The 55,362-nt window shown below is 70.9% G+C and carries 55 protein-coding genes, 3 tRNA genes and 1 riboswitch (1 of these 59 only partly in view); of the genes, 32 read left to right on the top strand and 26 right to left on the bottom strand.

Features of this window, described 5'->3' with window-relative positions; translation table 11 throughout:
- From AB0J04_RS15270 to AB0J04_RS15245, 6 genes are all read right to left on the bottom strand, one after another.
- A protein-coding gene (locus AB0J04_RS15270) for a glycosyl hydrolase (RefSeq protein WP_363168885.1) crosses the window boundary here: on the bottom strand, positions 1–686 show its 5' portion. It extends 418 nt beyond the left edge of the window; only the first 686 of its 1,104 coding nucleotides appear in the window; it begins with the start codon at positions 684–686; the stop codon falls past the left edge of the window.
- A gap of 77 nt (positions 687–763) precedes the next feature.
- Complete coding sequence (locus tag AB0J04_RS15265; RefSeq protein ID WP_363168884.1) at positions 764–1,297, bottom strand: hypothetical protein; 534 nt, start codon at positions 1,295–1,297, stop codon at positions 764–766.
- A 33-nt stretch (positions 1,298–1,330) separates the two neighbouring features.
- Positions 1,331–3,241 carry a hypothetical protein gene (locus AB0J04_RS15260; RefSeq protein WP_363168883.1) on the bottom strand — a complete coding sequence of 637 codons (1,911 nt, stop codon included), beginning with the start codon at positions 3,239–3,241 and terminating at the stop codon, positions 1,331–1,333.
- 101 nt (positions 3,242–3,342) lie between these two features.
- Complete coding sequence (locus tag AB0J04_RS15255; RefSeq protein ID WP_363168882.1) at positions 3,343–4,173, bottom strand: polysaccharide deacetylase family protein; 831 nt, start codon at positions 4,171–4,173, stop codon at positions 3,343–3,345.
- The gene (locus AB0J04_RS15250; protein WP_363168881.1) at positions 4,170–5,666 is read right to left on the bottom strand and encodes a glycosyltransferase; all 1,497 of its coding nucleotides are present in this window, start codon (positions 5,664–5,666) and stop codon (positions 4,170–4,172) included. The genes AB0J04_RS15255 and AB0J04_RS15250 overlap by 4 nt, the downstream gene beginning before the upstream one ends.
- Positions 5,667–5,696: 30 nt before the next feature.
- Positions 5,697–6,761, bottom strand: a complete 1,065-nt coding sequence (locus AB0J04_RS15245; RefSeq protein ID WP_363168880.1) for a GNAT family N-acetyltransferase — start codon at positions 6,759–6,761, stop codon at positions 5,697–5,699.
- A gap of 258 nt (positions 6,762–7,019) precedes the next feature.
- On the opposite strand from AB0J04_RS15245, the gene AB0J04_RS15240 reads away from it, so the two are divergent.
- Positions 7,020–7,844 carry an HAD family hydrolase gene (locus AB0J04_RS15240; protein ID WP_363168879.1) on the top strand — a complete coding sequence of 275 codons (825 nt, stop codon included), beginning with the start codon at positions 7,020–7,022 and terminating at the stop codon, positions 7,842–7,844.
- A gap of 39 nt (positions 7,845–7,883) precedes the next feature.
- Here the strand turns inward: AB0J04_RS15240 and AB0J04_RS15235 are convergent, their stop codons facing one another.
- Positions 7,884–8,366: a transglycosylase SLT domain-containing protein gene (locus AB0J04_RS15235; RefSeq protein WP_363168878.1), complete on the bottom strand. Its 483-nt coding sequence runs from the start codon at positions 8,364–8,366 to the stop codon at positions 7,884–7,886.
- A gap of 5 nt (positions 8,367–8,371) precedes the next feature.
- Positions 8,372–8,599: riboswitch (cyclic di-AMP (ydaO/yuaA leader) on the bottom strand.
- Between the two features lie 668 nt (positions 8,600–9,267).
- On the opposite strand from AB0J04_RS15235, the gene AB0J04_RS15230 reads away from it, so the two are divergent.
- The 4 genes from AB0J04_RS15230 (at position 9,268) to AB0J04_RS15215 (ending at position 13,802) form a co-directional block, all read left to right on the top strand.
- A complete protein-coding gene (locus AB0J04_RS15230; protein WP_363168877.1) occupies positions 9,268–10,278 on the top strand; it encodes a polyprenyl synthetase family protein in 1,011 nt (336 codons plus the stop codon).
- Positions 10,279–10,532: 254 nt separating this feature from the next.
- Entirely contained in the window at positions 10,533–11,810 is a 1,278-nt protein-coding gene (locus AB0J04_RS15225) for a DUF2092 domain-containing protein (RefSeq protein ID WP_363168876.1), read from the top strand.
- A gap of 53 nt (positions 11,811–11,863) precedes the next feature.
- Positions 11,864–12,835 (top strand): ABC transporter ATP-binding protein, encoded by a 972-nt coding sequence (locus AB0J04_RS15220; RefSeq protein ID WP_363168875.1) that lies wholly within the window; start codon positions 11,864–11,866, stop codon positions 12,833–12,835.
- Positions 12,822–13,802 (top strand): ABC transporter permease, encoded by a 981-nt coding sequence (locus tag AB0J04_RS15215; RefSeq protein ID WP_363168874.1) that lies wholly within the window; start codon positions 12,822–12,824, stop codon positions 13,800–13,802. The genes AB0J04_RS15220 and AB0J04_RS15215 overlap by 14 nt, the downstream gene beginning before the upstream one ends.
- 68 nt (positions 13,803–13,870) lie before the next feature.
- Here AB0J04_RS15215 and AB0J04_RS15210 read toward each other — a convergent pair whose 3' ends face one another.
- The 3 genes from AB0J04_RS15210 to AB0J04_RS15200 all read right to left on the bottom strand — a co-directional run bounded on the left by AB0J04_RS15210 (position 13,871) and on the right by AB0J04_RS15200 (position 16,378).
- The gene (locus tag AB0J04_RS15210) at positions 13,871–14,461 is read right to left on the bottom strand and encodes an NAD(P)H-dependent oxidoreductase (protein WP_363168873.1); all 591 of its coding nucleotides are present in this window, start codon (positions 14,459–14,461) and stop codon (positions 13,871–13,873) included.
- A gap of 130 nt (positions 14,462–14,591) precedes the next feature.
- Positions 14,592–15,800, bottom strand: coding sequence for an amidase (locus tag AB0J04_RS15205; protein ID WP_363168872.1), 1,209 nt, complete (start codon positions 15,798–15,800; stop codon positions 14,592–14,594).
- A 59-nt stretch (positions 15,801–15,859) separates the two neighbouring features.
- Positions 15,860–16,378, bottom strand: coding sequence for a DUF6668 family protein (locus tag AB0J04_RS15200; RefSeq protein ID WP_363168871.1), 519 nt, complete (start codon positions 16,376–16,378; stop codon positions 15,860–15,862).
- Positions 16,379–16,593: 215 nt separating this feature from the next.
- Here AB0J04_RS15200 and AB0J04_RS15195 point away from each other — a divergent pair, with 215 nt between their 5' ends.
- The gene (locus AB0J04_RS15195; RefSeq protein ID WP_363168870.1) at positions 16,594–17,985 is read left to right on the top strand and encodes a tetratricopeptide repeat protein; all 1,392 of its coding nucleotides are present in this window, start codon (positions 16,594–16,596) and stop codon (positions 17,983–17,985) included.
- Between the two features lie 13 nt (positions 17,986–17,998).
- On the opposite strand, the gene AB0J04_RS15190 is transcribed toward AB0J04_RS15195, so the two are convergent.
- The 3 genes from AB0J04_RS15190 to AB0J04_RS15180 all read right to left on the bottom strand — a co-directional run bounded on the left by AB0J04_RS15190 (position 17,999) and on the right by AB0J04_RS15180 (position 21,182).
- On the bottom strand, positions 17,999–18,886 hold the full coding sequence (locus tag AB0J04_RS15190; RefSeq protein ID WP_363168905.1) for a M28 family metallopeptidase: 888 nt from the start codon (positions 18,884–18,886) through the stop codon (positions 17,999–18,001).
- Positions 18,887–19,136: 250 nt separating this feature from the next.
- The gene (gene rarD, locus AB0J04_RS15185; RefSeq protein ID WP_363168869.1) at positions 19,137–20,159 is read right to left on the bottom strand and encodes an EamA family transporter RarD; all 1,023 of its coding nucleotides are present in this window, start codon (positions 20,157–20,159) and stop codon (positions 19,137–19,139) included.
- Positions 20,160–20,327: 168 nt separating this feature from the next.
- Complete coding sequence (locus AB0J04_RS15180) at positions 20,328–21,182, bottom strand: NAD(P)H-binding protein (RefSeq protein WP_363168868.1); 855 nt, start codon at positions 21,180–21,182, stop codon at positions 20,328–20,330.
- A gap of 156 nt (positions 21,183–21,338) precedes the next feature.
- On the opposite strand from AB0J04_RS15180, the gene AB0J04_RS15175 reads away from it, so the two are divergent.
- Positions 21,339–21,716, top strand: coding sequence for a helix-turn-helix domain-containing protein (locus tag AB0J04_RS15175; protein WP_363168867.1), 378 nt, complete (start codon positions 21,339–21,341; stop codon positions 21,714–21,716).
- Positions 21,717–21,747: 31 nt separating this feature from the next.
- Here AB0J04_RS15175 and AB0J04_RS15170 read toward each other — a convergent pair whose 3' ends face one another.
- The 5 genes from AB0J04_RS15170 to AB0J04_RS15150 all read right to left on the bottom strand — a co-directional run bounded on the left by AB0J04_RS15170 (position 21,748) and on the right by AB0J04_RS15150 (position 28,584).
- Positions 21,748–22,809: a 2-oxoacid:ferredoxin oxidoreductase subunit beta gene (locus tag AB0J04_RS15170; RefSeq protein WP_363168865.1), complete on the bottom strand. Its 1,062-nt coding sequence runs from the start codon at positions 22,807–22,809 to the stop codon at positions 21,748–21,750.
- Positions 22,802–24,751 (bottom strand): 2-oxoacid:acceptor oxidoreductase subunit alpha, encoded by a 1,950-nt coding sequence (locus AB0J04_RS15165; protein ID WP_363168864.1) that lies wholly within the window; start codon positions 24,749–24,751, stop codon positions 22,802–22,804. Before AB0J04_RS15165 ends, AB0J04_RS15170 begins: the two co-directional genes overlap by 8 nt.
- 250 nt (positions 24,752–25,001) lie before the next feature.
- Complete coding sequence (locus AB0J04_RS15160) at positions 25,002–25,673, bottom strand: response regulator transcription factor (protein WP_363168863.1); 672 nt, start codon at positions 25,671–25,673, stop codon at positions 25,002–25,004.
- A 199-nt stretch (positions 25,674–25,872) separates the two neighbouring features.
- Entirely contained in the window at positions 25,873–27,249 is a 1,377-nt protein-coding gene (locus AB0J04_RS15155; protein ID WP_363168862.1) for a sensor domain-containing protein, read from the bottom strand.
- Positions 27,250–27,378: 129 nt separating this feature from the next.
- Complete coding sequence (locus tag AB0J04_RS15150) at positions 27,379–28,584, bottom strand: sensor domain-containing protein (protein ID WP_363168861.1); 1,206 nt, start codon at positions 28,582–28,584, stop codon at positions 27,379–27,381.
- A gap of 183 nt (positions 28,585–28,767) precedes the next feature.
- Here AB0J04_RS15150 and AB0J04_RS15145 point away from each other — a divergent pair, with 183 nt between their 5' ends.
- From AB0J04_RS15145 to AB0J04_RS15085, 13 genes are all read left to right on the top strand, one after another.
- Entirely contained in the window at positions 28,768–29,193 is a 426-nt protein-coding gene (locus AB0J04_RS15145) for an NADH-quinone oxidoreductase subunit A (protein ID WP_363168860.1), read from the top strand.
- Positions 29,184–29,792 carry an NADH-quinone oxidoreductase subunit B family protein gene (locus AB0J04_RS15140; RefSeq protein WP_363168859.1) on the top strand — a complete coding sequence of 203 codons (609 nt, stop codon included), beginning with the start codon at positions 29,184–29,186 and terminating at the stop codon, positions 29,790–29,792. The genes AB0J04_RS15145 and AB0J04_RS15140 overlap by 10 nt, the downstream gene beginning before the upstream one ends.
- On the top strand, positions 29,789–31,435 hold the full coding sequence (locus AB0J04_RS15135; protein WP_363168857.1) for an NADH-quinone oxidoreductase subunit C: 1,647 nt from the start codon (positions 29,789–29,791) through the stop codon (positions 31,433–31,435). Before AB0J04_RS15140 ends, AB0J04_RS15135 begins: the two co-directional genes overlap by 4 nt.
- Positions 31,432–32,400: a complex I subunit 1 family protein gene (locus AB0J04_RS15130; protein ID WP_363168856.1), complete on the top strand. Its 969-nt coding sequence runs from the start codon at positions 31,432–31,434 to the stop codon at positions 32,398–32,400. The genes AB0J04_RS15135 and AB0J04_RS15130 overlap by 4 nt, the downstream gene beginning before the upstream one ends.
- Before the next feature lie 2 nt (positions 32,401–32,402).
- Positions 32,403–32,975, top strand: coding sequence for an NADH-quinone oxidoreductase subunit I (locus AB0J04_RS15125; protein ID WP_363168855.1), 573 nt, complete (start codon positions 32,403–32,405; stop codon positions 32,973–32,975).
- A complete protein-coding gene (locus tag AB0J04_RS15120) occupies positions 32,972–33,658 on the top strand; it encodes an NADH-quinone oxidoreductase subunit J (protein ID WP_363168854.1) in 687 nt (228 codons plus the stop codon). The genes AB0J04_RS15125 and AB0J04_RS15120 overlap by 4 nt, the downstream gene beginning before the upstream one ends.
- Positions 33,658–34,059: an NADH-quinone oxidoreductase subunit NuoK gene (gene nuoK / locus AB0J04_RS15115; RefSeq protein WP_363168853.1), complete on the top strand. Its 402-nt coding sequence runs from the start codon at positions 33,658–33,660 to the stop codon at positions 34,057–34,059. The genes AB0J04_RS15120 and nuoK overlap by 1 nt, the downstream gene beginning before the upstream one ends.
- Positions 34,056–36,050 carry an NADH-quinone oxidoreductase subunit L gene (locus AB0J04_RS15110; RefSeq protein ID WP_363168852.1) on the top strand — a complete coding sequence of 665 codons (1,995 nt, stop codon included), beginning with the start codon at positions 34,056–34,058 and terminating at the stop codon, positions 36,048–36,050. Before nuoK ends, AB0J04_RS15110 begins: the two co-directional genes overlap by 4 nt.
- A 6-nt stretch (positions 36,051–36,056) precedes the next feature.
- The gene (locus AB0J04_RS15105; protein WP_363168851.1) at positions 36,057–37,631 is read left to right on the top strand and encodes an NADH-quinone oxidoreductase subunit M; all 1,575 of its coding nucleotides are present in this window, start codon (positions 36,057–36,059) and stop codon (positions 37,629–37,631) included.
- Positions 37,628–39,163: an NADH-quinone oxidoreductase subunit N gene (locus tag AB0J04_RS15100; RefSeq protein ID WP_363168850.1), complete on the top strand. Its 1,536-nt coding sequence runs from the start codon at positions 37,628–37,630 to the stop codon at positions 39,161–39,163. Before AB0J04_RS15105 ends, AB0J04_RS15100 begins: the two co-directional genes overlap by 4 nt.
- A gap of 202 nt (positions 39,164–39,365) precedes the next feature.
- Entirely contained in the window at positions 39,366–40,229 is an 864-nt protein-coding gene (gene htpX, locus AB0J04_RS15095; protein ID WP_363168849.1) for a zinc metalloprotease HtpX, read from the top strand.
- Positions 40,226–40,618 carry a YccF domain-containing protein gene (locus tag AB0J04_RS15090; RefSeq protein WP_363168848.1) on the top strand — a complete coding sequence of 131 codons (393 nt, stop codon included), beginning with the start codon at positions 40,226–40,228 and terminating at the stop codon, positions 40,616–40,618. Before htpX ends, AB0J04_RS15090 begins: the two co-directional genes overlap by 4 nt.
- A 100-nt stretch (positions 40,619–40,718) precedes the next feature.
- Positions 40,719–41,291, top strand: a complete 573-nt coding sequence (locus tag AB0J04_RS15085) for an SMI1/KNR4 family protein (RefSeq protein WP_363168847.1) — start codon at positions 40,719–40,721, stop codon at positions 41,289–41,291.
- Between the two features lie 96 nt (positions 41,292–41,387).
- On the opposite strand, the gene AB0J04_RS15080 is transcribed toward AB0J04_RS15085, so the two are convergent.
- On the bottom strand, positions 41,388–42,638 hold the full coding sequence (locus AB0J04_RS15080) for an APC family permease (RefSeq protein ID WP_363168846.1): 1,251 nt from the start codon (positions 42,636–42,638) through the stop codon (positions 41,388–41,390).
- A gap of 214 nt (positions 42,639–42,852) precedes the next feature.
- Here AB0J04_RS15080 and AB0J04_RS15075 point away from each other — a divergent pair, with 214 nt between their 5' ends.
- Complete coding sequence (locus AB0J04_RS15075; RefSeq protein ID WP_363168845.1) at positions 42,853–43,119, top strand: GlsB/YeaQ/YmgE family stress response membrane protein; 267 nt, start codon at positions 42,853–42,855, stop codon at positions 43,117–43,119.
- Positions 43,120–43,193: 74 nt separating this feature from the next.
- On the opposite strand, the gene AB0J04_RS15070 is transcribed toward AB0J04_RS15075, so the two are convergent.
- Entirely contained in the window at positions 43,194–43,682 is a 489-nt protein-coding gene (locus AB0J04_RS15070; RefSeq protein ID WP_363168844.1) for a YajQ family cyclic di-GMP-binding protein, read from the bottom strand.
- A gap of 225 nt (positions 43,683–43,907) precedes the next feature.
- Between AB0J04_RS15070 and AB0J04_RS15065 the strand changes: the two genes are divergently transcribed.
- Positions 43,908–43,989 (top strand) — tRNA-Tyr (locus tag AB0J04_RS15065).
- 175 nt (positions 43,990–44,164) lie between these two features.
- Here AB0J04_RS15065 and AB0J04_RS15060 read toward each other — a convergent pair.
- Entirely contained in the window at positions 44,165–44,740 is a 576-nt protein-coding gene (locus tag AB0J04_RS15060; RefSeq protein ID WP_363168843.1) for a hypothetical protein, read from the bottom strand.
- 265 nt (positions 44,741–45,005) lie between these two features.
- Between AB0J04_RS15060 and AB0J04_RS15055 the strand changes: the two genes are divergently transcribed.
- Positions 45,006–45,674, top strand: a complete 669-nt coding sequence (locus tag AB0J04_RS15055) for a transposase (RefSeq protein ID WP_363168842.1) — start codon at positions 45,006–45,008, stop codon at positions 45,672–45,674.
- 160 nt (positions 45,675–45,834) lie between these two features.
- Here AB0J04_RS15055 and AB0J04_RS15050 read toward each other — a convergent pair whose 3' ends face one another.
- The 3 genes from AB0J04_RS15050 to AB0J04_RS15040 form a co-directional block, all read right to left on the bottom strand.
- A complete protein-coding gene (locus AB0J04_RS15050; protein WP_363168841.1) occupies positions 45,835–46,239 on the bottom strand; it encodes a hypothetical protein in 405 nt (134 codons plus the stop codon).
- Between the two features lie 157 nt (positions 46,240–46,396).
- On the bottom strand, positions 46,397–46,933 hold the full coding sequence (locus tag AB0J04_RS15045) for a hypothetical protein (protein WP_363168840.1): 537 nt from the start codon (positions 46,931–46,933) through the stop codon (positions 46,397–46,399).
- Between the two features lie 429 nt (positions 46,934–47,362).
- Entirely contained in the window at positions 47,363–47,641 is a 279-nt protein-coding gene (locus tag AB0J04_RS15040; protein WP_363168839.1) for a hypothetical protein, read from the bottom strand.
- Between the two features lie 98 nt (positions 47,642–47,739).
- Between AB0J04_RS15040 and AB0J04_RS15035 the strand changes: the two genes are divergently transcribed.
- Entirely contained in the window at positions 47,740–47,967 is a 228-nt protein-coding gene (locus tag AB0J04_RS15035) for a hypothetical protein (protein ID WP_363168838.1), read from the top strand.
- A gap of 34 nt (positions 47,968–48,001) precedes the next feature.
- Here AB0J04_RS15035 and AB0J04_RS15030 read toward each other — a convergent pair whose 3' ends face one another.
- Together AB0J04_RS15030 and AB0J04_RS15025 are read right to left on the bottom strand one after the other, a co-directional pair.
- Positions 48,002–48,658 (bottom strand): SDR family oxidoreductase, encoded by a 657-nt coding sequence (locus AB0J04_RS15030; protein WP_363168837.1) that lies wholly within the window; start codon positions 48,656–48,658, stop codon positions 48,002–48,004.
- A 76-nt stretch (positions 48,659–48,734) separates the two neighbouring features.
- A complete protein-coding gene (locus tag AB0J04_RS15025; protein WP_363168835.1) occupies positions 48,735–50,048 on the bottom strand; it encodes a hydrolase in 1,314 nt (437 codons plus the stop codon).
- 268 nt (positions 50,049–50,316) lie between these two features.
- On the opposite strand from AB0J04_RS15025, the gene AB0J04_RS15020 reads away from it, so the two are divergent.
- The 8 genes from AB0J04_RS15020 (at position 50,317) to AB0J04_RS14985 (ending at position 55,271) form a co-directional block, all read left to right on the top strand.
- Positions 50,317–50,389: transfer RNA gene (locus AB0J04_RS15020), tRNA-Thr, on the top strand.
- 46 nt (positions 50,390–50,435) lie between these two features.
- Positions 50,436–50,508: transfer RNA gene (locus AB0J04_RS15015), tRNA-Met, on the top strand.
- Between the two features lie 88 nt (positions 50,509–50,596).
- Positions 50,597–50,761, top strand: coding sequence for a 50S ribosomal protein L33 (gene rpmG, locus AB0J04_RS15010; protein WP_018834916.1), 165 nt, complete (start codon positions 50,597–50,599; stop codon positions 50,759–50,761).
- A gap of 128 nt (positions 50,762–50,889) precedes the next feature.
- A complete protein-coding gene (locus AB0J04_RS15005; RefSeq protein WP_363168834.1) occupies positions 50,890–51,360 on the top strand; it encodes a MaoC family dehydratase N-terminal domain-containing protein in 471 nt (156 codons plus the stop codon).
- Between the two features lie 7 nt (positions 51,361–51,367).
- Positions 51,368–51,796 (top strand): MaoC family dehydratase, encoded by a 429-nt coding sequence (locus tag AB0J04_RS15000; protein ID WP_363168833.1) that lies wholly within the window; start codon positions 51,368–51,370, stop codon positions 51,794–51,796.
- Between the two features lie 172 nt (positions 51,797–51,968).
- Positions 51,969–52,538: a TetR/AcrR family transcriptional regulator gene (locus tag AB0J04_RS14995; protein ID WP_363168831.1), complete on the top strand. Its 570-nt coding sequence runs from the start codon at positions 51,969–51,971 to the stop codon at positions 52,536–52,538.
- A 93-nt stretch (positions 52,539–52,631) separates the two neighbouring features.
- Positions 52,632–54,086: a DHA2 family efflux MFS transporter permease subunit gene (locus tag AB0J04_RS14990; RefSeq protein ID WP_363168829.1), complete on the top strand. Its 1,455-nt coding sequence runs from the start codon at positions 52,632–52,634 to the stop codon at positions 54,084–54,086.
- 129 nt (positions 54,087–54,215) lie between these two features.
- The gene (locus AB0J04_RS14985; protein ID WP_363168828.1) at positions 54,216–55,271 is read left to right on the top strand and encodes a UDP-N-acetylmuramate dehydrogenase; all 1,056 of its coding nucleotides are present in this window, start codon (positions 54,216–54,218) and stop codon (positions 55,269–55,271) included.
- Positions 55,272–55,362: the final 91 nt, after the last annotated feature.

The raw sequence follows: 55,362 nt of genomic DNA, 5'->3' as shown, positions 1-55,362 counted from the left end.
AGGTAGCCGGAGACGGTCCAGACCCACACGACGTTGTCGGCGCCCAGTTCACGGAACCGGTCGCGAACATGCCGGTAGGCCGCGACGAACTCCGCCGGGGTGCCGGCGCCCTCCTTGATGCGGGCGTCGGTCTCCTGGTCGAAGGAGAGGAAGACCCGTTTGCCGTAGGCCTTGATGCGCCGGATCTGCGGATCCAGGATCTTCTTGTCGAACTTTCCGGAGGCGATGTTCTTCCAGCCGAGCTGGGTCTCCGTCCAGTTCTCGTGGTGCGGCTCGGTCCAGACGGTGGACTCCCAGGCCAGCATCAGCAGCCTGTCCTTGCCGAGTTCCTGTTCCTCGGGGGTGAGCAGTTCCCCGTCGAGCTTGGTGCCCGACATGTCGTGGTAGTTGTAGACGAGGTCCAGCTTGCGGCCGATCCGCTTCTCGAAGCCGAGCACGGCGTCCTTGAGCGAGCCGTTCTCGGCGTACGGCACAGCGGCGCCCCACCAGGCGCCGCAGGGCGGGATCAGGGCGTCGGTGGGGGCGCAGGGACCGGTGGGCAGCTCGCCGGAGGCCGCGTTGTCGGGCAAGGCGTCCGCGCTCGACTCAGGGTCCTCGCTCCGGCTCGCCCAGATGCCGAGACCGGCGATCAGCGCGGCCACCGCCACCAGCACCACGGCCGTGTAGCTGCGCCTTGCACCTCCCATCTCCCTCACCTCACTGTCTCCCACCCCGTATAAGTCGGACGGCGACTTGCGTGGTCCGCGCAGCCGGTGTCGGCCCGTCATATGTCACTACCGCCTGAGGGCCTGCGCTTGACTCTGGTGCGTTCGACCGCGCCGCGCCGGGCGGCGGGCAGCGGCAGTCCCGGGAGGGCCGCGGTGATCGTGGTGAAGGCGGCGAGCGAGACGAGGAAGGCGGTCATCGAGAAACCCCGCACCAGGAACAGCGAGGTGGCGGTGAGCACGCCGAGCGAGAGGCTGACGGGCGCGGTGAGCGCGATGGCCTCCAGCCGGGCGCCGGAGGCCAGCTTGCCCGGCTGCGGATACAGCGCCGCGCAGCCCGGGCCGAACAGGACGAAGAGAAGTACCGGGATCCAGCGCAGCGGCGAGGGGCCGGGAACGGCGGTGGCGGCCAGCGCGAGCCAGCCGGACGCCGCGACGAGGACTCTGAGGTGAGTCGAGGTGACCCACGGGCCCCTTGCATCCCTTATGTCCTTGGCGTCCATTGAACCTCTTGTGCCCCTTGCGCCCTCGGTCTCTTCGGCGCTGTCCGGGCTGTCGATGCTGTCGATGTCCTCGGAGTTCGTGGTCGTCACTTCGATCACCTTGGGGTCAGTCATCGGGGTCGGTCACGGAGCGGGCGGGCGGTACTCCAGGACGACGCCGTACGGATGGCTCTCGATGGTCCGGAAGAGCGGCGAGACGGACAGCTTCCAGCGCAGCGTCTCGAAACCGCCGGGCGGCAGCAGACCCTCTCCGGCGGTGTAGATGTCCTGGGTGCGGGTGAGGACGACGTACGCCTTCTCGCCCGGCGGGATGCCCTTGGCGAGGTAGGCGGCCGGGTCCTCCAGCATCTTCTCGTTCTCCGGCAGCGCCTGTTCGGCGAAGAACCAGTGGTCGAGTCGGTCGTAGCGGTGGAGCGCCTGCGGGAAGGAACCGCTGGTGGCGAGGATCAGCGAGCCGTCGGGTGCGTCGTCGAGGGTCTTGGTGACGAGCGCGGTCTCCTCGGGCGGCGTGTAGAACATCTTCTCCTTGCCGTAGTAGGACGGCAGGAAGCCGGCCAACAGCAGCAGCAGGACGGCCGGCAGGGCGACGGCCGCGATCCTGCGCCGCAGCGCCTTCGCCCTGCTGCGGTGGGTCCCGGCGACGGCCGGCACGAGCGCGGCGGCGGCGAAGAAGGCGCCACCGGGCAGGGCGAACAGGTAGACGCGGAAGAGCATCTCGCCGCCGTAGTCGTTGACGGCGAACAGCGGCACCGGGGCGACGGACACCAGCAGCAGCGGCAGCGCGCTGCGGGTCAGCCGGCGCCGCAGCACCACGGCGGCCCCGGCGAGGACGGCGATGGCGAGCACCATCGCCACGTTGGCGGTGCCCGCGAGTTCGGGGCCGGGGCCGGTGAGCTGCCCCGCGTAGCCCGCGCGGGAGTTCTCCGTCAGCTCGCCGATCGACTTCCCTATGGTGGCGAGCGTCTCGACGAACAGCGGTCGCCCCATGGTCAGGTCCCAGGTGAGCATCAGCAGCGCGGCGACGATCAGCAGCCCGTAGTTGCGGTAGCGGCGGGTGAAGCTGAGCGCGAGCAGCGAGATGGTGAGCATCACCGGGGTGAGCTGGTGCGTGGCGTTGATGGCGGCGATCAGCGGGGCCAGGATCACCACGCACACCGCGCGTTGCCTGGGCCCGGTGGGCGGCGGGACGGGGGCGGCCACCGGGTCGAGATAGGTGCGGTCCCGCAGCCGTCCGGCGGAGCCCGGCCGTACGAAGTGCCGCAGCACCACCGCGAGGACCGTCAGATGGAGCAGGTAGGCGAGCGCCTGCGGGGCGAAGTAGTCCTGGCCCACCCAGTTGGCGAGCTGGAAGGTCCAGACTGCGGTCCAGATCAGCCGCCAGTCCTCGCAGAAGGTGCGGTAGATCAGGACCAGCACCGGCATCATCAGCAGGCCGACGACGATCGGCGCCCAGTTGGCGTAGGCGGCGGCGCTCTGCACGCCGAAGGCGCGCACGAGGCCCGCGTTGAGCGTGAAGAAGCCCGGCCACTGGTCGTAGGCGGACATGTTGCCCGAGAGCGCCGCGCCCGGTCGCAGCTCACCGTTGGCGAGCAGCGTGTTGACGATCGCGTCGTGCTTGGAGGCCCACGGGTAGCGGATCGCGTCGTACAGGATCGCCGGGGGCGCCTTGAGGGCGAACAGCAGTGCGGCGCAGTGCGCGGCCGGCCACCAGGGTGCGGTGCCCGCGCGCCGCAGACTGAGCACGAAGCCCGCCGTGAGGACCAGCAAGGAGAGGTAGTAGGCGGCCGGGAGACGGTCCAGCAGGCCGTAGTCGCCCATCTCCCGGAAGCCGATGCGGGGCAGCGCGTACACCCAGAGCCCGGTGGCGAGCAGCAGCGTCAGCAGGGCCGCGTCCGGCGGACGGAGCGGGATCCGCCGGCGCCGCGAACTGCGGTCGTCGTGTCCGGCCGGGGCCGGACCGCCCGGTCCGGTGGAGAGCTCGGGGGTGGGCAGCTCGCTGCTCTCGGTGCTCGGTACGGGCACGTGTTGTGGCACGTCGAGGCTCCCCTCCCTCAAGCCAACTATAGGAATTTTCTCTTCTTTTCACACCAAAATCGTTGAACCCGGCTCAACCCGCGAACATCAACCCGCGAACATCAACCCGCGAACATCGGCCCCCGCACCACGGCGCGGGCCCGGCGGTACCACCGCCAGCCGACCGTCTTCGGTCCGTCGCGATAGGGGGCGACCCGGGCGCCGGAGCCCGCCAGCCAGCCCTCGACGTCGGCGAGGGTGTGGCCGCGACGCACGATGAGCCGGGCGATGCGGTGGAGCTCGTCGCGGTCCGAACTGAGCGCGTGCCGCACGGCGGTGGCCGTCTCGTAGCCCGCGGCGGACGCCATGCGTCGCACCCGGCCGCTGTTGTAGCCGTGCGGGTAGGCGAGATGGCGGACGCGGTGACCGAGGGCGTCCTCCAGTACCGAGCGCGACGCCCTCAGTTCGTGCGCGAGCGCCCGGGGCGCGAGGGTGTCCAGCTGCGCGTGCGTGACGGTGTGGCTGCCGACCTCCATGCCGTACTGCTCCAGCCGCGCCGCCTGCGCCAGCCCCATCATCGGGGCGGGCGGCAGCAGGCTGCGGCCGCCCGGGGCGATGGCGCCGGTGGTGAGGTAGGCGGTGGCGGACAGCCCGCGGCCGGCCAGCGCCTCGGCGGTCGCACCGGGCAGGTCGGCGAAGCCGTCGTCGAAGGTGAGCAGCACCGGCCGGGACGGTAGCGGCGCCCGCCCCGCGAGGTGGTCGGCGAGCGCGCTGATCGTGACGGGCGTGCGGCCGCTGTCGACGACGGCGTCCAGGTGCTCGCCGAACTGCTTCGGGCTGACGGTGAACTCGGCGATCCAGTCGGGCGGATCCTCCATCACGGCGTGGTAGAGGAACACGGGGATGCTGCTGACGCTGCCGTCTGTGCCGGCTCTGTGCGCTGCCCCCGTCATCGCGCCGCACCGCTCGATCGCGCCGCACTGTTCGATCGTGCAGCACTGCTCGGCAGTGCAGCACCGCTCGATGGCGTTGCGCCGCCCGATCGTGCAGCGCCTCGCAGCCGCAGCCGCAGCGCGCGCCGGGCCCGTAGATAGCCCAGCGGCCCGTAGAGCATCCCGCGCCGCTGGAGTCGGGACAGCCGTCCGGGCCAGGCGTGCGTCCGGTCGTCGTGGCCGCCGGGCGCGCCCCCCGACGCACCCTCCACGCGCTCCGACGCGCCCCCCGCCTCCCGGCTCGCCGTCAGTGTTCGGGCGTAGGCCAGCCCGCGGGGCAGCCGGGCCAGGAAGGCGGGCAGCAGGCCGGGGCGGTTGACGAGGATCGCCGTGAGGTAGGCGGTGAGGCCGGCGCCGTAGCCGTAGGCCTGGGTCTCCAGGTCGCGCCAGGTCTCCCGGTGGTGGTGCCAGACCAGGGCCTGCGGGGTGTAGTGCAGCCGGTGGCCCGCGGCCAGGACGCGGACGAACCCGTAGAGGTCGTCGCCGCCACGCGCGCGCGTGCCCGCACCCGTCGCCGGGTCGAAGCCGCCGACCGACCGCAGCACCTCCGTACGGAAGGCCATGCTCGCGCCGGAGCCGAAGCGGCCCGCGGTGAAGGGGAACAGCGGCTCGTCGGCGGGCGGGTCGTGCGGGTCGTAGGTGCGTGCCGTGAAGCCCTTGGCGAAGCCGCCGTGGCTCTCCAGGAGGACCTGGGCAGGGGTGCGCAGCCGGGCCGGGAGGATCAGGCCGGTGGTGCAGCCGAGGCCGGGATCGGCGACGAAGGGCGCGGTGAGCTCGGTGAGCCAGCGCGGGTCCGCGACGACGTCGTCGTCGGTGAAGGCGATCACCTCGCCGTGCGCGGCCGCCACGCCCATGTTGTGCGCGACGGCGAGACCGGGCACCGGCTCGGTCACGTACCGCACGCGCTCGGCGTACTTGTGTTCGATCAGGTCCCGGGTCGAGTCCGTGACGGGCGCGTTGTCGACGACGATGATCTCGAAGTCGGGGTGGTCCTGGGCGAGGAGCGAGTCGAGCGCGTGGGCGAGTTTCTCGGTGCGTTCGCGCGTGGCGACGACGACCGTGGTGGACGGGACGGGCGGCAGGGCGGGCGAGCGTTCGGGATCCGGCTCCCGCTCAGCCGGCGCCTCAGCCGTTTCACGAGCGGCGAGAGCCATGAGGACGGTCTTCGGGTCGGCGCCCTCCGGTACATGCCCGAGTAGCGTCCCGACCGGCCGTTGCCCCCTCCTGACCAGCACGAACACCTCACCGTGGGTGAGGGGAGGGCTGCCCGGACCGGGTCTGAGCACACCCCCCTCGTCCAGCTCGAGCTCGGCGATCTGCACCGGCCGGATGTCGAGGAACCGCCGTATCTCCTGCCGTGTCTCGTGCCGTATCCCCTGCCGTGTCTCGTGCGGTGTCTCTTGCTGTGTCTCGTGCTGCACGCTCGCGTGCCGCACGCCTCTTGCGCGGAACATGAACCCCCCTAGTTCCATGACCGTCAACCGTCACGACCGGCGCAGCCGGCCCGCGCCCTTCAAGGTCCGTGCGGCCGTCGCGGCGAGCCTCGGCCGGTTGCGCACGAAGTGGTGCGCGCGGCGGGACGGTTCACGGCTGAGCCAGTAGAGCGCGGCGCCCACCCCCGGACGCGTCCACGCTCCCTCGAACACGGGTATCTCCCCGGTCTTCAGCGAGTCCTTGTACTCGGCCGCGCCGCGCCCCAGGTCGAGCAGGCCGATGCCCTCCGCGGCGGCCGACTCGGCCATCCGCAGATGCAGCACCAGACCGGGCGAGAACTTCGCGAACTCCGGGTCGTACGACGGGAACCAGCAGGCCAGGACGGTCGACGAACGCAGTCCGAAGTGCGCGGCGACGGGCCGTTCACCCGCGTAGAGGACGGACAGCGTGCCGGAGCAGTCCGGTGCGCGCGTCTCGGCGAGCGCATCCACGAGCCGGGTGATCCACTCCTGTGCGAACCGGTCCCGGCGGCCGGTCCTGCGGTACTGCGCGGACTTCCAGGCCATGAGCGTGCGCAGCGCGGCCGGGTCGCGTTCGTCGAACACGAACCGCAGCTCCCCGACCTGCCGGCCGAGCTTGCGCTCCTTGGCGAGGGTCGTCTTCAGGAACTTCGGTGACTGGGCGCGCAGCACGGACTCGTAGGTCTCGTAGCCCTTCTCGACGTCGATGACATAGGCGGCGTACTCCGCGGCCGCGTGCGGGGCGAACAGCCCCTGCTCCGCCTCCAGGTTGTCGAAGGCGAAGCTCGTCAGGGAGCACGCCCGCATCAGTTCGTCGGCGTTCAGCCCGAGGCCCGGGGCCAGCACCGCGCCTTGTGCGTCCGAGACGCCGTACGCGAGGGCCTGGCCGCGGCCGAGCCTGTTTTGCTCATGGGGCAGGAAGCCGACCGGCTCGCGCCCCTCATACACCACCCCCACACGTGCGCGTGGCCGTACGAGGCCCACGGCGTCGGTGAACTCCGGTTCCATGAAGGGGTTTCGCGGAAGCGTCGACGCGGCGCGCAGCGCGCGCCACCGCTCCCTCTCCCCCTCGCCGAGGTCCTGCGGCCTCAGCACACGAATGCGCCCACTGCTCAACCTGACCCCCCGATCAAGTCCCCCCTGGACACCTGGACGGTACCGCTCCACCAGGGCGTCGCGGTAGGTAGCGTCCCATGTTGTTGCCAACTGGTGCAGAGGCCTTTAACCGTCCGCTACCCGGCAACGCGCCAGAAAGCCGTTTCTTTTAAAGGGGAGTTGACAGAACAGGGCAGGACCTGGGCGTCGTTCGGTTTGCGTCGAACCCGAGGGGTGCGGGATCCGTATTCTCTGATCATGGCCGCACCCCTCGCATATGCCGCGCGCACCGCGTACGCCCTGATCGCCACCGACCTGGACGGAACGCTGCTCCGCGGCGACGACACCTTCTCCGACCGGTCGCTCGACGCGCTCGCGCGGGTGGCGGCCGCCGGCGCACGCCACCTGGTGGTGACGGGACGGCCCGCGCCCCGCGTGCGGCCGCTGCTCGACCGTCTGCACAGCAGAGGGCTCGCGGTGTGCGGACAGGGCGCGCAGTTGTACGACGCCGGCGCGGACCGACTGCTGTGGTCGGTCACCCTGGACCGGGAGCTGGCGGAGACCGCGCTGGGCAAGATCGAGGCGGAGGTCGGGCAGCTGTACGCGGCCGTGGACCAGGACGGCGTCGACGGGCTGACGCTCATCGAGCCGGGCTATCTGATGCCGCACCCGACGCTGCCCGCGCTGCGCGTCGGCCGGCGGGACGACCTGTGGTGCGAGCCGATCAGCAAGGTGCTGCTGCGCCATCCCACCCTGTCCGACGACGAGTTGGCTTCGACGGCCCGCTCGGTGGTCGGCTCGCTCGCCACCGTCACCATGTCGGGGCCGGGCACGGTCGAGCTCCAGCCCTGCGGGATCACCAAGGCGACGGGCCTGGCCCTGGCCGCCGAACACCTCGGTCTGCGGCCCGAGGACACCGTCGCGTTCGGGGACATGCCCAACGACATCCCGATGTTCGACTGGGCCGCGCACGGTGTCGCCATGGCCAACGCCCACCCCGAGCTCAAGGCCGTGGCCGACGAAGTGACGACGTCGAACGAGGACGACGGCGTGGCCGTCGTCCTCGAACGAATGTTCCCGTAAGTCGGGGTGTCGCTATGCGTCCGCAGGTGAACGGTGCTGTCAGTACGCGCCGAACACGTTGTCGATCGAGCCGTAGCGCGCGGCCGCGTAGTTGCAGGCGGCGGTGATGTTGGCGACCGGGTCGTAGGAGTTCCACGAGGTGCCGGAGACGTGGTAGGCGCGGAAGGTCGGGTCGATGACCTGGAGCAGCCCCTTGGACGGGATGCCCGCAGCCGCGTTGGAGTCCCAGAGGTTGATGGCGTAGGGGTTGCCGGAGGACTCACGGATGACGTTGCGGTAGATGCCGTTGTACGTCCCCGGGATGCCGTGCTGCGCCATGACGTGGAGCGAGGCGCGGATCCAGCCGTCGAGGTTGTTGGCGTAGCCGAGGCTGGTGGCGGTGACGACGGTCGGCGTCGCCGCGGAGGCGGTGGCGGAGCCGAGGATCGGGAGGGCGAGCACGGCCGCGCCGGTGGCGGCGACGGCGATCGTGCGGGCGAGACGGGTGCGGCGGGTGCGGCGCGGCTGAGCGGCAGCGGACATGACGAAGTTCCTCTCCGGCGCCTGCGAGGTGAGCTGTCGGGTTCGGGCGGGAGCTGCCCGGCCACGTCCTGACGGACGCGACTTCACCCCAAGCCGTACCGATGTGTCCAAAACATCCTGAAAATCCAAGACGTCCGGAAATTCGGTTCGGCGGCCTACCTGGTTCCCCCGCTCCTGCCGTGCGGTTCTCGATGGGTGTTCCGGGCGGCGGCAGGATTCGGCGTCCGCCCGACAGGCCGGGAACGTATGCGAGAGCACATGTCCGGAACAAGTGGCAGATTCACAGATCACCCCTATTGACCTTGGTCTGTGACCTATGGGGTGCTTGATCCTTTGTGGGTGCAAAGCCCCAACTTGCTTGAGGTGTGCGGGGAAACGGCGCACGGCGTGCGGGTGTCGGCCGGGCGTCGGGAGTGAGCCAAGTCACCAGCAATCACAAGAGTGGCGAATCGGGCATTCACCTCAACTCGTATTTAAAGGAAGGGCAAAAGGATGGGATTGGAATTAGTCCGATTTGCCCTGCCGTGCTGGGGTTGGCCGGATTGCTCGGACGGCCCGGCGGCAGGGGTGCGGCGCGCCGGCGTGATGCGCGGGCCCGTGTGTGGTGGGAAGTGGCGGGAAATGGTCCCGGGATGTGCCGACGCCACCCGGCGGGCATGAATCACTACTACCTGGTAACTCGATAGGAGTTCGTTCATATGGGCTGATCAGAAACATAACGGGCCGGATCCGGCGTGGCTCGGCCGGGCGGGACGCCCCTCCGGCGGGCCCATTCGAGCCTGCGTGACGTGGGGGCTATCGGTGATCGAAACGTGACCGGATACGCTGACTTGAGTGATGGCAGCGACCTATCGACAAACCGCGTAACCGCCAGTGGACACCAGCAGACAGGAGACCCCTCGTGACCGTCGTCGGGCCGTTCGGGCTGAGCGTGCGGGACCAGGCTCTGGAAGCCGATGTCCAGGCCGGATTGGCGGCTGTCGAGGAAGGCTTGCTCGAGGCCACCAAGAGTGAGGTCCCGTTCATCACGGAGGCCGCCCAGCACCTCGTACGGGCGGGCGGGAAGCGGTTCCGGCCGCTGCTCGTGGTGCTCGCCTCGCAGTTCGGGGACCCGTACGCGCCGGGGATCGTGCCGTCGGCCGTGGTCGTGGAGCTCACCCATCTGGCCACGCTGTACCACGACGACGTGATGGACGAGGCCGCCGTGCGGCGCGGGGTGCCCAGCGCGAACGCCCGCTGGGGCAACTCCGTCGCCGTCCTCACGGGTGACTTCCTCTTCGCGCGCGCCTCGCACATCCTGGCCGACCTCGGGCCGGAGGCGGTCCGGGTGCAGGCGGAGGCGTTCGAGCGGCTGGTCACCGGACAGATCCTGGAGACGGCCGGGCCGACGGACGGGCGCGACCCGGTCGAGCACTACCTCGACGTGCTCGGCGGCAAGACGGGCTCGCTCGTCGCGGTCGCCTGCCGGTTCGGCGCGATGATGTCGGGCGCCGACGAGACGGTCGTCGACGTGCTGACGCAGTACGGCGAGCGGCTGGGCGTCGCCTTCCAGCTGGCGGACGACGTCCTGGACATCGCCTCCGACTCGCACGAGTCGGGAAAGACGCCCGGGACGGATCTTCGCGAGGGCGTTCCCACGCTGCCGGTGCTGCGGCTGCGGGAGCAAGCGGCGCGGTTGTCGTTGCCCGAGGACATCGCACTGTGCGAGCTGCTGGACTCCGACCTGAGTGACGACGCACGGCTCGCCGAGGCCCTGGAGGCGCTCCGGGCCCACCCGGCGCTGGAGCAGGCCCGCCGGGACACGGTGCGGTACGCGAAGGACGCGCGGGCTGCGTTGGCGCCGTTGCGGGAGTGCGACTCGAAGGCGGCGCTGATGGAACTCTGCGACGCGGTCGTCCACCGAGCCGGCTGACCCCCGCCCACCGGTCTCCGCCCCGTCTCGGCCCGCCAACCCCTACGGGACAGGCGTGGTCCTGGCGCGTTGTGTCATACCGGAGGTGTACGTGGAGTTGAGTCCCCGGGTTGACGCTTCCGAAGAGTGGATTTGGTCAGATGGGAACCACGGAAAACACCACTCCTCACCGATTCGGGTGAGAATGGCGGCTTGGGGTGGGGAAGTTCGGCGCGAGATGACCAGCCGCCGCCGACGACGGAGGTAAGGCACACATGGCACCGAAGGCATCCGACGACACCACGACCGGCGTGGACGCGACCGGTGGGGACGCCGACGACCTGCGCCTCGGACGGCGCAAGGCAGTGCGGTACGTCGTCCCGGTCACCGTGATCGGTGTCGCGGCGGCGACGATCGGGCTGGTCCCGGCGCTCGCCGACTCCGGCGACCCCGACCTGCCGAAGATCACCGCACAGCAACTCCTCGACAAGATCGCCGCCTCGGACGTGCAGCAGCTGTCCGGGACGGTGAAGATCAGCACCGATCTCGGGCTGCCCGACCTCGGCGGACTGGAGAGCGGTCTCCTCTCCGGCGTCGCACAGCAGGGCGGTGACGGATCGTCCGCCGATCCGTCCGCCAAGCTCACCGAGCTCGCCTCCGGCACGCACACCCTGCGCGTCGCCGCCGACGGCCCGGACAAGCAGAAGCTCTCGCTGCTGGAGAACGCCGCCGAATACAGCCTCATCCACAACGGCAAGGACGTCTGGGGGTACGACAGCGCCTCCAACGAGGTCTATCACTCCAAGGTCGACGAAAGCTCCGACAAGGCTGAGACCCCCGTTCCCGCCACGCCCAAGGACCTCACCGAGGACGCTCTGAAGGCGGTCGACGACACGACCTCCGTGACCGTCGACGGCACCGTCCACGTCGCCGGCCGCGACGCCTACAAGCTGCTGGTCAAGCCGAAGCAGGCCGGCTCCACGGTCGGCGCCATCAGCGTGGCCGTGGACGCGAAGACGGGCCTGCCGCTGAAGTTCACGCTGACCCCGGCGAGCGGCGGCGCCGCCGTCGTGGACGCGGGCTTCACCCAGGTCAGCTTCGCCAAGCCCGCCGCCTCCACCTTCGACTTCACCGTCCCCAAGGGCGCGAAGGTCACCGAGGCCGACGCGGCCGACGAGGCCGGCAAGTGGGACGAGGGCGGCGCGCCCGAGTCGGCCCCCGGACTCCCCGCACTCCCCGGCAAGCCCGACGACCTCGGCAAGGACCTCGAGGCGGACCTCGGCGGCACCGACGGCCCCACCGTCATCGGCGAGGGTTGGACGTCCATCGCCACCTTCGACACCGGCGGCGAGGGCGTGCCCTCGGGCTCCGAGGCCGGCGGCGACCTCGGCGGCTTCCTCGACTCCTTCGGCGACAAGGTGAGCGGCAAGTTCGGCTCCGGAACCGTCTTCTCCACCCGCCTGATCAACGCCCTGATGACGGACGACGGCAAGGTCTACGTCGGCGCGGTCACCAAGGACGCCCTCGTGAAGGCGGCGAACGCGGCGAAGTAGAAGTACTACGGGTACTACGGGTACTGGGGATCGGGGCTTCGGTGAGGGCGTCCATGGTCGATGACGGCGACGACGGCAAGGGCGAGGGCGACGCCGTCATCCACACCCGCGCCCTCACCAAGCGCTTCCGCGGCGGCCAACTCGCCGTCGACGGCCTCGACCTGACCGTCCCCGCGGGCAGCGTCTTCGGCTTCCTCGGTCCCAACGGCTCCGGCAAGACCACCACCATCCGCATGCTGATGGGACTCATCGAGCCCACGGCCGGCTCGGCCCGCGTCCTGGGTCGACCCATGCCGCGGGCCGCGCGCACCGTGCTGCCGCACGTCGGGGCCCTCATCGAGGGCCCCGCCCTCTACGGCTTCCTCTCCGGCCGCGACAACCTGCTCCGTTACGACGCCGCCGACCCGACCGCCGACCCGCGCACCCGGCGTGCGCGTGTCACGGCGGCGCTGGAGCGGGTCGGGCTGACGGCCGCCGCCGGCAAGAAGGCGAAGGCGTATTCGCTGGGCATGAAACAGCGTCTGGGCCTCGCCGCCGCCCTCCTCCAGCCCCGTCGTCTGCTCGTCCTCGACGAGCCGACCAACGGCCTGGATCCACAGGGAATGCGCGAGATCCGTTCGCTGATCCGGGAGTTGGCCTCGGAGGGCACGACCGTCTTCCTCTCCTCACACCTGCTCGACGAGATCGAGCAGGTGTGCACCCATGCGGCGGTGATGGCGCAGGGCAGGCTGATCGTCCAGGGACCGGTGGCGGACCTCGCGGCGGGGACACGCGGCCGACTGGTCGTGACGACGCCGGACCTCGCAGACGCCGCCCGGGTGTTGAAGGAGCAGGGAGTGGGCGACGTCGTCGTCGGCGAGGATCTCGTGAGCGCGGAGGCTCCGCCGCCGGACCGCGATCTTGCCGACCTGAACACCGCGTTGGTGACGGCGGGCGTCCGCGTCCGAGGCTTCGGCGTCGAACGGGCCTCTCTGGAGGACGCGTTCGTGGCGCTCACGGGGGAGGGTTTCGATGTCGCAGGCTGAAGCGGCCGAGTCTGACGCCGAGGCGTCGAACCGGAGTCCTGCGCGGACGCCGGCCTCGACCACGACCGCGACCACGATCCCGGCCGCGCCCTCGGCCTCGACCTCGCCCTGGATCTGGACCTTCGGCATCCTCCGCAACGAACTGCTGACCACCTTCCGGCGCTGGCGCACCCTCGCGCTGCTGGGCGTGCTGGCGGCCGTGCCGATCCTGGTCGGGATCGCGGTGAAGATCGAGACGAGCGACGGCTCGTCTGCCGGGCCCGGTGGTGGCGGGGGAGGAGGGGGTGGTGGCGGTGGCCCCGCGTTCATCTCGCAGGTCACCAACAACGGCCTGTTCCTGGTCTTCACCGCGCTGGCCGTGACGCTGCCGTTCTTCCTGCCGATGGCGATCGGCGTCGTCGCGGGCGACGCCATCGCCGGAGAGGCGAACGCGGGGACGCTCCGCTACCTCCTCGTCGCCCCCGCCGGCCGCACCCGCCTCCTGCTGGCCAAGTACGCGACCGTCATGACCTTCTGCCTGGCGGCCACGCTCGTGGTCGCACTGTCGGCGCTGACGGTCGGCGCATTGCTCTTCCCACTGGGCGACCTGACGACGATCTCCGGCACCCGGATCGACTTCGCCGACGGACTGCTCAGGGCGCTGCTGATCGCCCTGGTCGTCGCCGCGTCCCTGATGGGCGTGGCGGCGCTCGGCCTGTTCGTGTCCACGCTCACGAGCAGCGGCATCGCGGCGATGGCCACGACGGTGGGGCTGCTGATCACGGTCCAGATCCTCGACCAGATCCCTCAGCTCCACGCGCTCCAGCCGTACTTCTTCTCGCACTACTGGCTGTCCTTCGCCGACCTGATGCGCGAGCCGGTCTACTGGGACGACCTGCAGAAGAACCTCGGTCTCCAGGCCCTCTACGCGGCCGTCTTCGGCTCGGCGGCCTGGGCGCGCTTCACGACGAAGGACATCACGACCTGACCCCAATGGCCCCAATGGGCCTCAACGGGCCACAAGAGGCCTTGATGGCCCTCGGCCCTCGGCGAGTCTCACGCGGTCTCGTACAGGAAGCGGGCCGCCGGCGCCTCCTGTGCGAAGAACGTCTTCGCGCGCGCCAGCGCCTCCGCGTCCGCCAGGATGTCGCCGGGCTTGCTGCCGTTGCCGAGCAGGACCCCGCCGAACCGCATCTTCAGATACGCGGCCGAGTTGTTGAGCGTCCCGACGAGCGGGTCGGCGACCACGGGTTGGTCGTCCGCGAGCACGGTGACGCCCCAGAGGGTGCGCCCGGCGAGCGTCGCCTTGAAGTCGAGGCCGGGGGTGCGCAGCCAGCCCGACCAGTGGTCCAGGTAGCGCTTGGTCTGGGCGGAGACCGAGTACCAGTACAGCGGGGACACGATCACGATGTCCGTCGCGTCGAGCGTGGCGTCGAGCAGCAGCGCGGTGCTGCCCTCGGTGGGGCGGACGTGGTCGCTGTCGTGCCGCAGGTCCGCGAAGTCGGGCAACGGGTGTGCGGCCAGGCTGATCCACGTCTGCTCGACGTCGGAGGGCAGTTGCTCGGCGGCCTTGCGGGCCAGTGACTCGGTGTTGCCGTCCGGACGGCTGCTGCCCAGCACGAACAGGAAACTGCGGTGCGTCGTCATGATCCGATCCCCCAGGTAGTCGGCGTACGACGATAGTATGCCCCTGCATTATATGTGCACGCAATCATTTCGCCCGACGAGCTCACGAGCTCACGAGCTCACGAGCTCACGAGCTCACGAGCTCACGAGCTCACGAGCTCAGGTGGCTCGGCAGGCTCGGCCAGGCTCGTGCCGCCGCCAGCAGCGACAGCTCCCCGCCGTGCGCCGCGACCACCTGCAACCCCACCGGACAGCCGTCCGCGCCGACCCCCGCCGGGAGGCTGATCGCCGGGTGCCCGCTGAGGTTGAACGCCCAGGTCAGCGCCGTCGAGTAGCGGTCGCCGGGGCCTTCGTGACCGTGCGCGGCGTGGGGGGTCGTGGGCGTCAGCAGCAGGTCGGCGCCGACGAAGAAGCCGGCCAGCAGCAGGTCGTTCGCCTCCCGGACCCGTTCGGCCGCGCGGAGATCCGAGCCCGGGGTGCGCAGCGCGAGCCAGGCCGGGCCGGGGTCCGCCAGCCGCAGGGGCGCGTCGGACGACCCCAGCCGGATGACACCGGCCTCGGCGAGACGCTCGGCGGCGGCGCGGGCGAGGGCGAGCGGCTCGGGGTCGGAGTCGGCGAAGCCGAGGTCGGGGGAGAAGACGGCGGTCGGCGGTGCCACCGGAACCGCCCTTCCGCCCACCGCGGCACCCGTCACACACGCGTGCCCCAAGGAGTCCGCCCCCACCTCCGCCCCCACCTCCGCCCCCACCTCTGCTGCCGCCCCCGGAACCATGACCCGCCACCACGCCTCGGCGTCCGCCGCGTGCCGCACGAGCACGCCCGGCGCGGCCAGCCCCGTACGGTCCCCGGGCAGCGGTCGTCCGTTGGTCGCCTTGAGGCCGATGACGCCGCACCACGCCGCCGGGATGCGCACCGAGCCCGCGCCGTCGCTGCCGGTCGCGAGGGGGACCAGGCCGGCGGCCACCGCCGCCGCCGAGCCGGCCGAGGAGCCGCCAGGTGTGCGGTCGGCGCGCCAGGGATTGACGGTACGGCCGTGGGCGCCGAGGCCCCAGGTCTGCCAGGGGGTGCCGGGGCCGGGCACGGCGGTCGCCCCCACGGGCACGCATCCGGCGGCGATCAACGCGGCCGCCGCACGCAGCCCGCGACGTCCCTTCACCCCGATCGGCACACCGGCCAGCGGCAGGGCCCGGGCCAGGGGCGGCGACCCGCCCGGGCCGACCCGCTCGTCGACCTCACGCGCCCACGCCCGCGCCCGCTCCTCCCATACCTCGGCGAACGCGCACAGCGAACGGTCGACCCGGGCGATCCGTCCGAGCGCCTCGCCGACGACGTCCACGGCCCGCAGCCGTCCCGCGCGCACGTCCGCGGCGATCTCGACGGCCGGAGGCCACTGCGCAAGCCCGCCCCCGGTGTCGGGCCTCAGCGAGCTCTCCCGCGCACCGCCCCCGTGAGCCGGGACAGCGGTTCCGTCTCCCTCGGCGGGCTTCCGCCCAGGTCGCCGAGACGCCAGTTCGTCACCCACGGGACCCGGTACACGTCGATGACCGACTCGATCACCCGCACCCGCTGGACGAGCGGGCGCGGCAGCCGCCCCGGCGCGTCCGCGACGAGTACGACGGCGTCGAGGTCGAGCGCCTGCGGAGCCGCCCCGCGCCGGAAGACCTCCAGGGTCCGTAGGACGGACTCCAGCCCGGCAGCATGGGTACGCGCGACGAGCAACACGGACGGGGGATCACCGGCGCCGGGCCACTCACGTCCGCAGTCGTGGCCGCCGTAGACCGCGGCGAGGGTGGAGCTGCCGGCCCCGCCGTGCGTGGCGACCCACGAGAAGCGCCGGGGCGAGGCGGTGGACGCGTAAGGCATGGGCGCCGGATCCGGTGCGGCCACCGGTCCCCGGATCCAGATCTCCGGCCCCGGCTGCCCGTCCGTCGTCCGCATCCCCGTGTTCCTCCCAGTCGGCGCCGTCCCCCGGGGCGCACCCTGAGCCCGGTGGTTCCGGGGCGGCCCCGGGGAGCGGGGCGTGGGTTCCTGGAACGAGGCTGTGACGTCGTGGTGACGCGCGGACCGGGAGCGCTCGGAGAGACTCAACAGTACGTGTCACGTACGTGCACCTGGACGACCGGATCGTGACGACGCATCCGAGTGAGGAACCGATGTCTCGACTCAGCCGCGAGAAGATGCGGGAACAGCAGCACCCCGGCCGCCCGGCCGCTGTGGTGGCCCCGCTCGATGTCCATGTCCGCGGGGGTGGGACGGCGACGATAGGCGGCGTACCGGTCACGGCGGTCGACGGCGAGGAGATCCAGCGCGCCGTCCTGAGCCACCTCCACCGCATCGCCCTCGCCACCGGCCACCCCGTCCTCGCCACGGTCCACGACGACCGCATCGGTTACGTCGTCCCCCTGCGCGTCGAACCGGACGGCTCCAGCCACTTCACGGCGGAGCCCCTGCGCACGCCGGCGGTGGCGGCGGCGGTACGGGAGGAGCCGCTGCCCGTCCCGAACGAGCCCGCACGTCTCGAAGACGAACGGCCGCCGTCCCCGCCGCAGCACGACAAGCCCACGCACTTCCTGCACCCGGCGGCCGAGCCGGTGTGCGACAGGGCCCCGACGTTCCCGCTGCGCGCGGTGCCCGACCCGGACGCGAAGCCGGAGCGGACGACGGCGCCGGCGCCCCAGACCGACACGGACACGGCTCCGGAACCTACGGACACGGCTCCGGAACCCAGGGACGACGTCCCGGCCCTCGGCACGGTCAGCGCTCCGACGGGCGTCTTCGGCCCGCCCCCGCAGATGGACGAGCAGCCGACCCCGGACACCACCCCCGACTTCACCTCCGACTCCACGCCCATCTCGACGCCGATCCCCCTGCCTCTGCCGCTCCCGCTCCCGCACTCCCACCCGATCCCCGCCTCAGCCCCTGCACCACCCTCCGCTCCCACCCCCTTCGTCCCCGACGAGGTCGTCTCCGCATCGGTCGCCGCTGCCGAAGCCGACCTCAAGCCCACCCCCGCCCGCGGCTTCGACGCCGTCGCGGAGGCGGTGCTGGGGGACGATCCCCGTGCCCTGCATGGCGAGGGCGGCGTCCCCGCACTCCTCGGGGAACCGGTGGCGCAGATCAACGAGGCCGTGCGGGCGGGCCGGATCGATGCCGCGGCCGGTCTCGCGGAGCGGACCGTGCAGGAGGCGTCCGGAACGCTCGGACCGGAGCACCCCGAAGTGCTCCGGCTACGTGAACTCACCGCGTACATCGCCTACTTGGCGGGCGACCCGTTGCGCGCCTTCCACGTCTCCCTCGACCTGGCCCGCATCAGCCGCCGGGCCCGGGACGCGGAGGCCGCGTACGGCAACGTCCAGAGCGCGGCGGCGGCCTGGCGTGCCGTACGGGACCCCCTGCAGGGACTGAACCTGGGGACCGAACTCCTCGGCCTGTGGACGGAGCTCAGCACCGAGGAGGGCCCGGCCGCCGACGACGTCGAGCAGCTGGAGTCAGCCCGCGCGCGCATGCTCCGCCTGGCGGAACGCGCCCGTAAATCAGGCGCGTAGCGGCCCTGGCCGGTCAGGCGGACAGGCTCCAGATCGCGTACGCGAGCGCGTCCGCGTTGCGGTCCAGGGCGGTGTCGTTGATGTTGGCGGTGGTGTCGCAGGAGGAGTGGTAGCAGCGGTCGAAGGCCTGCCCGGCCGTGCCGCCCCACTTGGCCGCCTGCGCCGCCGTCTTGATGTAGTCGGCGCCGCTGAACAGGCCGCCCACCGGCACGCCCACGTTCTTGAAGGGGGCGTGGTCGGAGCGGCCGTCGCCCTCGGTCTCGATCTCCGTCGGGACGCCGAGGCCGGTGAAGTAGTCCTTGAAGGTCTGCTCGATGGCCGGGGCGTCGTCGTAGACGAAGTAGCCGGGGTTCGGCGAGCCGACCATGTCGAGGTTGAGGTAGCCGCTGATGCGGGCGCGGTTCGCGGAGGACAGGTTGTTGACGTAGTACCGGGACCCGACCAGGCCCAGTTCCTCCGCGCCCCACCAGGCGAACCGCAGGTGCTTGGCGGGGACGTTGCCGGCCCGGGCCACGGCCAGCGCCGTCTCCAGCACGGCGGCCGAGCCGGAGCCGTTGTCGTTGATCCCGGCCCCCGACGTGACGCTGTCGAGGTGCGATCCGGCCATGACCACCTGGTTGGCGTCGCCGCCGGGCCAGTCGGCGATCAGGTTGTAGCCGACGCGGCCGGAGGACGTGAACTGCTGGATGGTGGTGGTGAACCCGGCGGCGTCCAGCTTGGCCTTCACATAGTCGAGCGAGGCCTTGTAGCCGGTCCGGCCGTGGGCGCGGTTGCCGCCGTTGGCGGTGGCGATGGACTGAAGCTGGGTCAGATGCGCCTTGACGTTGGCCAGCGGGATGTCGGGAGCGGCGGCCAGGGGCGCGGGAGCCGCGCCGGCTATCGATCCGCCAGTCAGGAGCATGACAAGCGAAACGATGCCGACCGCCGCCGTACGCCCGGAAACGGGCCGCTCGGCGAGTCTGGGGAGCTTGGGTGCCTGCATGTGGGGGGCTCCGAATTCCTCGGGAGTCTCCGGATCGCAGAGACTCCACAGTGAATGGGGTTCCAGGATGGTGAACTCGCCACTGACGCCACGTCAAGAGCGCTATCGGGACACAGGGTTCACATTCCGGACAAGATTCCGGAGGGGGAGGAGCCTGGAGCCACCCAGGTCAGACGTCCACCGCGGCGGGCGGCGTCGAGGCGGCGACCGGAGCCGTGCCGACCGGCTTCACCGTCGCCGCCGTGCCCACCGGCTCCACCGGCTCCACCGTGCCCACCGGCTCCGGCGTCCCCGCCTTCTTCGTCCGCCGCGCGGAGCGCCACGCATCCCCCGTGAGCAGCACCAGCGCCAGCCACACCAGCGCGAACCCGGCCCAGCGCTCGGCCGGCATCGCCTCTCCGAAGTAGAGGACGCCGAGCAGGAACTGGAAGACCGGGGCCAGGTACTGCAACAGGCCCAGCGTGGACAGCGGCACGCGGATCGCCGCCGCGCCGAAGCAGACGAGGGGGAGTGCGGTGACGATGCCCGTGGAGGCGAGCAGGGCCGCGTGTCCGGGGCCCTCGGTCGTGAAGGTGGCGTCGCCGTGCGCCGACAGCCACAGCAGATAGCCGAGTGCGGGCAGGAACTGGACGGCGGTCTCGGCGGTCAGCGACTCGACGCCGCCGAGGTTGACCTTCTTCTTCACCAGCCCGTAGGTGGCGAAGGAGAAGGCGAGGCAGAGGGAGATCCACGGCGGGCGGCCGTAGCCGATGGTCAGGACCAGCACCGCGGCGAAGCCGACGCCGACCGCCGCCCACTGCACGGGCCGCAGCCGCTCCTTGAGGACCAGCACGCCGATCGCGATGGTGACCAGCGGGTTGATGAAGTAGCCGAGTGACGCCTCGACGACATGGCCGCTGTTCACGGCCCAGATGTAGACGCCCCAGTTCACGGTGATCACGGCCGCGGCGATCACGACGAGACCGAGCCTGCGCGGCTGCCGCAGCAGCTCGCCGGCCCACGCCCAGCGTCGTACGACGAGCAGCGCGACGGCGACGAAGGCGAGGGACCACACCATGCGGTTGGCCAGGATCTCGGTCGCGCCGGCCGGCTTGAGCAGCGGCCAGAAGAGGGGCACCAGGCCCCACATCCCGTACGCCGCGATGCCGTTCAGCAGGCCTATCCGGCCTTCAGTCCTCGACGTCCCGGCCACGGGGCCCCTCCCTCTCACCGTCAGGCATGCGTGGACGACGGTAACGCCGAGCACCCCCGTCTGTCATGTCCGTATCGCTATACGGTCATGACAGACGGGGGTGGGGCGGAAGCGGAGCCTGCTCCGGGCCCGGTATCGGCCCCGATACCGGGCCTGTTGCCGGGCCGGTCAGCCCTTCAGTGCCGCCGTGATCGCCTCGGCGAGCGGAGTGGTCGGGCGGCCCGCCAGCCGGGACAGGTCGCCGCTCGACACGACCAGCTCGCCCTTCGCGATGGACGCGTCCACGCCGGCCAGGATCACGGCGAACTGCTCGGGCAGGCCCGCGCCGGTCAGGATGCCGATGAGCGCCTCGGCCGGAACGGCGCTGTAGGCGATCTCCTTGCCGGTCTGCTTGCTCAGCTCGGCCGCGTACTCGGCGAAGCTCCACGCCTCGTCGCCGCCCAGCTCGTACGTCTTGTTCTCGTGGCCCTCGCCGGTCAGCACGGCGACGGCGGCGGCCGCGTAGTCCGCGCGGGAGGCGGAGGAGACCCGGCCCTCGCCGGCGGCCGCGACGACGGCGTTGTGCTCGAGCACCGGGGCGAGCTGCTCGGTGTAGTTCTCGTGGTACCAGCCGTTGCGCAGCAGCGCGTACGGCAGACCGGAGGCGACCAGCGCCTTCTCGGTGGCGTGGTGGTCGTCCGCCAGTGCCGCGCTCAGGCTGCCCGGCGCGCCGGTGTACGCGAGCAGCGCGGCTCCGGCCGCCTTCGCGGCGTCGATGACGACCTGGTGCTGGGCCGGGCGGCCCTTGTCGAACTCGTTGCCCGAGATCAGCAGCACCTTGTCGCCGGCCGAGAGCACGCCGTCGAAGGTCTCGGGGGCGTTGTAGTCCGCGACGGCGATCTTCACGCCCTTGGCCGCGAAGTCGGCGGCCTTGGCCTCGTCGCGTACGACGGCCGTGATCTGCTCCGCCGGAACCTTCTCCAGCAACTGCTCCACGACGTGACGGCCGAGGTGTCCGGTGGCTCCGGTGACGACGATGCTCATGGCTCAGGAACTCCTAGTGGGGTCAGCGGGTCTGGCACTAACCATACGAGTGGCACTAACTCAGCGAAAGTACCCACTTTGAAGTAAGGTACTGGCATGGCAGTAAGTGACCCCCGTACACCCGCCCCGGCAGTGACGGCGGCTACGGCCGCAGTCATGGCCCCGCGAGTCGTCGACGCGATGTGCCCCTCGCGCCTGGTCCTGGAACACGTGACCAGCCGGTGGGGCGTCCTCGTCCTGATCCACCTCCTGGACCACCCGCACCGCTTCAGCGAACTGCGCCGGGCGATCGGGCAGGTCAGCGAGAAGATGCTGACCCAGACCCTGCAGACCCTGGAGCGCGACGGACTGGTCCACCGCGACGCCAAGCCGGTGATCCCGCCCCGGGTCGACTACTCGCTCACCGACCTCGGCCGCGAGGCCGCCGAGCAGGTGCGTGGGCTGGCCCTGTGGACGTACACCCGCATGGCCGACGTCGAGAAGGCCCGCCAGGCATACGACGAGGCCCGGGAACTCCAGTCCCGGGCCTCGTGAACCGCTGCGGATCCGCGCCGCTACGACGGTGTCAGCCGACGACCGTCCAGGTGTCCCCGCCCGCCAGCAGCGCCGCGAGATCGCCCTTGCCGTGCTGTTCGACGGCCGCGTCGAGCTGCTCGGCCATCTGGGTGTCGTAGACCGGCCGCCGGACGGAGCGCAGCACGCCGATCGGGGTGTGGTGCAGCGTGTCCGGATCGGCGAGCCGGGACAGCGCGAACGCGGTCGTGGGCGAGTCCGCGTGCGCGTCGTGGACGAGGATGTCCGCCTCGTTGTCGGCGCTCACCGTGACGACCTTCAGATCCCCGGTCCGCCGGTCGCGTACGACGCCCCGCGCGCCGTCCGCCCCGAAGCGGATCGGCTGCCCGTGCTCCAGGCGGATCACCGCCTCCTCCGCCGACTGCCGGTCCTTCAGCGCCTCGAACGCGCCGTCGTTGAAGATGTTGCAGTTCTGGTAGATCTCGATCAGCGCCGTACCGGGGTGGGCGGCGGCCTGACGCAGTACCTCCGTCAGGTGCTTGCGGTCGGAGTCGATGGTCCGCGCCACGAACGACGCCTCGGCCCCGAGGGCCAGCGAGACGGGGTTGAAAGGCGCGTCCAGCGACCCCATGGGCGTCGACTTGGTGATCTTGCCGACCTCGGAGGTGGGGGAGTACTGGCCCTTGGTGAGTCCGTAGATACGGTTGTTGAACAGCAGGATCTTCAGGTTGACATTGCGTCTCAGGGCGTGGATGAGGTGGTTGCCGCCGATCGAGAGCGCGTCGCCGTCCCCCGTCACCACCCACACGCTCAGGTCCCGCCGGGACGCGGCCAGCCCCGTCGCGATCGCCGGCGCGCGCCCGTGGATCGAGTGCATGCCGTAGGTGTTCATGTAGTAGGGGAAGCGGGAGGAGCAGCCGATGCCGGAGACGAAGACGATGTTCTCCTTGGCCAACCCCAGCTCCGGCATGAAGCCCTGCACGGCCGCCAGGATCGCGTAGTCACCGCAGCCGGGGCACCAGCGCACTTCCTGGTCGGACTTGAAGTCCTTCATGGACTGCTTGGCCTCGGCCTTGGGGACGAGCTGGAGCAGACCGTTCGTGGCGTCAGTCATCGATGGCCTCCTTGAGCGCTGCGGCGAGCTGCTCCGCCTTGAACGGCATGCCGTTGACCTGGTTGTAGGAACGGGCGTCGACCAGGTACTTCGCCCGGACGAGGGTGGCGAGCTGGCCGAGGTTCATCTCGGGGACGACGACCTTGTCGTAGCTCCTCAGCACTGTGCCGAGGTTGCGGGGGAACGGGTTGAGGTGCCGCAGATGGGCCTGCGCGATGGCCTCTCCCGCCGTCCGCAGCCGCCGTACCGCAGCGGTGATGGGCCCGTAGGTGGAGCCCCAGCCCAGGACCAGCGTTCTCGCCCCGTGCGGATCGTCCACCTCGAGGTCGGGCACCTCGATGCCGTCGATCTTGGCCTGCCGGGTGCGGACCATGAACTCGTGGTTGGCCGGGGCGTAGGAGATGTTCCCCGTCCCGTCCTCCTTCTCGATCCCGCCGATACGGTGCTCGAGACCCGGCGTGCCCGGGACCGCCCAGGGCCGGGCAAGGGTCTGCGGGTCCCGCTTGTACGGCCAGAACACCTCGCTCCCGTCGTCCAGGGTGTGGTTGGGGCCCTGGGCGAACTGCACGGTGAGGTCGGGCAGCTCCGCGACGTCCGGGATCCGCCAGGGTTCGGAGCCGCTGGCCAGGTAGCCGTCCGAGAGGAGCATCACCGGGGTGCGGTAGACGAGGGCGATCCGGGCCGCCTCCAGCGCCGCGTCGAAGCAGTCGGCGGGCGTGCAGGCGGCCACGATGGGCACCGGGGCCTCGCCGTTGCGCCCGAACATCGCCTGGAGGAGATCCGCCTGCTCCGTCTTGGTCGGCAGCCCGGTCGACGGCCCGCCGCGCTGGATGTCGATCACCAGCAGCGGCAGCTCCAGCGAGACCGCGAGACCGATCGTCTCCGACTTCAGCGCCACCCCGGGGCCGCTCGTCGTGGTCACCGCCAGCGAGCCGCCGAAGGCCGCGCCCAGCGCCGCCCCGATGCCGGCGATCTCGTCCTCCGCCTGGAAGGTGCGCACACCGAAGTTCTTGTGCCGGCTCAGCTCGTGCAGGATGTCCGAGGCCGGAGTGATCGGGTACGAGCCCAGGAACAGCGGCAGATCCGCCTGCCGGGACGCGGCGACCAGCCCGTACGCCAGCGCCAGGTTCCCGGTGATGTTCCGGTACGTGCCGACCGGGAACGCCTTCGACGCCGGAGCCACCTCGTAGGAGACGGCGAAGTCCTCGGTCGTCTCCCCGAAGTTCCAGCCCGCCCGGAACGCCGCGATGTTCGCGGCCGCGATGTCCGGCTTCCGCGCGAACTTCGTCTTCAGGAACTTCTCGGTGCCCTCGGTCGGCCGGTTGTACATCCACGACAAGAGGCCGAGCGCGAACATGTTCTTGCTGCGCTCGGCCTCTTTGCGGGTGAGGTCGAAATCTTTCAGGGCCTCGACGGTCAGGGTGGTCAGCGGGACCGGATGGAGCTGGTAACCGTCGAGGGAGCCGTCCTCCAGCGGCGAGGCCGCGTACCCCACCTTCTGCATCGCGCGTTTCGTGAATTCGTCCGTGTTGACGATGATCTCCGCGCCGCGCGGCACATCCGCGATGTTCGCCTTCAGCGCCGCCGGGTTCATGGCGACCAGCACATTCGGCGCATCACCGGGGGTGAGGATGTCGTGGTCGGCGAAGTGCAGCTGGAACGAGGAGACGCCGGGCAGGGTCCCGGCGGGCGCACGGATCTCGGCCGGAAAGTTCGGCAGGGTGGACAGATCGTTGCCGAACGACGCCGTCTCCGAGGTGAAACGGTCACCGGTGAGCTGCATGCCGTCACCCGAGTCACCCGCGAACCTGATGATCACCCGGTCGAGACGACGTACGTCCTTCGTCGCACCGCCCGGTTTGCGCTGTTCTCCCACTACGGTTCCGTCGGCCTGCTCGTCCTGCCCGGCCTGTTCCGCTGCGCTGCTGACCTGACTGGTCACTGAACTGGACCTCCTTCGAGGCGGCTGTCCCGGGAGGGCCTTCCCAAAGGTTCTCCCGGATCAACCCTACGTCTGTAAGGGTCGCCTTCCCTCGGCCGTTCGTAGGACGTCACTGCCTCCGAGACGGCCCGGCACCCGGACTTGTCATGATTTCCCGCCCCGCCATGCCGCCCCGGCAGACGCACCGGCCGCCGCCCACGAGAGGGACGACGCCTGACCACGACCCGACGCCTGGCACAGTGCCATCCGGTCAGGAATTGAGGTAGGTGAGGACCGCGAGAACGCGACGGTGATCTCCGTCACTGGGCGACAGCCCGAGCTTCAGGAAGATGTTGCTGACGTGCTTCTCCACCGCCCCGTCGCTGACGACCAGCTGCCGGGCGACCGCGGAGTTCGTCCGCCCCTCGGCCATCAGCCCGAGGACCTCCCGCTCCCGTGGCGTGAGTCCCGCCAGCACATCCTGCTTCCGACTCCGCCCGAGCAGCTGTGCGACGACCTCCGGATCGAGGGCCGTGCCGCCCTTGGCGACCCGCACCACGGCGTCCACGAACTCCCGGACCTCGGCCACCCGGTCCTTGAGCAGATATCCCACCCCGCGGCTGGAACCGGCCAACAGTTCGGTGGCGTACCTCTCCTCCACGTACTGCGACAACACCAGCACCCCGAGCCCCGGATGCGCCCTGCGCAGCTGTACGGCGGCCCGCACTCCTTCGTCCGTATGAGTGGGCGGCATCCGCACGTCCGCCACGACGACGTCGGGCAGCGCACCCTCGTCATCGAGCTCGGTGATGGTCTTGACCAGCGCCTCGGCGTCCCCGACCCCCGCGACGACCTCGTGCCCCCGGTCGGTCAGCAACCGGGTCAGCCCCTCCCGCAACAGCACCGAATCCTCGGCGATGACCACCCGCACCCTGTCCTCCACGATCCTCGGCCCCCCAGCCGTCCACCCGTTGGTCGAACCAGTCAACGAGTCAAGCATTCCAGCATCTGGCTGGTCTGCACCCGGCATCGGGCGGGTCGAGGTCCAGGAAGGCGCGAAGAAGCGGCAAGAAGGCGCGAAGAAGCGGCAAGAAGGCGAGAAGAGGAGGGAAGCAGGCGGAGAGGGAGGCGAGGGCGGACGCTCAGATTCGGTCGCCGCCCCGCCAGGGCAGCTCCGCGGTGACCCGCGTCGGCCCGCCCAGCGGCGAGTCGACGACGAGAATCCCGTCCACCGCGTCCAGCCGCCCGGCGAGCCCGGCCAGCCCGGAGGACTCCCCGGCGGAGGCATCCGCCCCGCCGACACCGTCGTCCACCACCTGGAGCATCAGCCGGTTCTCCACCCGCCACACATCGACCGACGCCGACCGGGCCCGGCTGTGCTTGCTGATGTTCTGCAGCAGCTCCGAGACGGTGAAGTACGCGATCCCCTCGATCGCCGGAGCCGGACGCTCCACCAGATCCACGTCCACCCGCACCGGCACCGTGCACCGCGACGCCACCGCCGACAGCGCCGCGTCCAGCCCCCGGTCCGTGAGCACCGCCGGATGGATCCCGCGCGCCAGGTCCCGCAGCTCCTGGAGCGCCGTCTTCACCTCTCCGTGCGCCTCGCCGACCATCCGGGCCGCCGCCTGCGGATCCTCCCGCAGCTTCTCCTTCGCCAGCCCCAGATCCATCGCCAGGGCCACCAGCCGGGCCTGCGCGCCGTCGTGCAGATCACGCTCGATGCGCCGCAGATCGGCGGCCGCCGTGTCCACCACGACCCCCCGGTCCGACTCCAGCTCCACCACCCGCGCCCCCAGCGACGACGGCCCGAGCAGCCCGTGCACCAGCAGCCGGTCCACCGTCGTCAGCGCCCGCACGATCCACGGCGTGGCCAACGTGATCAGCAGGCCCACCAGCGCCGTCACGGTGATCTCGAACGGGTTGTCGAGGTAGACGCTGTGCTGCTCGTCGCCGTACAGCTGAAGCCCGCCCTGACCGCCGTACATCGGGAAGAGCCAGAACCACAACGGGTACGTCAGCATGGCCCAGCCGCACGTCCACACGGTCACGGCGACGCCGAAGGAGAACACCGCCCACGGGAACTGGAGCACCGCGTACAGCACACTCCGCCACGACGTGCCGCTCTTGAGGACGGTCGCCATCCAGGCCATCGCGCCGCTCCCGCGCGGCCGCAGCGGCTCGGGCGCGGCCACCTCCAGGCCGAGCAGCCCGCGCGCCCGGGCCCGCTCCAGCGCGCCGAAGCCCCGGCACGCGGCCAGCCCCGCCGCCAGCACCGGGATGCCGAGGAACGTCACCAGCAGCCCCGCCCCCAGCGACAGCATCGTGACCGCGAAGGTGAACAGGACGACTCCGATCGGCAGACCGAGCAGGACGTACACGAACTCACCCAGGTGGCGCGTCGTGAGCGGCTCCCGCAGCCCCGTCGGCAGCAGATGCCGGCGCTCGCGCTTCTCCTCGTAGCCGCCGTACTCGTCGTACGTCTCGTACCGGTCGTATTGCCCGTACTGCGTGGCCATCGGCGTCGTCCGTCCTACTCGTCACTGCTCGTCGCGTATCGCGCAGCTGTCGATCCGTACCTCCAACCCTCCTCGGCGGCGGACGCGCGGACCATGGAGTCCGTCGGTGTCTCGGCAGGGGGGTTTTCCCTACCCCCCGTCCCGTCCCCGGTCCTGCCCCCGGTCCCGCCAGGGCAGTTCGGCGGTCACCGTCGTCGGACCCCCCGCCGGCGACTCCACGACGAACAGCCCGTCGACGGCGTCCAGCCGCTCCGCGAGCCCCCGCATGCCCGTCCCGCCGTCGATCCGCGCGCCGCCGCGGCCGTCGTCCCACACCTGGATCAGCAGCCGGTCGTCCGTCCGCCAGACGTCGACCGACGCAGACCGGGCCCCGCTGTGCTTGCTGATGTTCTGCAGCAGCTCCGAGACGGTGAAGTACGCGATCCCCTCGATCGCCTGCGCGGGTCTGGACGCCAGGTCGGCGGTCACCTTCACCGGCACCGTGCAGCGGGTGGCCACCGAGGACAGCGCCGCGTCCAGGCCCCGGTCGGTCAGGACCGCCGGATGGATCCCGCGGGCCAGGTCCCGCAGCTCCTGCAACGCCAGCTTCACCTCGCCGTGCGCCTCCTCCACCATCGCCGCCACGACGTCGTCGGCCTGCCCCTCCAGCAGCTTCTCCTTCGCCAGCCCCAGCCCCATGGCCAGGTTCACCAGCCGGGCCTGCGCCCCGTCGTGCAGATCGCGCTCGATGCGCCGCAGGTCGGCGGCGGCCGTGTCGACCACGATCCCGCGGTCCGACTCCAGCTCCGCGATCCGCCGCTCCAGCTCGTCGGAGGGGGACAGCAGCCCCCGCACCATCGCCCGGTCCGCGTTGGCCAGCCCGCGCGCCAGGAACGGCAGCAGCGGCCACAGCACGAACAGGGACGGCAAGACCACGGCGAACGTCAGCACCCCCCAGGGCAGCCGGACGAGGTCGTACAGCACCGCCCGCCAGGCCACCGGGTCCTTCAGCGCCAGCCACAGCCGCGCGAACAGGCCGCCCGCCCTGCGCAGCGGCAGCGGGCTCGGCTCGTCGATCCGCACCCCGAGCAGTCGGCGGGCCCGCGCCCGCTCGAACCGGCCCAGCAGACGCGATCCGGCCAACCCCAGCGCGAGCAGCGGAAACCCGACCACGGTGACGGTCAGCGCGGCCCCGGTGACGATCACGGTCATCACATAGGTGAACCCGATCAACGACATCGGCAGATTCAGCAGAAGATGAGCGATCTCCTTCCAGGTCTGCCGGTCGTAGGCGAACCGGACCGAGGGCGGACGATCGTCGTCGGAGGTCGTCGAGTGGCTGGCGGAAGCGGTCATATGGGCCAGCCTGCCGCGCCGCGAGGTGGCGCGCCATGAGGTCTGCTGCCTTTCTCGACCGGGGGAAAACCCCCGTCCCACATCCCGTCCCGCATCCCGACCTGTGACGGGCTGCTTACCGTCCTTTTATCAGGGCCTAGACTCCCGTGCGTACAGATCGTCGAAGGGGAGCGAGGGACGGACGTGCGGGAACCGACCGTCGACGTCGCGGCGGGTTTCGCGGCTGACCACCACTTCGCGGCGGACTACTTCGAGTCCTACTCCGTCGTCGGACTGCTCGCCGTCGTCGGCGTGCTGTTCGTCGCCGTCGCCTTCGGCGCGGGACGCCTGCTGCGCCCGGTGGTCCCCACCCCGGAGAAGCTGCTGACGTACGAGTGCGGAGTCGACCCGGTCGGCGAGGGCTGGGCCCACACCCAGGTCCGCTACTACGTCTACGCCTTCCTCTACGTGATCTTCGCGGTCGACTCGATCTTCCTCTTCCCCTGGGCGACGGTCTTCGCGGCCCCCGGCTACGGCGCGACCACCCTCGTGGAGATGTTCATCTTCCTCGGCTTCCTGGCCGTGGGCCTGCTGTACGCATACAAGAAGGGCGTCCTGACATGGACGTGACGCCGTCGGAGCCTGTTCTCCTCCCGGAGCCGAAGCGGCTGGGCACCCTGGCCCGCCTCGCCCCCGAGCCGATGAAGGTGATCCTGAACTGGGGCCGCCGCTACTCGCTCTGGGTCTTCAACTTCGGCCTCGCCTGCTGCGCGATCGAGTTCATCGCCGCGTCGATGGCCCGCCACGACTTCATCCGCCTCGGTGTCATCCCCTTCGCGCCGGGTCCGCGCCAGGCCGACCTGATGGTCGTCTCCGGCACGGTCACGGACAAGATGGCCCCGGCCGTGAAGCGCCTCTACGAGCAGATGCCCGAGCCGAAGTACGTCATCTCCTTCGGCGCGTGCAGCAACTGCGGCGGCCCCTACTGGGACTCGTACTCCGTGACCAAGGGCGTCGACCAGATCATCCCGGTGGACGTCTACGTGCCGGGCTGCCCGCCGCGCCCGGAAGCACTGCTCCAGGGCATCCTCAAGCTCCAGGAGAAGATCGCCCGCGAGTCCCTGGACGAGCGTTACGGCACCGCCGCCGCCCGCCCGTCGGCGGCGGCCCTCCAGAGCGGCCTGGTGCGGCCCCCGGCCGCCGGGTCCCCGGCGGAGGACGCCCGATGACCACGATCGGCTGGCTCCCCGCCCCCGCCGAGGAACTCTTCGGCCCCGAGGCCACGGCCGAGGAGTCGTACGACGTCCTGACCGTGGACGTCCCCCCGGCGTCCTGGACCGACGCCCTGCGCGTCGCCCGCGACCGCCTCTCCTGCACCTACTTCGACTGGCTGAGCGCGGTCGACGAACCCGGCACCGGCTTCCGCGTCTCCGCCCACGTCGTGGCCCTGTCCCCGGTCCGCCGCCTCCTCCTGCGCACGACGATCCCGCACGAGGCGCCCGCCCTCGCCTCCGCCGTCGACGTCTACGCCGGCGCGACCTGGCACGAGCGCGAGACGCACGAAATGTTCGGCGTCACCTTCGAAGGCCACCCCGGCCTGGACCACCTCCTCCTCCCGGAGACCTTCGAAGGCCACCCCCTGCGCAAGGACTTCGTCCTCGCAGCCCGCGTCGCGAAGGCATGGCCCGGTGCGAAGGAGCCCGGCGAGTCCGAGCACGGAGGGCCCAAGCGCCGCCAGATGCTCCCCCCAGGCGTCCCCGACCCCAACGAATGGGGCCCCCTGAAGGGCCAACTCCCTCCGGCCCCGACCCGCCCGACCCGAGCAGCAGCAGGCCGAGCCACAGCCGACCGCCCACCCCGCCGCACCCGCACGACAGCAGAGGGCTCAGCCACCCAGCCCGCGCCATCGCCTCAGGCACCCGCGACGGCGGAGTCCGCGGCAGCCACGCCGACCTCACCGGCTCCCTCGCCTCCGGCCGGCCCCCGCCGCACCCGCAGCGCGAGCACCGGCTCAGCCTCCCAGCGAGGCCGGACACAGGCCACGGAATCCCCGGACCCGACGGAAGCGACGGGGGCAGTAGGAGCGGCGCAAGCGACGGGGGCAACCGGAGCGCCGGGAGCGACGGGAGCCGCGGGAGTGACGGGAGCGGCGGGCCCCGCCGGAGCCGCCGGTGCCGCGAACGCCACGACGACCGAGCCGACGGCCCAGCCGCCGATAGGACCGAGCCGCGCGCGCAGCGCCTCCCAGGGCTCGGCCTCCCAGCGGACCCAGCCCCCGACGGCATCCCCCGACACCCCCACCCGCCCCTCCACCGCGCCCCGCAGCTCCGACGCCCCGTGGCACCACGCCCGCCCGGCATTCGACGCCCCGCAGCCGGACCTGGAGCGAGAGCCCGAGCCCGAGCAGAAGCCCGAGCCGGAACCGGACCAGAAGCCGGAGCCAGAACTGGAGCAGCAGCGGGAGCCGGATGTGAAGCCCGCGCCGGAGTCCGAGCCGGATGTGAAGCCCGCGCTGGAACCCGAGCCGGATGTGAAGCCCGCGCCGGAGTCCGAGCCGGAGGCGGAACCCGAGCCCGAGCCGGAGGCGAAGCCCGCGCCGGAGCCGGAGCCGGAGGCGGAACCCGAGCCTGAGCCGGACGCGAAGCCCGCGCCGGAGCCGGAGGCGGAGGCGGAACCCGAGCCCGAGCCGGACGCGGAACCCGCGCCGGAACCCGCGCCGGAGTTGGAGCCAAACGCGGAGCCCGAGCCCAGGTCTGGACCAGCGCCGAAGCCGGATCCCGAGCAGCCCGCCCCCGAGCAGCGAGCCCCAGGGCAAACCGCCCCGGGACAGCCGACCCCCGCCCCCGAAGACCCCACAGGAGGTGTGCAGTGAACGACGCTCTCGACGTCGCCCTGCGACTCCTCGTCGTCTTCGTCGTCTTCCTCACCTTCCCCCTGATCGTCGGTCAGACCGAGCACAAGGTGATGGCCCACATGCAGGGCCGCCTGGGCCCGATGTACGCGGGCGGCTTCCACGGCTGGGCCCAGCTCGTCGCGGACGGCGTGAAGTTCGCGCAGAAGGAGGACATCGTCCCCGCGGGCGCGGACCGCCGTATCTTCCAGCTCGCGCCGGCCGTAGCCCTCCTCCCGTATCTGCTCGTCCTCCTCGCCATCCCCGTCGGCCCGGGCGAGGGAGCCGTCGGCCAGGTCCTGGACGCGGGCATCTTCTTCGTGCTCGCCGTGATGGGCGTCGGTGTACTCGGCTCCCTCATGGCCGGCTGGGCCAGCGCCAACAAGTTCTCCCTTCTCGGCGGCCTGCGCACCGCTGCCCAGCTCCTCGCCTACGAACTCCCGATGCTGCTCACCGCCGCCTCGGTGGCGATGGCGGCCGGCACGGTCTCCCTGCCAGGCATCGTCGACGCCTTCGAGTGGTGGTGGCTGCCCTGGCAGATCACCGGCGCGATCGTCTTCTTCGTCGCCGGTCTCGCCGAACTCCAGCGACCTCCCTTCGACATGCCCGTCGCCGACTCGGAGATCATCTTCGGCGCGTACACCGAGTACACCGGTCTGCGCTTCGCTCTCTTCCTCCTCGCCGAGTACGCCGGAATCGTCGTCCTGTGCGGCCTGACCACCGTCCTCTTCCTGGGCGGCTGGCACGGCCCCTGGGGCGCGGACGGCCTCGGCTGGGTCTGGACCCTCCTCAAGTCGGCCGTGCTCGCCTTCGTCGTGATCTGGCTGCGCGTCACCTACCCCCGGCTGCGCGAGGACCAGCTCCAGAAGCTCTCCTGGACTCTCTTCGTCCCTCTCTCCCTCGCTCAGATCGCCCTCACCGGCGTCGTCAAGGTGGTGATCCAGTAACCATGGCCCCCATTCCCGGTAGTGGCCTCGCCAAGGGCCTGGCCGTCACTCTCCGCACGATGACGCGGAAGACCGTCACCGAGCAGTACCCGGACGCCCAGCCCGATCTCCCGCCGCGCACGCGTGGCGTCATCGGCCTGTTCGAGGAGAACTGCACGGTCTGCATGCTCTGCGCCCGTGAGTGTCCCGACTGGTGCATCTACATCGACTCCCACAAGGAGACGGTTCCGCCCGCCGCCCCCGGTGGCCGCGAGCGCAGCCGCAACGTTCTCGACCGCTTCGCCATCGACTTCTCGCTGTGCATGTACTGCGGTATCTGCATCGAGGTCTGTCCTTTCGACGCCCTGTTCTGGTCCCCGGAGTTCGAGTACGCCGAGACCGACATCCACGAGCTCACCCACGAACGCGACAAGCTCCGCGAGTGGATGTGGACCGTCCCGGCCCCGCCCGCCCTCGACCCTGCCGCCGAGGAGCCGAAGGAGATCGCGGCCGCCCACAAGACCGCGGAGAAGCTGGCGGCCGCCCAAGCCGCCGCCCAGGCCGAGCCCACCGACTCACAGGGGGGAGAGTCGTGACCCTCGCCGAGGCCCCGCACGGCTTCCTCTCCCCGACCGGCGTCGAGATCGCCTTCCTGCTCGTCGGCCTGGTCACCTTCGGCGCCGCCCTCGTCACCGTGACCACCAAGCAGCTGGTGCACGCGGCGCTGTGGCTGGTGGTCACCCTCGGTGGCCTCGCCGTCGAGTACCTCCTGCTCACCGCCGAGTTCATCGCCTGGGTGCAGGTCCTCATCTATGTCGGTTCCGTCGTAGTGCTCCTCCTCTTCGGTCTGATGCTCACCAAGGCACCCATCGGCCGCTCGCCGGACGCGGACTCCGGCAACCGCTGGGCCGCCCTCACGGTCGCCGTTGCCGCGGCCGCCGCCCTGATCTGGGTGGTCGTCGACGCCTTCCGCGCCACCTGGATCGACCTGGACGGCCCGGCCGCCGGCTCGACCGAGGTCACCGGGGCGAGCCTCTTCCAGAACTGGGTACTGCCCTTCGAGGCCCTCTCCGTACTTCTCCTCGCGGCCCTGGTCGGCGCGATCGTCCTTTCCCGCAAGGCGAAGGCGGAGTCGAGCTCTCCCCCATTGAACTCCCGGGTCGCCACCAAGAGTTCCCGGTCGGTCACAGAGAGTTCCGGAATTTCCGGAGGTTCCGCGAGTTCGTCTTCCGTCCCGGACCCCAGGACGAACCCGGCCGAGCAGGAAGGCACCCGCTGATGCACCTCGCCTATCCCGCCGTCCTCTCCGCCCTCCTCTTCTGCACCGGCCTGTACGGCGTCCTCGCCCGCCGCAACGCGATCCTGATCCTGATGTCGGTCGAGTTGATGCTCAACGCCGTCAACCTCAACCTGGTCGCCTTCGACGTCTGGCTCAGCAAGGCCGCCGCGGAGACCCTGCACTCCGGCCAGGCCCTGACCCTGTTCACCATCGCCATCGCCGCCGCCGAGATCGGCATCGGCCTGGCGATCGTCCTCGCCGTCCACCGCAATCGCGGCACCGCGGACATCGACCGGCTGCGCGACACCGCCGAGGGCCACGAGAGCCCCGGAACCGACGGCCCCGACAACGACGCCCCCGCGACCGGAACGGCCGCCGAGAAGGCTGAGGCCACCGCGTGACCACGACCACCCTCGCCGTCCTCGTCCCCCTCCTTCCGTTCCTGGGTGCGGCCGCCGGCCTGCTCCTCGGCCGCACCGCCCCCGGCTTCGTCCGCCCCCTCGCCGTCCTGCCGACTCTCGCCGCCCTCGTACTGGCCGCGATCGTCGCCGTACGCCAGGGCGGGGACGACTCCGTCGACGCGGCCACCGAGCTGACCCCCACCGGCTCGATCCCGATCGAACTCGCTCTGCACATCGACGGCTTCGCCGCCCTCGTCGCCGTCCTGGTCGGCCTCGTCGCCACCTGCGTGCAGATCTACTCGACCGGCTACCTGCGCGAGGACCCCCGCTACCCCTCCTACGCCGCCCTCGTCTCCCTCTTCACCTCCGCGATGCTCCTGGTCGTCTACTCCGGCGACCTGATCGTGCTGCTGGTCGGCTGGGAAGTCATGGGCATCTGCTCCTACTTCCTGGTCGGCCACTACTGGGAGACCCCGGAGGCCCGCGCCGCCTCCATCAAGGCATTCCTGGTCACCAAGCTCGGCGACGTCCCCTTCCTCATCGGCCTGTTCGCCGTCGCCACCGACGCCGGGTCCTTCCGGATCACGCAGGTCCTCGCCGCCGTCGCGCACGGCGGACTCGACCACCCGACCCTCGTCGCCCTGCTGCTCCTCGCGGGCGTGGCCGGCAAGTCCGCGCAGTTCCCGCTGCACACCTGGCTTCCCGACGCGATGGCGGGCCCCACACCCGTCTCCGCGCTGATCCACGCGGCGACGATGGTCGCCGCCGGCGTCTACTTCGTCGCCCGCCTCCTCCCGGTCTTCGAGGCCTCCGCGGCCGCGATGATCGTCCTCGCCGCGATGGCCGCCGTCACGATGGTCGGTTCCGGCCTGGCGGCCCTCGCCCAGGACGACATCAAACGCGTCCTCGCCTACTCGACGATCGGACAGCTCGGCTACATGGCCGGAGCCCTCGCCGTCGGCGACCGCGGGGCCGCTGTCTTCCACCTCCTCTCGCACGGCGCGTTCAAAGCGCTGCTGTTCCTCGCGGCCGGCGTGATCATCCACGCCGCCGGCACCAACTCGCTGGCCGCCATGTCCCGCATGAGCCACCTGCGCGACCGCGTCCCCGACGCCTACTGGACGATGACCGTCGCGCTCCTCGCGCTCGCCGCGATCCCGCCGTTCAGCGGCTTCTTCTCCAAGGAGTCCGTCCTCGGCGCGGCCGAGCACGTCACCGCCGGCCACACCGAACACGCCCCCGGCGCGGCGGGCTGGATCATCCTCGTAGCCGGCCTGATCGCCGCCCTCCTCACGGCCGCCTACGCGACCCGTCTGTGGCTGCTGGCCTTCCGCGGCCGGGGCATCGAGGCCCCGGACCACGGCCGTCAGCCGCTGACCATGACCGTGGTGCTGTGGGTCCTGGCCGTCCCCTCCCTCGTCCTCGGCGGACTCGCCTACCGCACGCTCCCCGACTGGTTCGACGGCAACGACCTCGCGCCGACCCTCACCACCTCGGTCCTCGGCACCGGCGTGGCCCTGGCCGGCGGACTCTTCACCTACGCGGCCTGGCGCCATCTCGCCGGGTTCGCCGCACGCGTGCCCCTAGGGGCGGTCGCCGCCCACCCGGAGGGCGACGCGGCCCAGGTCGAGGCCGAGGCCATCGCCACGCACGCGCCCGCCTACGGAGACGTGGCCTCGGCCCCCGACCCGGCGGACCCCGGACGGCTCCTGCTCGGCCCCCTGCACCGCCACGCGGCCGTCGGCTTCCACCTGGACGCCGTCTACCAGGCCCTCTTCGTCCGCCCGGTCCAGGCGGGCGCGAGCCTCGTGCGGTTCCTCGACCGAGAGGTCGTCGACACCTACGTACGCGGCGCGGGAGCCCTGCCCCGCTGGCTCGGCATCGCCGTACGGCGCGCCCAGACCGGCAACCTTCAGACCTATGTGAGCGCGCTGCTCGCCGGCACCGTCGTCCTGGCGGTCGCCGCCCTTCTCGTCGCTTCGGGAGCGTGAGCAGGCGTGATCGATATCAACGAGTCCGTGATGCAGTTCCTTCTGGCGTTCATCGTGGTCGGCCCGCTCCTCGGGGCCGTCGCCGCTCTCCTGCCCGCCCCGCCCGGGCTGAAGGGGAAGTCACCCGAGCAGGCCGTGCTGCGGCACGGGGTGACCGTGACCGGCGTGATCCTCATCGCCGCGATCGTCCTCGCGCTCGGCTTCGACCATGACCATCCGTCGAAGATGCAGGCCAGCACGGACATCAGCTGGATCCCCGCGCTCGACGTGCGCATCCACCTCGGCATCGACGGCATCTCCCTCCCCCTGCTGGTCCTGACTGCGCTGCTGACCTTCCTCTGCGCGCTCTACTCCTACTTCAAGATGCCCGCGGGCCCGTCCCCGAAGGCATTCGTCGCGCTCGTGCTCGTCCTCGAGTCCGGCACCCTCGCGACCTTCGCCGTCCTCGACCTGCTGCTGTTCTTCCTCGCGTTCGAGATGGTCCTCATCCCGATGTACTTCCTCATCGCCCGCTGGGGCGGCGCGGGCCGGACCCAGGCGGCCTGGAAGTTCATCCTCTTCACCCTGCTCGGATCCGTGGTCATGCTGCTCGGCCTGCTCCTGATCGGAATCAAGGCGGGCACTTTCGACATGGTGGCACTCGCCACTGACAACGGCCGGTCACTGACCACATCCGTGCAGGTCATCGCGGTTCTGGCGATCGGGCTCGGGCTCGCGGTCAAGACCCCGATGTGGCCCCTGCACAGCTGGCTGCCCGACGCCCACACCGCCGCCCCGACCGTCGGCTCGGTCCTGCTGGCCGGCGTGATGCTGAAGATGGGCACGTACGGGTTCGTCCGGATTCTGCTGCCGGTCGCGCCGGACGGCTTCCGCGTCTTCGCGCCCTACCTCGCCGCCTTCGCCGTGGTCGGGATCATCTACGGGTCCCTGGCCTGCCTGGCCCTCGCCAAGCAGGGCGCGAAGGGCGACCTCAAGCGCCTGATCGCCTACTCCTCCGTCGGCCACATGGGCTTCGTCCTCCTCGGCATCGCGACCATGACCCCGACCGGCGTGAACGGCGCCCTGTTCGCCAACATCGCTCACGGCCTCATCACCGGCCTCCTCTTCTTCCTGGTCGGAGCCCTGAAGGACCGCACCGGCACGACCGACCTGGACACCCTCGCCGAGCAGACCGGCGCCGCGCTGTACGGCAGGACACCCCGCCTCGGCGGCCTCCTCGCCTTCGCCGCCGTCGCCTCGCTCGGCCTGCCCGGCCTCGCCGGGTTCTGGGGCGAGATGCTGGCCCTCTTCGGCGCCTTCGACCCCGCCGACGACCTCAGCCGCCCCGCCTTCCTCACCTTCACGGCGATCGCCGCGTTCGGCACCCTGCTGACGGCCGCCTACCTGCTCGTCGTGGTCCGCCGCGTCTGCATGGGCGCCGTCCCGCAGGACGCCCCGCACCTCGCCGACGTGCAGACCTACGAGTTCGCGGCCTGGACGCCGCTCGTCGCCCTCACCGTCGTCGCGGGCCTGTGGCCGAAGGCCCTCCTCGGCCTGACCGACCCGGCCGTGCAGCAGCTCCTCGCAGGAGGCACCCGATGAGCTCCCTGGTCCAGCCTCTGGCTCAGCCTCTCGCCGAGTCGGTGGTCCAGTCCGTCGACTGGCTGGCCATCGCACCGCCCACCCTCGCGGCGGTCGTCGCCCTCGTCGTTCTCGTCGCCGACCTCTTCGTCGGTGACGCCCGCAAGCCGCTCCTGGGCTGGCTCTCGGTCGCGGGCCTCGCCGTCTCCACCGCCCTCCTGCTGCCCCTCCTGGACGGCGACCGCTCCACCTTCTGCCTGACCGGCGACACACGCGTGTGCAGCTACACGGCCGACCGCTTCACCCTCGTCATCCAGTTCCTGGTGCTCGGCGGAGCGCTGCTGGCGGCCCTTCTGTCGGTCACCGCCCTGAAGGACGCGCGCGGGAGACTCCCCGAAGGGGAGTTCTGGTTCCTGCTGCTGTCCTCCGCCGCAGGTGCCGCGCTGCTGCCCGCCTCCCGCGACCTCGCCACCCTCGTCGTCGCTCTAGAGGTCGCCTCTTTGCCGGCCTTCGCCCTCGTCGGAATCCGGCACGGCGACCGCAGGTCCTCCGAGGCGGCCCTGAAGTTCTTCCTGTCGTCCGTCACCGCGACCACCGTCAGCCTCCTGGGCATCAGCTTCGTCTACGCGACGACCGGCACCCTCTACCTCACCCAGGTCGCCGACCGCATCCAGCACGTCGACGGCCAACTGCACACCCTCGCCCAGACCGGCGTCGTCCTCACCCTCATCGGCTTCGCCTTCAAGACTGCCGCCGCCCCCTTCCACTTCTGGGTCCCCGACACCTACGTCGGCGCCCCCCTGCCCATCGCCGCCTACCTGTCGGTCGTCGGCAAGGCGGTCGGCTTCTCCGGCCTCATCCTGGTCACCGTCATCGGCTTCCCCTCCTACGCCGACGTCTGGGGTCCGGCCCTGGCCGCGTTGGCCGCCCTCACCATGACCGTCGGCAACGTCGGGGCCCTGCGCCAACGGGCCACACGCGCGTACAGCGCAGTACGCCTCCTCGCCTGGTCCTCCGTGGGCCAGGCTGGCTACCTCCTCGTGCCGATCGCCGCCGCCGCGTACTCCGACGACGCCGAGCACGCCATCGGCTCCACCGTCGCGTACGCCCTCATGTACGCCGCCGTGAACCTGGGCGCCTTCGCGGTGGCCGCCCTGGTGGGCCGCACCAGCACGACCAACCGGATCACGGACTACCGAGGCCTGTACGCGAGAAACCCCCTGGCAGCCCTCGTCCTGGCCTTCTTCCTGCTCTGCCTCGCCGGACTGCCGCCGGGCATCATCGGCCTCTTCGCGAAGGTCACCGTCTTCTCGGCGGCCGTCGACGCGGGCCTCGGCTGGCTCGCGGTCGTCATGGCCGTCAACGTGGTGATCGCCCTGTACTACTACCTCCAGTGGACAGCCCTGCTCTTCCGCGCCCCCGAGGGCCGAACCGAGAAGCATTGCGTCCCCGCCCCCCTGACGGCCGCGATCACCCTCACCGCGGCCCTCGGCATCGCCCTCTCCGGAGCACCCCAGCTGGTCCTGCGCTTCGTCGACACCGGCCTCTTCTGAGCCTTCACGCGCGCGTACGCCGCCGTCCTCACCCGGACGGCCCACACGCCTGCCCGAAGGCACAAGGGAACTAGTGCCTCCCGCCTGGCGTTGACCAGTACGGGAAGGTGCACTGGACGTGCACCACGGCACCAGTGCCACCGGAGAACAGCAAGATCAGCAAGCAAAGGGTTCCCCTGCTGCACGACTTGGAGGGCGTACCGTGCACCGCCGGCACAACGGGCTCAGGACCGCAGTACTCCTCGGGGGGCTGTCGGCACTCATCATCGTCATCGGCAGCTTCTTCGGCCGTGCGGGGCTCGTCGTCGCGGTCCTGATCGCGCTCGGCACCAACGCGTACGCGTACTGGAACAGCGACAAGCTGGCGCTACGCGCGATGCGCGCCCGCCCGGTGAGCGAGTTCGAAGCTCCCGCCCTGTACCGGATGGTCCGCGAGCTCTCCACCCAGGCCCGCCAGCCCATGCCCAGCCTGTACATCTCCCCGACCGAGGCGCCCAACGCCTTCGCGACCGGCCGCAACCCGCGCAACGCCGCAGTGTGCTGCACAGAAGGCATCCTGCGCCTGCTCGACGAGCGGGAACTGCGCGGAGTCATCGGCCACGAGCTCAGCCACGTCTACAACCGCGACATCCTCATCTCCTCGGTCGCCGGCGCGCTGGCCTCCGTGATCATGTTCCTGGTCAACTTCGCCTGGCTGATCCCGATCGGCCGCTCCGACGACGACGACGGCCCCGGCATCCTGGGCATGCTCCTGATCATGATCCTGGGTCCGCTGGCCGCCAGCCTCATCCAACTCGCCATCAGCCGCTCCCGGGAGTACGAGGCCGATGCCTCCGGCGCCCAGCTCACCGGCGACCCACTGGCCCTCGCAAGCGCCCTGCGTAAACTGGAGACGGGCACCAAGCAGCTTCCGCTGCCTCCGGAGCCCCGCATCGAGACCGCGAGCCACATGATGATCGCCAACCCCTTCCGCCCGGGCCAGGGGCTCTCCAAAATGTTCTCGACACATCCGCCGATGGCGGAGCGCATCGCCCGGCTCGAGAAAATGGCAGGTCGCCACCAGTGAAGACCATCCTGAACATCATCTGGCTGTTCCTGAGCGGCTTCTGGCTGTTCCTCGGCTACCTGCTCGCAGGTGCGCTGCTCTGCATCACGATCATCGGCATTCCCTTCGGCATCGCCGCGTTCCGAATCGGGATCTTCGCCCTCTGGCCCTTCGGCTACACGACGGTCGAGCGCCGCGACGCGGGCGCGCCGTCCTGCCTCGGCAACCTGCTGTGGCTGGTCCTCGCCGGCTGGTGGCTGGCCATCGGCCACATCGTCACCGGCTTCCTCCTCTGCCTGACCATCATCGGCATCCCGTTCGGCATCGCGAACTTCAAGCTGATCCCGGTCTCGCTGTTCCCGCTGGGCCGCGAAATCGTGCCCACGGACCAGCCGTTCGCGTCGCGCTGACGAGGCAGGCCGATCCGCTCCACATCCTGCGGGTTGTCCACAACGGGCAGGTTGTCCACAGGCCGCCCCGATTGTCAGTGGCGGCCTGCATCATGAACGCATGACCGAGAACGAGCAGTTGCTGGCAAGGGTGGCGGCCAAGGCGGCCACCACCCGCCCGTGGGGCGGGCCCTCACTCCCCGATCCCGTGGACGAGGACACCGTGGCCCGCGCCGAGGCCGCCCTCGGCTTCCGCCTGCCGCCACTGCTCGCCGACCTCTACCTACGCGTAGGGGACGGCGGATTCGGCCCGGAGTACGGCCTGCTGTCCCTGTTCGACAGCACTCCGGCCGGTGAACCGGCCGCTGTGACCCAGTACCTCGTCAACCGCGAGAGCGGCCGCGAGGATCCCGACTGGCCCTGGCCGGACGGCGTCCTGCCGATATCCCACTGGGGCTGCGCCATGTACGCGTGCGTGGACTGCCACTCCCCGCAGGCGAGGGTCCTGCTCTTCGAACCGAACCCCGGCGACCCCGACCACGCCTGGTTCGTCGACGCCCCCAGCCTCAAGGACTGGCTGCACGCCTGGCTCGACGGCACGGGCTGGTACGACGTCATGGACGAGGACCTGAGACTGACCCCCTGGACCGAGTTCCGCATACGCACGGCGGTGGATCGGGCGCCGACGCCGTAGGCACCCCAACCATCGGCACGCGCAACTGCGCGGCCGTCTGCCGGCTGCCCGTTCTGCCGGCTCCCGTCTGCCGTAAGTCGTCGGCCTTGGCTACGGCTATCGCGCGTCGAACCGCTGCCGCACCCCATATGCGATCACGCCCACCGCCAGGACTCCCGCCCCCGCCACCACCGAAGTTCCCGGCAGCGCGAACGCGAGCACCAGGCAGCCCAGGAGCCCCACCGCGGGCAGAACCCGCTTCGCCGGAGTCGAATCGAGCGTCCAGGCCGACGCGTTGGCCACCGCGTAGTAAGCCAGCACACCGAAGGAGGAGAACCCGATCGCGCCGCGGACGTCCACCGTGGCGGCCAGGACCGCGACGACCGTGCCCACGGCCAGTTCGGCCCGGTGGGGTACCTGGAAGCGCGGGTGCACAGCTGCCAGGGCGCCGGGCAGGTGCCGGTCCCGGGCCATGGCCAGCGTCGTACGCGAGACGCCCAGTACGAGGGCGAGCAGCGAGCCCAGCGCGGCCACGGCTGCCCCGATCCGCACCACCGGTACCAGCCCGGGCACCCCCGCTGACCGCACCGCGTCGACCAGCGGCGCGCTCGCCCGCCCGAGATCACCCGCTCCCAGCACGGAAAGGACAGCGACCGCCACGCACGCGTACACGGCCAGCGTGATGCCCAGCGCCAGGGGGATCGCGCGGGGGATGGTGCGCGCAGGGTCCCGCACCTCCTCACCGAGGGTCGCGATGCGGGCGTACCCGGCGAAGGCGAAGAACAGTAGACCGGCGGCCTGTAGCACCCCGCCGAGGCCGCCGGAGGCCCCGATGTCCAGCCGCCCCGCGTCGGACGCGTCGGAGCCCAGGCACACGACCACCACGGAAGCGAGGACTGCCAGGACCACCGCCACGATCGCCCGCGTCAGCCAGGCCGACTTCTGGATGCCGCCGTAGTTCACCGCGGTCAACGCCACCACCGCCGCGACCGCCACCGCGTGCGCCTGTTCAGGCCAGACGTACGCCCCGACCGTCAGAGCCATCGCCGCACAGGAGGCCGTCTTCCCGACCACGAACGACCAGCCCGCCAGATACCCCCAGAACGGACCGAGCCGCTCGCGCCCGTACACGTACGTGCCGCCCGAGGCCGGATACAGCGCCGCGAGGCGCGCCGACGACATGGCGTTGCAGTAGGCGACCAGCGCGGCGAGCGCGAGTCCGAGCAGCAGCCCGGAGCCCGCGGCGTGCGCGGCGGGAGCCAGCGCCACGAAGACGCCGGCGCCGATCATCGAGCCGAGCCCGATGACGACGGCGTCGCCCACGCCCAGGGTCCGCCGCAACTCGGCGGGCGGTCCGGCGTGTGTCATGGGCGCACCCTACTGATCGCCCTGGTGATCGACGGAACCGCCGGGTGTCGCCGTGACGTCGTCCTCATGGATACGACATGACGCAACGCGCAAGACGAACCCGCGTGCGACGCAGGACGCGGAGCGGGTCGGGAACGAGCACAGCCCGCCCGGAGCGAGCGACATCACCGTGCCCGGACAGTGCGGGCACAGCACGGAAGGGCAGGTTCAGGGCATGAGCATCATCAGCTGGATCATCCTGGGGCTGTTGGCCGGAGTCATCGCCAAGGTCCTGCTGCCGGGTCGTGACCCGGGAGGCTTCATCGGTACGACCTTCATCGGCATCGCGGGCGCGTTCATCGGCGGCTGGATATCGGCCCGCTGGCTCGACCACCCCGTCACCAAGGACTTCTACGACGGCGCGACCTGGGCCGCGGCGATCGGCGGGTCGCTCGTGCTCCTGATCGCCTACCGGCTGCTGTTCGGCAACTCGCGCGACTGAGCGCGGTCCTTGCTCGTACCGCCCGAAGGCGCTGACGGGTCGGCCGACTCGTCGGTCGGCCGACCGACGGTCGGCTACCGGTAGTTCACGAACTGCAGGGCGAAGTCGAAGTCCTGGCCCTTGAGCAGGGTGATGACGGCCTGGAGGTCGTCGCGGCTCTTGGAGCTGACGCGCAGTTCCTCGCCCTGCACCTGGGCCTTGACGCCCTTGGGGCCCTCGTCGCGGATGAGCTTCGCGACCTTCTTCGCGTTGTCCTGGGAGATGCCCTCCTTGATCTCCGCGAAGAGCTTGTACTCCTTGCCGGAGAGCTGGGGCTCGCCCGCGTCCAGCGCCTTCAGCGAGATCCCGCGCTTGATCAGCTTCGACTGGAAGACGTCGAGGACGGCGTTCACCCGGTCCTCGGAGTTCGCCTCCATGAGGATCTTGTCACCGGACCACGAGATCGAGGCGCCGACGCCCTTGAAGTCGTAGCGCTGGGAGATCTCCTTGGCGGCCTGGTTGAGGGCGTTGTCGACCTCCTGCCGCTCGACCTTCGAGACGATGTCGAAACTGGAGTCGGCCATGTCCTGTGGCTCCTTGTATCGGGGTGCGTGTCAGGTGCGTATCGGCGTACGTGGGGGTGGCCGCCGAGCCCGGCGTGATCCCGGGCCGCATCCGGACAAGCCTAGCCACCCTGCTCCCTCCGGGCGGCGCGGAATCAGGTGGCGAAGCACCCCTGGGCATCGGGTATCGTTTACGTCGTTGCCAGGGAACACCGCCGAAAAGCGGTTCGAATGGGCAGCAACCCCGGCGGTGTGCCCGAGCGGCCAAAGGGAGCAGACTGTAAATCTGCCGGCTCAGCCTTCCCAGGTTCGAATCCTGGCGCCGCCACGCTGAGGGAAACCCCCTCTGATCAGGTTACTGACCTGATCAGAGGGGGTTTCTTGTTGCCTCTCCTCGTTCAATTGATCGTGGACGGGGCGTGGACGTGTCTCACCTCGTACCGCCCGTATCCCACCGTTGAATCAGTGCGTGTCCCCCGGGTGTCCCCCGGGGGTGAACATGATCACTCCGGCTCGTTCCCCTCGCGAAGGGCCGCGTCGATTCGGCTGTTCGCGTGCTCCCGCGTCTGGTCAAGCACCTTGGCGTACACCTTGTGCAGTAGCGCGGTGCTGAACCCGGCGTGCTGGGCACACTCCATCGCGTCCACCCCGGAACTGAGCCAGAACGAGACGTCGGCATGCCGAAGGTCGTAGGGCCGGCGGGCCAGCAGCGAAGCCGTTTCGGTCTCGCTCGGCACGTCCTTCCGGGCCTGGGCCCAGACCTCCCCATAGCAGGTCTCCTCTGGCAGGCCATTGCGGTTTGTTCGAAAGAGCCGGCCATCGGGTGCCGTGCCGTGCCGTGCTGTGCCGTGCCGTGCCGTGCCGTGCTGTGCCGTGCCGTGCGTGGCGATGTGCTGCCGCAGTAGGCCTGGTGACGCCTTGTAGTTGTTGATCTCCTTATCGGTGGTGCGTAGGTCTCCTCGAAATCGCTCCTCGCGCGGGTGAGAGGGCCGACAGTCGTGGCCGGTGAACGAGGTGCTGTCGCGGGTGCAGGAGTTGTTGTTCCCATCGGCCCCGGTGTCGCCGTCGTCGCCGTGCATACGGACGGCGAGGCGATACGCGTCGAGGCCCGGTGCACGCCCACTGCGGCCGCCTGTTTGGACTGCTCCCACTGGACGGAACGAATCCACAACTCCTACCTGCGATGTCCGGCAGATCTGCCCGCTGCCGGACGGCGAGCCGAACTCGCCTTGCGAGGCGGACGGTTCTCCTGCGCGACCACGGGGTGCGGGAGGCGGAGGTTCGTAGAGCAGATGCCGGGCCGACCCGCCGCATGGGCGGGCCACTGAGCGGCTGCGACAGACTATGGCCGCGATCGGGCTGGCCCTGGCCGGTCGGGCCGACGCCCGTCTCGCCCACCTCATGGAGGTCGCCACCAGCCGCACCACGCTTCTGCGCCGGGTTATGGATCTGCCCGATCCGGCCGCGACGCAGCCCCGAGCCGTCGGCGTGGACGACTTCGCGCTGCGGCGCGTGCACGTCTACGGAACGGTCGTGATCGACGCCGAAACCCACCAGGTCATCGGCCTGCTGCCCGAGCGCGATGCCGCCACCCTGGCCCCATGGCTCGCAGCCCGTCCCGGCATTGAAGTCATCTGCCGCGATCGCGCCGGTGCTTACGCGGAGGTGGCCGACACCGCCGCGCCCCAGGCCTTCCAGGCTGCCGACCGCTTTCACCTCTGGCGGAACCTCGCGTCGGCGGTCGAGGAGGCCGTCGCCGGCCGCCGCTCCTGCCCGCGTGATCTGCCGCCGACAGCCCCGGAACCTGAGCCCGGGTGGGAGGCCGCCCGTTGTTGCGGCATCGGGCGAGGACATCGAGCCGGACGATCCGACCGGCAAGTTCGCCGAACGGGCTCGCTCCCACCACGCCTTTGTCCACGCTCCCCTCGCCCAGGGCATGGGCCTGCGTCACATCGCCCGCCACCTGGGCTGGGGGCGGCACACCGTCCAGCGGTATGCCCGGGTGGCTACTGATGATCTCGGCGTCATGTCACCTGGTGGTCGCCTAGACCTCCAGGTCAGGCACGCCTTCGTTGGGCGCACGCCCGGAATCTCAGCTTAAGCTCGGTAACTGGCAGGACATGTTCAAGGGCCGCAAACGCCGACTTCCCAGCGAACTAGACCCGTTCAAGCCCTATCTGGCCGATCGCTGGGCCGAGACCGACGGGACGTGACCGTCCTCGGTCTCCACCGGGAGATCAGCCACGCAGGCTTCGGCCTGCTGCAACTCTTCCAGAAACACCCGCCGCGACGGATCGGACTCCTCGCGGGCCATGGCGGCGAGCAGGCTGCGGAACTCGTGCTGCTGCTCACGTGACAGCCAGCTCACGAGGTGGGCGACGCCCTCCAGAACCCTGCCCCCGTCGTCTTGATCCGTCTGCTCGTGTCCACGGTCTTCGAAGAGCCAGAGGACATCGACCAGAGCACGCGTCAAGGAGGGGTACACAGCAGATATCGAGACGATCTCCCAGGAAGTCGGCGAACAGAGTCCCGTCATCTCAAGACATGCCACCGACGACATGGTCAGCGACCAGCGCACGGAACTTGTGCCAGACCCCGAAACAAGTGCTTACAGACAGTCCCAGGTACGGCGAGCCACGATCCGCCCGCCGTTGAACGTGTAGGACGAGTGCCGGGCGACCGCCCGGACCGTCGCCCCTGACCTGTTCAACAGCGCTGGTGGCGACGGCGGACCGTCAGGGGCTGCCCGGGCCGGCCGCAGCCAGGGCTTCCGCCGCTGCCCGCATCAGCGCGCGGCGCGTGATCCAACCGCTTTTCCCGCCGGCCAGGTGCGCCACGGCATGGCCCACCCATTCCGGGTCGCCGAGGAGATGTAGCTTTCCCTCGTCAATGAGCTGCCGCAGCAGATACTCCAGCCGGAGGGCGTCCACTGCCCGGTATGGGCGCGCGTGCCGGTCAAAGCGCAGCTGGTGGTCCTCATACGGGTGGCGCAGCGTCATGTGCATCCAGCCGCCGTCGCGCCCGGCGACCATTCCTGTTGGCGTATACATGCCCCTGTCGTCTGTGTTCCAGGAGTGCTTGCCCCAGGTGATCCAGACGCCGGCCATGATCCTGGACCACGGGATCAATCGCCCCTCGGAGTCCGGCTCGCGCTGGTAGAGCCCGTCCGGGCTGAACTCCACCCAGTGGGTATCCGGTCGTGTGGCGTCTCCCACTCCCCAATGGTCGCCAGCCGGTTCCAACGGTCCCAGGAATGCGCCGCCCTCTACCATCCCGTCATTGAATCACGTGTTCTATGAACTGTTGTGTCATATCGGCCTAGGCCTCCCGTCCGTACCGTGCCCGCAACTTCTCGCTGAACAGCTCCATTTCGAAGCGGTCGGTGTCCCGCGGCTTCTACGTCCCACTTCCGCTGACGCGTCATGCCGACTGCTCGTCGTAGATCTGGACGCGTCTGGTGAGCTGACGGCCTTCGCCTTACGAGCTCAAGCCGTAGCCTCGGCCGGACAGCGGGTGGCAAGCCGGCAGCGGGTGGCAAGCCGGCAGCGGCTCTGCGGGGTGGGCGTGGGGCGCGCTATCTGCCCGATTCGATTGCTGCTGGTCACGCTGGTCGAGTCGCGCGGTCTGCAATCTGCCGGCTCAGCCTTCCCAGGTTCGAATCCTGGCGCCGCCACGCTGAGAGCGAAGGGCCCGTCACCTGCTTACGCAGTGGGTGACGGGCCCTTCGCCGTTCTCTTCACCTCCGCCTCCACGTCGTTGCGGGCCTTCCCCTCGTCCTTGGCGTACTCGGTCACCGCCGCCTGGACGTCGCGGGCGAGGTCGCGCCAGGCGCGCCAGGCCGTTTCGTAGGTGTCGGTCTGGAGTTCCGACCAGGGGTCGGCTGTGGGTGCGCCGTACGCGTCCCTCAGCTCTTCGACCCTCGCGTGTGCCTCGTCGGCCGCGCGTTGCTTCTGCACGAGTTCCTCGAAGGTATGTGCCACGTGTACGGATGCTAAGGAGGTGGGGGCGCTTCCGCGCGGTGAGCGGGGCGCGTCCCGCCAGGGGGTACCCGCGTGGCCCACTGGGGCACACTGGCCACATGTCCAGCGCGTCCAGCCGTCGTAGAACCTGCCCCGAGTGCCGTCGCGAGATCGCCGTCGTCGCCGGACGGTTCGCCCGGCACGACCCGCCGGGGGCGGGGGCGCGGGGGAGCGGCGATCTCGTCTCCTGCCAGGGCTCGCGCCGGACCGCGCAACTGGGCGCGGTCCAGCCGTCGTTGGACGGGTACGCAGTCCCGGAGTTCCCGGGCCAGTTGCCTCTCTTCTAGCGCGCCCGGCCGCGTGGCCTCCCTGCGGCCTCCGTCAGTTCCCCGCCACCGCCTTCACCGCCACCGACACCGGTGCCGAGCCGCCGATCAGCTCCAGGGTGAGGCCGGACGTCGCCGGGGTGTCCAGCAGTTCCGCCAGCACGGCGGCCACGTCGTCGCGGGGGACGGGACCGCGGCCCGTACGGGCCTCCAGGCGGACCAGGCCGGTGCCGGCGTCGTCCGTGAGCGCTCCGGGGCGCAGGATGGTCCAGTCGAGGGACTCCAGGCCCTGTACGTACGCGTCCGCCTCGCCCTTGGCGCGCAGGTAGACGTCGAAGACCTCGTCGCCCCGGTGGTCGGGGTTCGCGCCCATGGACGACACGACCACGAAGCGCCGTACGCCCGCGCGGACCGCCGCGTCCGCGAACAGCACCGCCGCGCCCTTGTCCACGGTGTCCTTGCGGGTCACCCCACTGCCCGGGCCCGCGCCCGCCGCGAACACCGCCGCGTCCGCGCCTCGCAGCCGCTCCGCGACCTCCTCGACCGACGCCGACTCCAGGTCGAGGACGACCGGTTCGGCGCCGGCCGCCCTTAGGTCGTCGCTCTGCTCCGCCTTGCGGATGATGCCCGCGACCTCGTACCCGCGCGCGGCGAGCAGGCGCTCCAGCCGCAGCGCGATCTGACCATGACCACCAGCGATGACAATGCGCATGCCTTCGACCGTACGCCCGGACGGCCCCGTCCGCCGCGTGGCTCGGCCGGCCCCGACTCGCCGCACGATCGGCGACCTACGGGAGCTCGCCTCGCTCCCCCCGCTCGCCGCGCTTTCCCTGTCTCGTCCCCTGTCTCGGCAGGCCCAGCTCGGTCGCCGTCGCTGTTGCTGTCGCCGAGTTGCAGTACTCGCGGACCGCGCTCGTGCGGGCCACCAGGCGTCCCCGGTGGATCACGATCCGGCTGTACGCCAGTGACAGGGCGCTCGCCAGCCGGTCGCCGCGGACGGCCAGGAGGTCGGCCGGGAAGCCCGCCTCCACGCGGACCTCGGGCAGGCCCAGCGCGGCACGCGCGTGCGTGCTCACCGCGTCGTAGGCGTCCTCGGGGCGCAGGCCGTGGCGGGAGGCGAGGAGGTAGGCCGCCTCCAGGGGGTCGCCGCGACCGACCGGGTTGGAGACGTCCCGCAGCGCCCCACTGCCGGCCGCCACCCGCACTCCGGCCGCGCGCAGCAGCCGTACGGGCGTCGCGCCCCGGTCTTCGACGGCGCCGCAGCCGCCCTGGGGGAGGCAGACCACCGTCACGCCGGCCGCGGCCAGTTGGTCGGCGGTGCGGCCCGCCGTGTCGGCGGGGAGGCGGTCGAGGCCGCCGCAGGGGCCGAGGGTGACGCCGGGACGCAGGCCGCCGACCATCGCGGCGAGGCGGGCGAGCCGGGCGGGGTCGGTGGCGTCGGTGTGCAGGTCGACGGGGCAGCCGTGTTCGGCGGCGACCTCGAGCACGGTCTCCACGTAGCCGGTGGGGTCGGGGTCCAGGTCCGGGCAGCCGCCCACCGCCGAGGCACCCATCTTCAGCGCGTCCCGCAGCATCGCGAGCCCGTCGGCCCCGGCCGCCCCGGTCAGCACCCGGGGCATCGCCACGGCCGTCAGCTCGGCGAGGCCGCGCAGCGAACGCCGGGCCCGCAGGACGGCGGTCAGCGCGCCGAGACCCTGGACGTCGCCCACGCGCACGTGTGCGCGCAGCGCTGTCGCGCCATGGCCCAGTTGCAGCAGCACGGCCTCTGTGGCGCGGCGCTGGACGTCCTCGGGGGCGTACGAGACGGGGCCGTCGGCGTCGGCCGTGAGCGCGGTGTCGGCGTGTGCGTGCGGTTCTGCGGGGGCGGGGAGCAGGAGGTAGCCGCCGAGGTCCACGCGTGCGCCGCCGTGGACCGGACCGGTCGCCAGGCTGCCGGCCGTGCCGACCGCCTCGATGCGCCCGCGGCCCAGCCGTACGTCCACGGTCCGGCCGTCTGTGAGGCGGGCCCCGCACAGCAGGAGGGCGGCCGGGTCCGGCGAGCCTCCCGGGGTGCCGGACGAGGACGACCAGGAGGGGGGCGGCTGCGGCTGGCTGTCGGGCATCGCGCTCCCGGGGCTCGGCGACGGTCCACTGCGAGATCGGGCGGGCCACGTGGGAGGACGCAAGATCACGCAGAGTGAGTCGAGCCTAGGGCGGCGGTTCGGAGTGAGCGGGGAGGAGCGCAATAGTCGTACCGGTGTGGTCAGCCGGGCCGGAGGGGCTCGGGAGACCGCCGGGACCTTGGGGAATCGGCCCTGCGGGCGGCCCCGGAGGGCCCTGCGAAACGGATTTGGGTGAACGGCTGCGGACCGTGTAATGTCTTCATCGCTCGCCCCAATAGCTCAGTCGGTAGAGCGTCTCCATGGTAAGGAGAAGGTCTACGGTTCGATTCCGTATTGGGGCTCTGGTGGGTGAGGTTCCCGTCGCGAGACGGGACCTGATCCCATCAAAGCGGTGTAGCTCAGTCGGTAGAGCAAGCGGCTCATAATCGCTGTGTCACCGGTTCAAGTCCGGTCACCGCTACTGACAGTAGCCGATTGTGGGGTCGGTCCTCCGATCGGCTACTCTTCTTTGCGTTAATAGTCCCATCCGTTCGTCAAGGAGCACTCACGTGGCTGCCACCGACGTCCGCCCGAAGATCACGCTGGCCTGCGTGGAGTGCAAGGAGCGGAACTACATCACCAAGAAGAACCGGCGTAACAACCCGGATCGAATGGAGATGAAGAAGCACTGCCCGCGTTGCAATGCGCACACCGCGCACCGCGAAACGCGATAAATCAGGCTCGTATGCGAGGCCGTCCCCGAGTGATCGGGGGCGGCCTCGTGTCGTTGAGCGACCCGTACCGGTCAGTAGAGCGACGCTGACGCAGAGCGACGCACAGTAATCAGGAGGTGCCGAGGCCCATGGCGCTCGACCAGTCCTTCGTCGGGCGGAGCTACCCGCCCACCGATCCCTATGAGGTCGGCCGGGAGAAGATCCGCGAGTTCGCCGAGGCCGTCGGGGACGCCAACCCGGTGTACACCGACCCGGAGGCCGCCAAGGCGTTCGGGTACGCCGATGTGATCGCGCCGCCCACCTTCGTGTTCTCGATCACCTTCAAGGCGGCGGGACAGGTCGTCCGGGACCCCCGGCTGGGCCTCGACTACAGCCGCGTGGTGCACGGCGACCAGAAGTTCGCCTACCGGCGGCCGGTGCGCGCCGGTGACCGGCTCTCGGTCGTCTCGACCATCGAGGCCGTCAAGTCCATGGCGGGCAACGACATCCTGGACATCCGCGGCGAGGTCCACGACGAGGCAGGCGAGCACGTCGTGACCGCCTGGACCAAGCTCGTCGCCCGCGCCGCGGCGCCGGCGGAAGCCGACGGAGAGGCGTGAGGAACCGATGACGGCGAAGATCGCTTACGACGACGTCGAGGTCGGCACCGAGCTGCCGGCCCAGTCCTTCCCTGTGAACCGCGCCACGCTGGTGCAGTACGCGGGTGCCTCCGGGGACTTCAACCCCATCCACTGGAACGAGAAGTTCGCCAAGGAGGTGGGCCTGCCGGACGTCATCGCGCACGGCATGTTCACCATGGCCGAGGCGATCCGCGTCGTCACCGACTGGACCGGCGACCCGGGCGCGCTCGTGGACTACGGAGTGCGCTTCACCAAGCCCGTCGTGGTGCCGAACGACGACCAGGGCGCCGTGATCGAGGTCACCGGCAAGGTGGGCGCCAAGCTCGACGACAACACCGTGCGGGTCGACCTGGCGGTGACCAGCGGCGGGCTGAAGGTGCTCGGGATGTCCCGGGCGGTCGTACGGCTGGCCTGACGGCCGAGCGCGTATCAAGCACAGACAAACGCGGCACGCGGCATGCAGTACGCGGCACGCTGCACGCGGTAAGGGGCGCTCTCCTCGGAGAGGCGCCCCTTACTCACGAGGGCCGCTCGGAGGCCCCGAGTGCCCCTTGACCTAGTTAGTGATTGAGTACTAACTTAGTCGCGTGGTCAGGATGAGCGCAGAAGAGCGACGCGAGAGCGTCATCCGCGCGGCGACGAGCGAGTTCGCCCGGGGCGGCTATCACGGCACGTCCACCGAGGCGATCGCCAAGCGGGTGGGCGTTTCGCAGCCGTATCTCTTCCGGCTCTTCCCGGGCAAGAAAGCGATCTTCCTCGCCGCCGCCACGCGCTGCATGGACGACACGGTCCGTACGGTCGAGGAGGCCGCCAAGGGGCTGGAGGGCGAAGAGGCCCTGCATGCCATGGCGAACGCGTACACCACGATGATCGCGGAGCGGCCCGACTGGCTGATGATGCAGATGCAGACGTATGTCGCGGTGGCCGCCGCGGAGGCGGACGGCGACCACGCGTTCGGCGAGGCGGTGCGGGCCGGATGGATGCGGCTGTGGGAGACCGCCCATCTGCCGCTCGGTGCCGACGTGAACGAAACGACGACCTTCATGGCGTACGGCATGCTCGTCAACTGCCTGGTGGCCATGGGGTTCGCGCCCGAGCACCGGGTCTGGGAAGGGTTGTATCCGTCGGCTCGGCGCAAGGGCCGGCTGGAGAAGTAGGCGGTCGGAGGGTGTGGGTTTCGGCGCAGCCTTGTGACCGCAAAAGTTAGTCATCAATTACTAACCGAAGATCGACCAACCGCTGGGGGAGCGATGTCACAGCAGAAAGCACGTCCGACCGAACGTCGCGGGGGAGCCGTCTGGGCCCTCGTCATCACGAGCGTCGCCGGGTTCATGGCAGCCCTCGACAACCTCGTCGTCACGACCGCCCTGCCGTCCATCCGCGAGGACCTCGGCGGTGGGCTGGGCGACCTCGAATGGACCGTGAGCGCCTACACGCTCACCTTCGCCGTGCTGCTCATGTTCGGTGCGGCGCTCGGCGACCGGTTCGGCCGCCGCCGGATGTTCCTCGCCGGGCTCACCGTCTTCACCGCGGCCTCCGCCGCCGCGGCCATGGCGCCCGGGATCGACTCCCTCATCGCCGCCCGCGCGGTCCAGGGCGTCGGCGCGGCCGTCATGATGCCGCTGACGCTCACCCTGCTCACAGCAGCCGTGCCCGCCGCGAAGCGCGGGATGGCGTACGGGATCTGGGGGGCCGTCAACGGGCTCGCCGTCGCCTCCGGGCCGCTCATCGGCGGCAGCCTCACCGAACACGTGTCCTGGCACTGGATCTTCTGGCTGAACGTTCCGCTGGGCCTCGCCCTGCTGCCGCTCGCCCGGCTGCGCCTCGCCGAGTCGTACGGCACCGGCGCCCCGCTCGACATCCCCGGCACCCTGCTCGCCAGCGGCGGCCTCTTCGGGCTCGTCTACGGCCTGGTGCGCGGGCCGGCCGACGGCTGGTCGAGCTCGCTCGTGCTCACCGGCCTGATCGCGGGCGGCGGCCTGCTCGTCGCCTTCGTCCTGCACGGGCTGCGGGCCAGGAACCCCATGCTGCCGATGCGTCTGTTCCGCTCCCGCGCCTTCGCCGGGATCAACGCCGCGAGCCTGCTGATGTTCCTGGGCATGTTCGGCTCGATATTCCTGCTCAGCCAGTACATGCAGGGCGTGCTCGGCTACTCGCCCACCGAGGCGGGCCTCAGGATGCTGCCGTGGACCGGGATGCCGATGCTCGTCGCGCCGATCGCCGGCATCCTCTCCGACCGCGTCGGAGGTCGGCCGGTCGTCGCCGCCGGGCTCTTCCTCCAGGCCGCCGGACTCGGCTGGATGGCCGCAGTGGCGACCGTCGACGCCTCCTACGCCGTCCAGCTGCCCGGCCTGATCGTCAGCGGCATCGGCATGGCGCTGTTCTTCGCCCCGGCCGCCAACCTGGTGATGTCCAGCGTCCGCCCGCAGGAACAGGGGATCGCCTCCGGCGCCAACAACGCGCTGCGGGAGGTCGGCGGCGCCCTCGGCGTCGCGGTCATGGCGTCGATCTTCTCGGCGCAGGGCGGCTACGAGTCCGGCCAGGCCTTCGTCGACGGACTGCGGCCCGCACTGGTCACCGGCTCGGCCGTGGTGGCCCTCGCCGGCATCGCGGCCCTGCTGATACCGGCCGGGCGGCGAGCGCCCCAGGTCGTGACAGAGACGGTCGAGCAGCCGGCGCCCGTCCTGGAGACCGCCGCCCGCTGAGGCACTGGGCACGCGCGCGTACGGTCCCGTCCACTTCGGCGGGGCCGTACGCGCGCGTGCAGTGGGGCGGGCGCGGCTGCCGGTCCGGGGCGGACGGGGCTGTCGGCGCCGTCTCGTAGGCTTGGGCGCGTGCAGGAACTCCAGGACGCCCCGCTCGCCCCGCTGACCACCTTCCGGCTGGGCGGTCCCGCCACCAGGCTGGTGACCGCGACGACCGACGCCGAGGTGATCGCCGCCGTGCGCGAGGCCGACGCCGACGGCACGCCGCTGCTGATCGTCGGCGGCGGGTCGAACCTCGTCATCGGCGACAAGGGCTTCGAGGGCACCGCGCTGCGCATCGCCACACGCGGGTGCGAACTCGTGGGCACGCGGCTGGAACTGGCGGCCGGAGAGGTGTGGACCGACGCCGTCGCCCGCACCGTGGAGGCCGGGCTCGCCGGCATCGAGTGCCTGGCCGGCATCCCCGGCTCGGCGGGCGCCACCCCGATCCAGAACGTCGGGGCGTACGGCCAGGAGGTGTCCTCGACGATCACCGAGGTCATCGCCTACGACCGCCGGGCGGGCGAGACGGTCGCGCTCACCGCCGAGGAGTGCGCCTTCTCCTACCGCCACAGCCGCTTCAAGGCCGACCCCGAGAGATACGTCGTCCTGCGCGTCCGGTTCGAACTGGAGGACGCGGACGGGCTGTCGGCGCCCCTGAAGTACGCCGAGACGGCACGCGCGCTGGGCGTCGAGCCCGGGGACCGGGTACCGCTCGCCGAGGCCCGCGAGACCGTGCTGAAGCTGCGCGCCGGGAAGGGCATGGTCCTCGACCCCGAGGACCACGACACCTGGTCGGCCGGGTCGTTCTTCACCAACCCGATCCTCACCGACGCCGACTTCGCGGTGTTCCACGCGCGCGTGCGGGAGCGGCTGGGCGACGGCGTGGAGCCGCCCGCCTATCCGGCCGGCACGGGGCGCACGAAGACGTCGGCGGCCTGGCTGATCGACAAGGCGGGCTTCACCAAGGGGTACGGCAGCGGGCCCGCCCGCATCTCCACCAAGCACACCCTCGCCCTCACCAACCGCGGCGCGGCCACCACGGAGGACCTGCTGGCGCTGGCCCGCGAGGTCGTCGCCGGGGTTCGCGAGGCCTTCGGCGTCACGCTGGTCAACGAGCCGGTGATGGTGGGCGTCGGCCTCTAGGTGACTGGTGTTAAGCGGGCTTCTCCGAGTTGCCGGTTCAGGGCCGAGGGCGTCACATCGCCTCTGTCCGTCTGCGGTTTGGGCCGTCGTC

Origin of the sequence: Streptomyces sp. NPDC050263 (assembly GCF_040655955.1) — a bacterium.
Lineage (GTDB): Bacteria > Actinomycetota > Actinomycetes > Streptomycetales > Streptomycetaceae > Streptomyces.
This window is presented reverse-complemented; position numbering and strand designations above follow the sequence as displayed.

Bases quoted from the DNA above. Each gene is read 5' to 3' on its own strand.
- AB0J04_RS15210 (WP_363168873.1), bottom strand. From the start codon at position 14,461: ATGACGACGCACCGCAGTTTCCTGTTCGTGCTGGGCAGCAGCCGTCCG.
- nuoK (WP_363168853.1), top strand. From the start codon at position 33,658: ATGCACCTCGCCTATCCCGCCGTCCTCTCCGCCCTCCTCTTCTGCACC.
- AB0J04_RS15195 (WP_363168870.1), top strand. From the start codon at position 16,594: ATGTCTCGACTCAGCCGCGAGAAGATGCGGGAACAGCAGCACCCCGGC.
- AB0J04_RS15235 (WP_363168878.1), bottom strand. From the start codon at position 8,366: ATGTCCGCTGCCGCTCAGCCGCGCCGCACCCGCCGCACCCGTCTCGCC.
- AB0J04_RS15225 (WP_363168876.1), top strand. From the start codon at position 10,533: ATGGCACCGAAGGCATCCGACGACACCACGACCGGCGTGGACGCGACC.
- AB0J04_RS15135 (WP_363168857.1), top strand. From the start codon at position 29,789: ATGACCACGATCGGCTGGCTCCCCGCCCCCGCCGAGGAACTCTTCGGC.
- AB0J04_RS15200 (WP_363168871.1), bottom strand. From the start codon at position 16,378: ATGCGGACGACGGACGGGCAGCCGGGGCCGGAGATCTGGATCCGGGGA.
- AB0J04_RS15250 (WP_363168881.1), bottom strand. From the start codon at position 5,666: ATGTTCCGCGCAAGAGGCGTGCGGCACGCGAGCGTGCAGCACGAGACA.
- AB0J04_RS15240 (WP_363168879.1), top strand. From the start codon at position 7,020: ATGGCCGCACCCCTCGCATATGCCGCGCGCACCGCGTACGCCCTGATC.
- AB0J04_RS15025 (WP_363168835.1), bottom strand. From the start codon at position 50,048: ATGCCCGACAGCCAGCCGCAGCCGCCCCCCTCCTGGTCGTCCTCGTCC.
- AB0J04_RS15170 (WP_363168865.1), bottom strand. From the start codon at position 22,809: ATGACTGACGCCACGAACGGTCTGCTCCAGCTCGTCCCCAAGGCCGAG.
- AB0J04_RS15175 (WP_363168867.1), top strand. From the start codon at position 21,339: ATGGCCCCGCGAGTCGTCGACGCGATGTGCCCCTCGCGCCTGGTCCTG.
- AB0J04_RS15045 (WP_363168840.1), bottom strand. From the start codon at position 46,933: ATGGTAGAGGGCGGCGCATTCCTGGGACCGTTGGAACCGGCTGGCGAC.
- AB0J04_RS15190 (WP_363168905.1), bottom strand. From the start codon at position 18,886: ATGCTCCTGACTGGCGGATCGATAGCCGGCGCGGCTCCCGCGCCCCTG.
- AB0J04_RS15080 (WP_363168846.1), bottom strand. From the start codon at position 42,638: ATGACACACGCCGGACCGCCCGCCGAGTTGCGGCGGACCCTGGGCGTG.
- AB0J04_RS15055 (WP_363168842.1), top strand. From the start codon at position 45,006: ATGGCCGCGATCGGGCTGGCCCTGGCCGGTCGGGCCGACGCCCGTCTC.
- AB0J04_RS15215 (WP_363168874.1), top strand. From the start codon at position 12,822: ATGTCGCAGGCTGAAGCGGCCGAGTCTGACGCCGAGGCGTCGAACCGG.
- AB0J04_RS15220 (WP_363168875.1), top strand. From the start codon at position 11,864: ATGGTCGATGACGGCGACGACGGCAAGGGCGAGGGCGACGCCGTCATC.
- AB0J04_RS14990 (WP_363168829.1), top strand. From the start codon at position 52,632: ATGTCACAGCAGAAAGCACGTCCGACCGAACGTCGCGGGGGAGCCGTC.
- AB0J04_RS15255 (WP_363168882.1), bottom strand. From the start codon at position 4,173: ATGACGGGGGCAGCGCACAGAGCCGGCACAGACGGCAGCGTCAGCAGC.
- AB0J04_RS15155 (WP_363168862.1), bottom strand. From the start codon at position 27,249: ATGGCCACGCAGTACGGGCAATACGACCGGTACGAGACGTACGACGAG.
- AB0J04_RS15030 (WP_363168837.1), bottom strand. From the start codon at position 48,658: ATGCGCATTGTCATCGCTGGTGGTCATGGTCAGATCGCGCTGCGGCTG.
- AB0J04_RS15150 (WP_363168861.1), bottom strand. From the start codon at position 28,584: ATGACCGCTTCCGCCAGCCACTCGACGACCTCCGACGACGATCGTCCG.
- AB0J04_RS15035 (WP_363168838.1), top strand. From the start codon at position 47,740: ATGTCCAGCGCGTCCAGCCGTCGTAGAACCTGCCCCGAGTGCCGTCGC.
- AB0J04_RS15125 (WP_363168855.1), top strand. From the start codon at position 32,403: ATGGCCCCCATTCCCGGTAGTGGCCTCGCCAAGGGCCTGGCCGTCACT.
- AB0J04_RS15070 (WP_363168844.1), bottom strand. From the start codon at position 43,682: ATGGCCGACTCCAGTTTCGACATCGTCTCGAAGGTCGAGCGGCAGGAG.
- AB0J04_RS15140 (WP_363168859.1), top strand. From the start codon at position 29,184: ATGGACGTGACGCCGTCGGAGCCTGTTCTCCTCCCGGAGCCGAAGCGG.
- AB0J04_RS15100 (WP_363168850.1), top strand. From the start codon at position 37,628: ATGAGCTCCCTGGTCCAGCCTCTGGCTCAGCCTCTCGCCGAGTCGGTG.
- AB0J04_RS15000 (WP_363168833.1), top strand. From the start codon at position 51,368: ATGACGGCGAAGATCGCTTACGACGACGTCGAGGTCGGCACCGAGCTG.
- AB0J04_RS15075 (WP_363168845.1), top strand. From the start codon at position 42,853: ATGAGCATCATCAGCTGGATCATCCTGGGGCTGTTGGCCGGAGTCATC.
- AB0J04_RS15085 (WP_363168847.1), top strand. From the start codon at position 40,719: ATGACCGAGAACGAGCAGTTGCTGGCAAGGGTGGCGGCCAAGGCGGCC.
- AB0J04_RS15180 (WP_363168868.1), bottom strand. From the start codon at position 21,182: ATGAGCATCGTCGTCACCGGAGCCACCGGACACCTCGGCCGTCACGTC.
- AB0J04_RS15005 (WP_363168834.1), top strand. From the start codon at position 50,890: ATGGCGCTCGACCAGTCCTTCGTCGGGCGGAGCTACCCGCCCACCGAT.
- AB0J04_RS15060 (WP_363168843.1), bottom strand. From the start codon at position 44,740: ATGCACGGCGACGACGGCGACACCGGGGCCGATGGGAACAACAACTCC.